Annotated in this window: 54 protein-coding genes (2 of these 54 running past the window's edge); 23 read left to right on the forward strand and 31 right to left on the reverse strand. The window is 25.2% G+C overall.

All coding sequences use genetic code 4. From position 1 onward, the window contains the following. The 7 genes in view from EXC36_RS02940 to EXC36_RS02970 are tightly spaced (at most 46 nt apart) and all read left to right on the forward strand, a layout consistent with a single transcriptional unit that may run on beyond the window. Positions 1-82 carry the final stretch of a phospho-furanose lactonase gene (locus tag EXC36_RS02940; protein WP_010925394.1) on the forward strand. 974 nt of this gene lie to the left of the window's left edge, so 82 of the gene's 1056 nt are visible here — the last part of the coding sequence; the start codon falls outside the window, past its left edge; its stop codon occupies positions 80-82. Between the two features lie 46 nt (positions 83-128). Next, positions 129-1913, forward strand: a complete 1785-nt coding sequence (locus EXC36_RS02945) for a PTS ascorbate transporter subunit IIC (RefSeq protein ID WP_010925395.1) — start codon at positions 129-131, stop codon at positions 1911-1913. A gap of 42 nt (positions 1914-1955) precedes the next feature. Further along, positions 1956-2246 carry a PTS sugar transporter subunit IIB gene (locus EXC36_RS02950; protein ID WP_010925396.1) on the forward strand — a complete coding sequence of 97 codons (291 nt, stop codon included), beginning with the start codon at positions 1956-1958 and terminating at the stop codon, positions 2244-2246. Continuing rightward, the gene (locus tag EXC36_RS02955; RefSeq protein ID WP_129690371.1) at positions 2246-2725 is read left to right on the forward strand and encodes a PTS sugar transporter subunit IIA; all 480 of its coding nucleotides are present in this window, start codon (positions 2246-2248) and stop codon (positions 2723-2725) included. The genes EXC36_RS02950 and EXC36_RS02955 overlap by 1 nt, the downstream gene beginning before the upstream one ends. Positions 2726-2738: 13 nt before the next feature. Beyond that, positions 2739-3398 (forward strand): 3-keto-L-gulonate-6-phosphate decarboxylase UlaD, encoded by a 660-nt coding sequence (locus tag EXC36_RS02960; protein ID WP_010925398.1) that lies wholly within the window; start codon positions 2739-2741, stop codon positions 3396-3398. Beyond that, positions 3373-4251 (forward strand): L-ribulose-5-phosphate 3-epimerase, encoded by an 879-nt coding sequence (locus EXC36_RS02965; protein ID WP_165152522.1) that lies wholly within the window; start codon positions 3373-3375, stop codon positions 4249-4251. The genes EXC36_RS02960 and EXC36_RS02965 overlap by 26 nt, the downstream gene beginning before the upstream one ends. Further along, positions 4244-4975 (forward strand): L-ribulose-5-phosphate 4-epimerase, encoded by a 732-nt coding sequence (locus tag EXC36_RS02970; RefSeq protein ID WP_010925400.1) that lies wholly within the window; start codon positions 4244-4246, stop codon positions 4973-4975. The genes EXC36_RS02965 and EXC36_RS02970 overlap by 8 nt, the downstream gene beginning before the upstream one ends. 547 nt (positions 4976-5522) lie before the next feature. Here EXC36_RS02970 and EXC36_RS02975 read toward each other — a convergent pair. The 14 genes from EXC36_RS02975 to EXC36_RS03040 form a co-directional block, all read right to left on the reverse strand. After that, positions 5523-5924: an RbsD/FucU domain-containing protein gene (locus EXC36_RS02975; protein WP_010925401.1), complete on the reverse strand. Its 402-nt coding sequence runs from the start codon at positions 5922-5924 to the stop codon at positions 5523-5525. 50 nt (positions 5925-5974) lie between these two features. Further along, a complete protein-coding gene (gene pfkA, locus EXC36_RS02980) occupies positions 5975-6955 on the reverse strand; it encodes a 6-phosphofructokinase (RefSeq protein ID WP_010925402.1) in 981 nt (326 codons plus the stop codon). 19 nt (positions 6956-6974) lie between these two features. Next, a complete protein-coding gene (gene ptsP / locus EXC36_RS02985; protein ID WP_010925403.1) occupies positions 6975-8684 on the reverse strand; it encodes a phosphoenolpyruvate--protein phosphotransferase in 1710 nt (569 codons plus the stop codon). A gap of 68 nt (positions 8685-8752) precedes the next feature. Beyond that, entirely contained in the window at positions 8753-9016 is a 264-nt protein-coding gene (locus EXC36_RS02990; protein WP_010925404.1) for an HPr family phosphocarrier protein, read from the reverse strand. Between the two features lie 103 nt (positions 9017-9119). Further along, complete coding sequence (locus EXC36_RS02995) at positions 9120-10601, reverse strand: hypothetical protein (RefSeq protein WP_010925405.1); 1482 nt, start codon at positions 10599-10601, stop codon at positions 9120-9122. A 78-nt stretch (positions 10602-10679) separates the two neighbouring features. Next, the gene (locus EXC36_RS03000) at positions 10680-11183 is read right to left on the reverse strand and encodes a hypothetical protein (RefSeq protein ID WP_010925406.1); all 504 of its coding nucleotides are present in this window, start codon (positions 11181-11183) and stop codon (positions 10680-10682) included. Beyond that, positions 11164-13086: an MAG3240 family lipoprotein gene (locus EXC36_RS03005; RefSeq protein WP_010925407.1), complete on the reverse strand. Its 1923-nt coding sequence runs from the start codon at positions 13084-13086 to the stop codon at positions 11164-11166. The genes EXC36_RS03000 and EXC36_RS03005 overlap by 20 nt, the downstream gene beginning before the upstream one ends. 38 nt (positions 13087-13124) lie before the next feature. Then, complete coding sequence (locus EXC36_RS03010) at positions 13125-15494, reverse strand: OppA family ABC transporter substrate-binding lipoprotein (RefSeq protein ID WP_129690375.1); 2370 nt, start codon at positions 15492-15494, stop codon at positions 13125-13127. Continuing rightward, positions 15487-16596 carry an ABC transporter permease subunit gene (locus EXC36_RS03015; protein ID WP_010925409.1) on the reverse strand — a complete coding sequence of 370 codons (1110 nt, stop codon included), beginning with the start codon at positions 16594-16596 and terminating at the stop codon, positions 15487-15489. Before EXC36_RS03015 ends, EXC36_RS03010 begins: the two co-directional genes overlap by 8 nt. 114 nt (positions 16597-16710) lie before the next feature. Continuing rightward, positions 16711-17028, reverse strand: a complete 318-nt coding sequence (gene rpsR / locus EXC36_RS03020; protein ID WP_010925410.1) for a 30S ribosomal protein S18 — start codon at positions 17026-17028, stop codon at positions 16711-16713. Positions 17029-17041: 13 nt separating this feature from the next. Then, positions 17042-17587 carry a single-stranded DNA-binding protein gene (locus EXC36_RS03025; protein WP_010925411.1) on the reverse strand — a complete coding sequence of 182 codons (546 nt, stop codon included), beginning with the start codon at positions 17585-17587 and terminating at the stop codon, positions 17042-17044. A gap of 9 nt (positions 17588-17596) precedes the next feature. Then, complete coding sequence (rpsF, locus tag EXC36_RS03030) at positions 17597-18049, reverse strand: 30S ribosomal protein S6 (RefSeq protein ID WP_129690377.1); 453 nt, start codon at positions 18047-18049, stop codon at positions 17597-17599. Between the two features lie 133 nt (positions 18050-18182). Further along, a complete protein-coding gene (gene rpiB / locus EXC36_RS03035) occupies positions 18183-18650 on the reverse strand; it encodes a ribose 5-phosphate isomerase B (RefSeq protein WP_010925413.1) in 468 nt (155 codons plus the stop codon). Between the two features lie 28 nt (positions 18651-18678). Further along, positions 18679-19143, reverse strand: coding sequence for an L-threonylcarbamoyladenylate synthase (locus tag EXC36_RS03040; RefSeq protein WP_010925414.1), 465 nt, complete (start codon positions 19141-19143; stop codon positions 18679-18681). A gap of 68 nt (positions 19144-19211) precedes the next feature. Between EXC36_RS03040 and EXC36_RS03045 the strand changes: the two genes are divergently transcribed. The 3 genes from EXC36_RS03045 to EXC36_RS03055 all read left to right on the forward strand — a co-directional run bounded on the left by EXC36_RS03045 (position 19212) and on the right by EXC36_RS03055 (position 21498). Beyond that, positions 19212-19496 (forward strand): Smr/MutS family protein, encoded by a 285-nt coding sequence (locus EXC36_RS03045; RefSeq protein WP_050780381.1) that lies wholly within the window; start codon positions 19212-19214, stop codon positions 19494-19496. Further along, positions 19489-20154 carry a uracil-DNA glycosylase gene (locus EXC36_RS03050; RefSeq protein ID WP_010925416.1) on the forward strand — a complete coding sequence of 222 codons (666 nt, stop codon included), beginning with the start codon at positions 19489-19491 and terminating at the stop codon, positions 20152-20154. Before EXC36_RS03045 ends, EXC36_RS03050 begins: the two co-directional genes overlap by 8 nt. 141 nt (positions 20155-20295) lie before the next feature. Then, positions 20296-21498 (forward strand): IS3-like element IS1138B family transposase, encoded by a 1203-nt coding sequence (locus EXC36_RS03055; RefSeq protein WP_041363864.1) that lies wholly within the window; start codon positions 20296-20298, stop codon positions 21496-21498. A gap of 80 nt (positions 21499-21578) precedes the next feature. On the opposite strand, the gene EXC36_RS03060 is transcribed toward EXC36_RS03055, so the two are convergent. From EXC36_RS03060 to EXC36_RS03100, 9 genes are all read right to left on the reverse strand, one after another. Beyond that, on the reverse strand, positions 21579-22073 hold the full coding sequence (locus EXC36_RS03060) for a hypothetical protein (RefSeq protein WP_041364178.1): 495 nt from the start codon (positions 22071-22073) through the stop codon (positions 21579-21581). Positions 22074-22403: 330 nt separating this feature from the next. Beyond that, entirely contained in the window at positions 22404-23342 is a 939-nt protein-coding gene (locus tag EXC36_RS03065; protein WP_010925418.1) for an ABC transporter permease, read from the reverse strand. Next, the gene (locus tag EXC36_RS03070; RefSeq protein WP_129690379.1) at positions 23342-24091 is read right to left on the reverse strand and encodes a hypothetical protein; all 750 of its coding nucleotides are present in this window, start codon (positions 24089-24091) and stop codon (positions 23342-23344) included. Before EXC36_RS03070 ends, EXC36_RS03065 begins: the two co-directional genes overlap by 1 nt. Positions 24092-24155: 64 nt before the next feature. After that, positions 24156-25358 carry an IS3-like element IS1138B family transposase gene (locus tag EXC36_RS03075; protein WP_041363864.1) on the reverse strand — a complete coding sequence of 401 codons (1203 nt, stop codon included), beginning with the start codon at positions 25356-25358 and terminating at the stop codon, positions 24156-24158. Between the two features lie 24 nt (positions 25359-25382). Beyond that, on the reverse strand, positions 25383-26429 hold the full coding sequence (locus tag EXC36_RS03080; RefSeq protein WP_129690381.1) for an ABC transporter permease: 1047 nt from the start codon (positions 26427-26429) through the stop codon (positions 25383-25385). Beyond that, entirely contained in the window at positions 26422-27981 is a 1560-nt protein-coding gene (locus tag EXC36_RS03085; protein WP_129690383.1) for an ABC transporter ATP-binding protein, read from the reverse strand. Before EXC36_RS03085 ends, EXC36_RS03080 begins: the two co-directional genes overlap by 8 nt. Before the next feature lie 90 nt (positions 27982-28071). Next, the gene (locus tag EXC36_RS03090; RefSeq protein ID WP_158304730.1) at positions 28072-28773 is read right to left on the reverse strand and encodes an ABC transporter permease subunit; all 702 of its coding nucleotides are present in this window, start codon (positions 28771-28773) and stop codon (positions 28072-28074) included. 270 nt (positions 28774-29043) lie between these two features. Beyond that, positions 29044-29877: a deoxyribonuclease IV gene (locus EXC36_RS03095; RefSeq protein WP_010925422.1), complete on the reverse strand. Its 834-nt coding sequence runs from the start codon at positions 29875-29877 to the stop codon at positions 29044-29046. Between the two features lie 3 nt (positions 29878-29880). Continuing rightward, positions 29881-30828, reverse strand: a complete 948-nt coding sequence (locus EXC36_RS03100; RefSeq protein ID WP_129690385.1) for a LacI family DNA-binding transcriptional regulator — start codon at positions 30826-30828, stop codon at positions 29881-29883. 120 nt (positions 30829-30948) lie between these two features. On the opposite strand from EXC36_RS03100, the gene nadE reads away from it, so the two are divergent. Both nadE and EXC36_RS03110 read left to right on the forward strand, forming a co-directional pair. Continuing rightward, on the forward strand, positions 30949-31722 hold the full coding sequence (gene nadE, locus EXC36_RS03105; protein WP_129690387.1) for an NAD(+) synthase: 774 nt from the start codon (positions 30949-30951) through the stop codon (positions 31720-31722). Positions 31723-31725: 3 nt separating this feature from the next. Further along, positions 31726-32451 (forward strand): YebC/PmpR family DNA-binding transcriptional regulator, encoded by a 726-nt coding sequence (locus tag EXC36_RS03110; protein WP_010925425.1) that lies wholly within the window; start codon positions 31726-31728, stop codon positions 32449-32451. An 865-nt stretch (positions 32452-33316) separates the two neighbouring features. On the opposite strand, the gene EXC36_RS03115 is transcribed toward EXC36_RS03110, so the two are convergent. The 7 genes from EXC36_RS03115 to EXC36_RS03140 all read right to left on the reverse strand — a co-directional run bounded on the left by EXC36_RS03115 (position 33317) and on the right by EXC36_RS03140 (position 42750). Continuing rightward, the gene (locus EXC36_RS03115) at positions 33317-35569 is read right to left on the reverse strand and encodes an ABC transporter ATP-binding protein/permease (RefSeq protein ID WP_129690389.1); all 2253 of its coding nucleotides are present in this window, start codon (positions 35567-35569) and stop codon (positions 33317-33319) included. Positions 35570-35577: 8 nt separating this feature from the next. Then, positions 35578-37500, reverse strand: coding sequence for an ABC transporter ATP-binding protein/permease (locus EXC36_RS03120; protein WP_129690391.1), 1923 nt, complete (start codon positions 37498-37500; stop codon positions 35578-35580). Further along, entirely contained in the window at positions 37481-38521 is a 1041-nt protein-coding gene (locus EXC36_RS03125; RefSeq protein ID WP_010925428.1) for a hypothetical protein, read from the reverse strand. Before EXC36_RS03125 ends, EXC36_RS03120 begins: the two co-directional genes overlap by 20 nt. 8 nt (positions 38522-38529) lie before the next feature. Further along, entirely contained in the window at positions 38530-39243 is a 714-nt protein-coding gene (locus EXC36_RS03130; RefSeq protein WP_010925429.1) for a hypothetical protein, read from the reverse strand. Then, complete coding sequence (locus tag EXC36_RS03985; RefSeq protein ID WP_010925430.1) at positions 39234-39377, reverse strand: hypothetical protein; 144 nt, start codon at positions 39375-39377, stop codon at positions 39234-39236. The genes EXC36_RS03130 and EXC36_RS03985 overlap by 10 nt, the downstream gene beginning before the upstream one ends. A gap of 691 nt (positions 39378-40068) precedes the next feature. Further along, on the reverse strand, positions 40069-40524 hold the full coding sequence (gene lepB, locus EXC36_RS03135) for a signal peptidase I (protein WP_010925431.1): 456 nt from the start codon (positions 40522-40524) through the stop codon (positions 40069-40071). Between the two features lie 402 nt (positions 40525-40926). Then, a complete protein-coding gene (locus EXC36_RS03140; protein ID WP_010925433.1) occupies positions 40927-42750 on the reverse strand; it encodes an alpha-amylase family glycosyl hydrolase in 1824 nt (607 codons plus the stop codon). Positions 42751-43344: 594 nt separating this feature from the next. On the opposite strand from EXC36_RS03140, the gene EXC36_RS03145 reads away from it, so the two are divergent. The 11 genes from EXC36_RS03145 to EXC36_RS03195 all read left to right on the forward strand — a co-directional run bounded on the left by EXC36_RS03145 (position 43345) and on the right by EXC36_RS03195 (position 57183). Further along, entirely contained in the window at positions 43345-44979 is a 1635-nt protein-coding gene (locus tag EXC36_RS03145) for an alpha-amylase family glycosyl hydrolase (RefSeq protein ID WP_010925434.1), read from the forward strand. A gap of 3 nt (positions 44980-44982) precedes the next feature. Next, positions 44983-47316: a glycoside hydrolase family 65 protein gene (locus EXC36_RS03150; protein ID WP_010925435.1), complete on the forward strand. Its 2334-nt coding sequence runs from the start codon at positions 44983-44985 to the stop codon at positions 47314-47316. Continuing rightward, a complete protein-coding gene (gene pgmB / locus EXC36_RS03155) occupies positions 47309-47968 on the forward strand; it encodes a beta-phosphoglucomutase (RefSeq protein WP_041364475.1) in 660 nt (219 codons plus the stop codon). The genes EXC36_RS03150 and pgmB overlap by 8 nt, the downstream gene beginning before the upstream one ends. 200 nt (positions 47969-48168) lie before the next feature. Further along, a complete protein-coding gene (locus EXC36_RS03160) occupies positions 48169-48570 on the forward strand; it encodes a hypothetical protein (protein ID WP_010925437.1) in 402 nt (133 codons plus the stop codon). An 8-nt stretch (positions 48571-48578) separates the two neighbouring features. Then, the gene (locus EXC36_RS03165) at positions 48579-48857 is read left to right on the forward strand and encodes a hypothetical protein (protein WP_129690393.1); all 279 of its coding nucleotides are present in this window, start codon (positions 48579-48581) and stop codon (positions 48855-48857) included. Continuing rightward, complete coding sequence (locus EXC36_RS03170; RefSeq protein ID WP_129690395.1) at positions 48799-50910, forward strand: hypothetical protein; 2112 nt, start codon at positions 48799-48801, stop codon at positions 50908-50910. The genes EXC36_RS03165 and EXC36_RS03170 overlap by 59 nt, the downstream gene beginning before the upstream one ends. An 8-nt stretch (positions 50911-50918) precedes the next feature. Next, positions 50919-51383, forward strand: a complete 465-nt coding sequence (locus EXC36_RS03175) for a hypothetical protein (RefSeq protein WP_010925439.1) — start codon at positions 50919-50921, stop codon at positions 51381-51383. Between the two features lie 17 nt (positions 51384-51400). Continuing rightward, positions 51401-54505 carry a carbohydrate ABC transporter permease gene (locus tag EXC36_RS03180; RefSeq protein WP_129690397.1) on the forward strand — a complete coding sequence of 1035 codons (3105 nt, stop codon included), beginning with the start codon at positions 51401-51403 and terminating at the stop codon, positions 54503-54505. Beyond that, the gene (locus EXC36_RS03185) at positions 54505-55449 is read left to right on the forward strand and encodes a sugar ABC transporter permease (RefSeq protein WP_010925441.1); all 945 of its coding nucleotides are present in this window, start codon (positions 54505-54507) and stop codon (positions 55447-55449) included. Before EXC36_RS03180 ends, EXC36_RS03185 begins: the two co-directional genes overlap by 1 nt. Position 55450: 1 nt before the next feature. Continuing rightward, on the forward strand, positions 55451-56629 hold the full coding sequence (locus tag EXC36_RS03190; protein WP_129690399.1) for an ABC transporter ATP-binding protein: 1179 nt from the start codon (positions 55451-55453) through the stop codon (positions 56627-56629). Beyond that, positions 56629-57183 carry a hypothetical protein gene (locus EXC36_RS03195; RefSeq protein WP_010925443.1) on the forward strand — a complete coding sequence of 185 codons (555 nt, stop codon included), beginning with the start codon at positions 56629-56631 and terminating at the stop codon, positions 57181-57183. The genes EXC36_RS03190 and EXC36_RS03195 overlap by 1 nt, the downstream gene beginning before the upstream one ends. 314 nt (positions 57184-57497) lie before the next feature. Here the strand turns inward: EXC36_RS03195 and EXC36_RS03200 are convergent, their stop codons facing one another. Continuing rightward, a protein-coding gene (locus EXC36_RS03200) for a winged helix-turn-helix domain-containing protein (RefSeq protein WP_129690401.1) crosses the window boundary here: on the reverse strand, positions 57498-57671 show its end. The gene runs 474 nt beyond the window's last position; only the last 174 of its 648 coding nucleotides appear in the window; its start codon lies off the right edge, out of view; the stop codon is at positions 57498-57500.

The raw sequence follows: 57671 nt of genomic DNA on the forward strand, positions 1-57671 counted from the left end.
TTTTGATAAACCAGGAAAATTTGATTTATCAAAAGTTAATCCTAGAGTTTTAAAACTAAAAGAAATTTTAAAAGTTGTTTAAAATTTAATTTTTAAATTAAAAACTAAATTATTCAAAAGGAGGAAAAATGACCCAAAAACTTAACAAATCCAAGAAAATAGGTTTTTGAGTTGGTGTTGGAATATTTGTATTAATTAACTTAATTATTATTGCCATTACCTTGGGTATTAGGATGTCCAAAGAAAAACCTGACACCTATGGCGCCGCATCACTTTTCTTACTAAAAAATGTTTATCTAGATAACTTTTTTGGTCAACCAGCTCTATTACTTGGATTTTTGACTTTAATCGGTTATTTAATATTGGGTAGAGGAGCAAGAGACTCGATCGTCGGATCATTAAAAACTATTATTGGAGTTTTACTTTTAAATATTGGTTCAGGTGTTCTAGTATCTATGGCTCGTCCAGTTTTTAATGCTATTTCACAAATAGCTGGATCAAGTGCTAAATCAAGTGCCCAAATTGTTCCACTTGATCCTTACTTTGGACTATCAAGTTCACAAAATTTTTTACAAAATTTTGTAGTTGGAAATAACTATGTTACTTGAGTTTCATATGTATTTATGATTGCTTTTGCAATCAACATAATCTTGATCTTATTAAAAAGATGAACTAATGTTCACTCACTAATGGTAACAGGTCACATTATGTACCAACAATCAGCAATTATCGTTGTTGTTGTTTATGCACTTTTATTTAGAGATGTGCCACTTCTAAGTAATAATGGAGGAGTTAGTGTTGGAACTCAAGTTGGAGTTGTTTTAATCTCTTCTTTACTTCTTGGAGCTTACTGAGGAGTAGGATCAACTGCTACCATTAAAGCAACAGACAAAGTTACTCAAAACGCTGGTTTTGCAGTTGGTCACCAACAAATGCTAGCTATTTCTCTTTCATACAAAATTGGAAAATATTTTGGTAAAGAAGAAGAAACAGCTGAAAATAGAAAACTTCCAAAATACTTGAGTATTTTTGAAGATAACATTTTCACTCAAACAGTACTAATTTCTATTTTATTTATTATCTTAATTTTAGTAATTGTCTTTGCAGGACCTGCAGCTGGAGTAACAGTTGTTAAAAACAATACTTTCCAAAGTATTCCTAATGCAAATCCTGTTATTAACATTGACTTTAAACAGTGAAATGTTTTTTCACAAGCTCACTATGGAGTTAACATTGTTTTTGGTTCTCTAAAAATTGTAGCTGGTTTAGTTGCACTTATGACTGGTGTTAGAATGTTTGTTACTGAATTGCAACAAGCCTTTCAAGGGGTAAGTGAAAAAATTATTCCTAACTCAGTTGTAGCAGTGGATGTAGCTGCAACTTATGGATTTTCAGTAAACTCAGTTACTTACGGATTTTTAGCAGGAACAATAGCTCAATTTATTGGAGTAGGTCTTGTTATTGGACTAAGTCAAATACCTGGATTACCTATTTTTATTCCTATTCCACTATTTATAACTCTATTTTTCAACTCAGGGTCACTAGGAGTTTTTGCAAATGCCTCAGGAGGATATAAAGCAGCAATTATTGTTCCTGCCATTGTTGGTTTTCTAGAAATTATTGTTATTGCCTTTGGAACAGCTGCTCTAAGTAATGCCTTTGCAGCTACAAACACTCAAGGTATAAACCCAGTTTCAATAGGATACAACGGAATGGCTGACTGAAACCTATTTTATGGACTTCTATACATTCTAGGTGGATACAACGTTTATGCAGGATACATCTTTGCAATAAGCTTTATTTTTGGACTATTATTCTTTGGTCAAATAGTTGACTCAGGAAGACAAAGTCAAAAAACATTTTTCCAAAAACTTCTAAAACTTAATCCAGAATTAATACAACAAAATAGTTAATTAAAATTTAAATAAGCAAAATAAACACTAAAATGAATTAAAATGTCTCAACAATTAAAAATTATTGCAGCTTGTGGAAATGGTATGGGCACAAGCATGATCATCAAATTAAAAGTAGAAAAAATTGCTAAAAAACTTGGCTTAAATGCTAAAGTTGAAGCTTTAAGTATGGGACAAGCAAAAGGGATGACTTCTCAAGCTGATATTATTATTAGCTCAATTCATCTTATGAATGAATTTGCTACTAATCAAAAAGCAAAAATTGTTGGGGTTGTAAATTTAATGAGCGAAGATGAAATTGAAAATGCCCTAAGAAAGGCTTTGAATCCTTAATGTCAAAAATTAATTTATTAGAAAACCTAAAGAAAAATGACTCAATTACTTTAAACGTTGAAGTTTCTTCTTGACAAGAGGCTATATATGAAGGGTGCAGAGTCTTAATTGAAAAAAAATTAATTACAAAAGACTACTACAATGCCATTATTGAAAGTACTTTAAAAAATGGTCCTTACTATATTATCTCTGATAATTTAGCTATGCCTCATGCACAAATGAATCGCGGTGTTTTTGACAATTGCTTTTCTTTGGTAACTTTAAAAAAACCAATCTTTTTTGAAGGTGATTCTCGGCCTGTTAGAATTTTAATTACTCTAGCTGCAACCTCAGCTGAAATTCATACCTCAGAGGCTCTTCCGCGAATTGTTGCTATCTTTGAAGATCCAGCAAATATTGAAAAAATCATGAATGCCCAAAACAAAGAAGAAATTATAGATTTAATTTCAAAGATTGATTTTACAAAATATATTTTTTAAAAAAGGAATAAAAATGAATAAAAGACCAATGCTTCAAATTGCCTTGGACAATTTAACTATTGAAAGTGCCATTGAAGATGCCAAAAAAGCTAGTAAATACTTAGATGTTATTGAAGTAGGAACAATTTTAATTTCCTCTGAAGGAAAAAAAGCAATCAAAGAAATTGTCAAAGCTTTTCCTGACAAAATTATAGTAGCTGATGGAAAAGTAGCTGATGCTGGAAAGATTTTTGGACAGATGTTTTTTTCTCAAGGAGCTCATTTTACAACTGCTATTTGTGCAGCTGAAGTTGAGACAATGGCCCAACTTTTAGCAGTTGCCAAAGAATATGATCCTAATAATGATGTTCAAATCGAACTAACTAGCAACTTTAGTTGAGATCAAGCTAAGTCTTGGGCTCAAAGAGGAATCAAACAAGCTGTTTGACATCGCTCTCGAGATGCTCAAGCAGCTGGAGCTAAATGGTCTAAAAACGATCTTGATTCAATCAAAAAGCTAATTGATTTAGGTTTTAAAGTAACTGTTACTGGTGGAATTGAAGTTGATGACATTAAATTTTTTAAAGACCTTCCAATCTATATTTTTATAGCAGGAAGAAGCATTAGAGATGCTAAAAACCCAGAGCAAGCTGCAAAGGATTTTCAAGATGAAATTAGAAAATACTGACCTTAATAAGCCTCTTGTAGGAATTTACGAAAAGGCCCTTAACAATAAATTTTCTTTTGAAGAAAAAATCATAATTGCAAAAGAAGCTGGATTTGATTTTATCGAATTTAGCGTTGATGAAAGTGACGAAAAACTTGCTCGGCTTGATTGAGATGAAAAAACAATTGCCCAAATTCGCGCTCTTCTTACAAAACATGATTTTTCATTTAACTCAATGACTCTAAGTGCTCATCGACGTTTTCCTTTTGGTTCAAAAGATGAGCAAAACGTAAAACGAGCCAATGAAATTATGTTAAAAGCTATTGTTCTAGCTAGAAAATTGGGAATAAGAACTATTCAACTAGCTGGCTATGATGTTTATTATGAACAAGGTGATGAGCAAAGTAAAAAAAGATTTATTGAAGGAATCAAAAATGCGACTTTACTTGCTCAAAAATACTCAGTTATGCTTGCTTTTGAAACAATGGATACTTTGTTTATGTCAACTATTTCAAGAGCCCTTTATTATGTTAATAAAATAGACTCACCATTTTTGAATATCTACCCTGATCTAGGAAATTTATTTCAGTTTACTAAAGAATATGAAAATGAAATTATGCTTGGGGCAAAAAAAATAGTAGCCTTTCACTTTAAAGAAACTCTTCCTGGAGTTTTTAGAAACCTTTGATGAGGTGAGGGAAATGTTGATTTTGTATCAATGCTTAAAGTTATTAAAAAAGCAAATTTAAAAGTTCCTTTTTTATTAGAAATGTGATCTAAAAACCAACCAAATGAAACAATGGAGCAAAATAAAAAACTATTAAAAGATTCACTAGATTTTTTTAATAAAAAATGAAAAGAGGCTTGTAGTTGTGAATAAAAAATATGACTTAGATGAAATTGAAAAATTAAAGCAAAGTGTCTATGATGCAAACATGCTTTTGCACAAATATAAATTAGCCATTCACACTTGAGGAAATGTCTCAGGAATTACCAAAGACCGCCGCTTTATGGTAATCAAGCCTTCAGGGCTTTCATATGAAGCCATGAAGGCTAGTGACATGGTTATTGTTGATTTAGACAACAATGTTATTGATAGTGAGCTTAATCCTTCTTCAGATACTCCAACTCACACTCTTTTGTATAAAGCAAGCTATCAAATTCAAGCAATAGTACACACTCATTCACCTAATGCAGTAGCTTTTGCTCAAGCCGGAAAAGATATTCCTTGCTATGGAACCACTCATGCAGATAATTTCTATGGATCAGTTCCTTGTACTAGAGATTTAAGTGTTGAAGAAATTAATGGAGAATATGAACACAACACAGGGCTTGTAATAATTGAAAACTTTAAAAATAACAATCGCGATTTTAAAGCTACAAGTGCAGTTTTAGTCAAAGAACATGGTCCTTTTGTTTGATCAACAAAAAATCCAATTGATGCAGTTAATTTAGCCCTTACTCTAGAGGAAATTGCTAAAATGGCAATCAAAACAATTATTATTAATCCTAATGCTTTACATGCAAAACAAGAGCTTCAAGACAAGCACTATCTACGTAAACACGGTAAAAATGCCTACTATGGCCAAAGACCAAAAAAATAGTTAGTTCCTATTTTTTTTACTTAAAATGTCAACTTTTTTTCAAAGTAAAAGTTGACATTTTTTATGTTTTTAAAAATGATAAAAAGGCTCTTAAAAAATATAAAAACTTTTCTAATAAAATAAAGCTATAAATAAAAACATCTTATTTAAATCATAGTGTTTATAAACAACTAAAAACGAAGCTGTCAAAGAAAAAAAGTTAATCTGATTTTTGCCATATTTTAAAAACCAAATTTGACAAATAATGAAAGTCAATATTTGTCAATTTAATATTGCAAAATTATTAACATTATTTCAATGAGTAAAGTTAAAAATTTACTTGATAATCAAGTTGATAATCAAGTAAAAAAATAGTTCTTTTAAATATCAAAAAGAAGTACTTAAATGATTAAAATGTTTTGAAATTATGTTCATTGATAAAACAATAAAAACATCTCAACAAAACTGAGATGTTTAAGTGTTTTTTAATAATTTTTTTCATTGTAATTTAAGCACTTTAAAATAGTAAAAAATTAATTGATTTAAACATGAAAAAAGCAAAAGTTTTTTATGCTTTTCCAGCAACAACAATTGTGTTTGAAAAAGGAGTTAATTCACCAACTCTAACATAAAGTACAACATCATTTTGGCTAGAAAGATATTTAAATTCTTCAAAGTTATTACTTAGAGAAATTGGAAGTTTACTAGAAATTAAATATGCTAAATAATCATAGTTATGTTCTTTAATTTCATTAGATAAAACTAATGCTTTGATATGAAGATTTTCAATAATCAAAAACATAAGTTGTTTAAAACTAGGAACATTAGCAATAAGGGAAAGATCTAGGATATTAGCTCCCACGGGAATAGGAAAATAAGGATCGCAAACAACTATTTTTTGATTGGTTTGTATTCTAGATAATGTCTCATTTAATGTTGTATTTATTATTTGAAAATCTTGATTGTACATAACTTAAATTATAGTTGTTTTTTGCACTTTAATTTTTTTTAATTTTGCTATTAAGCTTGATTTATATCGTTGTAACTTTTGGTTCTTCTTTCCAATAAATCTTTTCTAGTTTGAGGCATAGCAAGAGCTTCTAAAATCGGAGTAGCAGCTACTTGATTTTTAATTAGACCAAGAGCTATTCCTGATTGACCTTGTTTAAGACGAAGCACTGCATGTTTTCCTAAAATAGTAGCGTTAATTCTTTCTCTAGCTGAGGGATATCCTCCTCTTTGGATGTGAGCTAAAACAACAGCTTTAGTTGTTATGTTTGTAAGCTCTTCAATTTGCTTTGCAACTTGTTGAAGATCTTTAAAAACAAACTCACTTACTGTTATAATCACACTTCTTTTATTAGGTTTTTCAAATTGTTTTTTAACAATTTTAGCCATTTCTTCAACGCTAAGTTTATAGTCATTTGAAACAATGATTTCACTTCCTGTTGCCATTCCTGAATAAAGAGCTAAATCACTTGCTCCATGGCCCATTACTTCAACCATAATACATCTTTTATGACTTGAGGCTGTGTCCCTAATTTTATCAACAGCTTCAACTATAGTATTTAAAGCTGTATCGTAGCCAATTGTAAAATCACTTGAGGTTATGTCATTGTCTATTGTTCCTGGAAGAGCAATTGTTTTAATGCCCATTTCATGAAGTTTTTGAGCTCCTTTATATGAACCATCTCCTCCAATTACAACAAGAGCTTCAATGCCTAATTTTAAAAGATTTTCTTTAGCTACTTGACGATATTTTTCTTGAGCAAATTCAACAAATCTAGCTGAGAAGATAAATGTTCCACCCTTGTTTATGTAAGAATCTTCATCAATTCCTTCTGAGGGTTTTATTCACCCATTATATAAACCTAAAAAACCTTCATAAACAAGATATGTTTCAATGTCATATAATCTTGCGGTTTTAATAATTGCCCTGATGGCATTGTTCATTCCAGGAGAGTCTCCTCCTGAGGTTAAAATTGCTATTTTTTTAATCATAAAGACCCCTTTTTATTTTTTATTTGATATTTTTGTAAAGCTCTTTAACTTCTTGTTCTCTTTCGCATTCTAGAGCTTTTTGAGCTAGCTCTTTCATTTGTTGATATGAAAGTCTAGAAATTAACTCTCTTGATTGTAAAACATTTGAAGCTGACATTGAAAATTCATCAAGACCTAGTCCTAAAAGAACTGGAATAGCCTCAGGATTTCCTGCCATCTCTCCACACATACCAACTCATTTTCCGTGTTTGTGCCCTCCATCAATTGTTAGTTTAATTAACTTTAAAATTGAAGGATTTAAAGGTTGATATAAATATGAAATTTTTTCATTCATCCTATCAGCTGCCATTGAATATTGAATTAAATCATTGGTACCAATTGAAAGAAAATCTGCATATTTTGAAAATTTATCACTAAGCACTGCAGCAGCTGGAGTTTCAATCATTAAACCTAGTTCAATATCTTCTCTTTTTCCAATTTCTTGCTTTTCATCTTTTAAAAGTTGATATTCTTTTTCAAACATTTCTTTGGCTTTTAAAAATTCATCAACGTTGGTAATCATTGGAAACATCACACCTACTTTTCCAAAGAAACTAGCTCTAATTATGGCTCTAATTTGATCTTTAAAAATTTGTTCATGCTCTAGTGTAAAACGAATTGCTCGATATCCTAAAAATGGATTTAACTCTTTTGGAAAAGCAAAGTAATTTAGAGTTTTATCTCCACCTATGTCTAAAGTTCTAATTATGGTTTTTTTATTTTTATCTTTGAAAGCTTTTATAGTCTTTGCATATTCTTGAAACTGCTCTTCTTCAGAAGGTCAGTTGGAATTATCCATATATAAAAATTCACTTCTAAAAAGACCAACTGCTTCAGCGTCATTTTCGATGACATCTTCCATGTCTTTTGGTGAGCCAATATTAGCTGCAATTTCAACTTTGTGACCATCTTTTGTAAGAGAGGGTTTGTTTTTGAAATTTTGTAAAATTTTTAAAAACTCCTGGTGCTTTAAAAGTTTTTCTTCATAGATTTTTAGAGTTTTTTGATCAGGGTTAATAACAACACTTTCACCCATTCCATCAATTGCTAAAATGTCACCATCTTTGGTCATTTCTAAAATGTTTTTTAGACCAACAACTGAAGGGATATTTAAAGACCTTGCCATAATAGCACTATGACTAGTTGCTCCTCCAATATTAGTTGCAAATCCCTTAACATATTTTTTGTTTAATTGCACTGTTTGTGAAGGAGTTAAATCATGAGCTACAATAATAACTTCCTGGTTAATTTTAGAAAGATCCAAAATTTCTTTACCCGCTAGTGAATAAAGCATTTTCTTTTTGATGTCTTTAATATCAGAGGCTCTTTCTCTCATATATTCATCATCCATAGATTCAAAAAGCTCACTATATCTTTGATAAACCTCATCAACAGCTTGCATTGCACTTTTATTATTTTTGATAAGATCAATAATTTCCTCTTGCATAACAGGATCACTTGCAATATCTTGATGAGCTTGAAAAATAGCTGCCTCTTCTGGTTTTGAAATTAACAGTTTTTTTTCAATTTCTTTAAGCTCATTTAAAATTTTTTCACAAGTTTTTTTAAAGTTTTCTGTTTCTTTTTCAACACCTAATGAGTTTTTTGGAATTTCAATTTCATCTTCTAGAATTCTAAAAACTTTAGCAATTGCAATTCCTCTTGATGCTCCAATTCCTTTTAGTTCCATATTTTTTCTCCCATATAAATTTATTTAAAAAAGATTGCATCATTGTGCAATCTTTTTCCTAGTTTTAATTAGATAATTTTATTATCAACCATAACTGCTTTGATGGCGTTGATTGCCTCTTTTTCATCTTCTCCATCAGCTTTAACTTCAATTTCAGCTCCCTCTTTAACACCTAGAGCCATAATATTCATAATAGACTTTAAATTTGCTTGTCTGTCTTTGTAAAGTAAGCTAATGTTTGATTTGTATTTAGAAGCTTCTTTTGTAAGTAATGAAGCAGGTCTTGCATGCAAACCAATTGGATCAATAATTTTTGCTTTGAATTGTTCCATTTTTTCTCCTAATTTTAATATAACAAATTGTTTTTATTGTGATAAAGCAATAAAATATCAATAACTTTTATTCTATCACAATATAACTTTTTAATTAATTTTATTAAACTAAAAGGTTGTATCTACCATTGTATAGATATCTTATATCTTCAAGAATTGTTTTTATGTTTTTAAAAGATAATTTAACAGTATTGTCTAAAAACTGATCTATAACTAAGTCAATGTCATATTTGACAAGGGTTCTATTTTGAATGTTAGTTTCATTGTCAATTTTTAAGACTTTTAACAATTCTAAAAATTGATTATTAGCTGTTTTAATAGCATTATATTTTACATCAGTAGTTGAGGCAAAAACTTTGTTAAATTCCCTCATATACTTGTTGTATTCAAATTTATCAGCAAAATCTTTAATTGCATCTAAAAGCTCATCAAATATGTTGTAAAAGGCATGAGAGTGAGTGTGAATTTGACTATTTGGATTTAAGTTTGCATTAAAATCATGTCTGTGGTCATCGTCATCATGGTCATCATCATGTTTGTCATCATGATCTTTTGAGTCTTCATATAAATTAGCATTATAGAATTTAAAAACTTTTTGTAATGTATTTTGAATTTGAATATCTGCTACTTGAGTATTTGAATTTAATGAATTTGAAATTTGGTTAAGTGCATTTATTCCTGTTTTTTCATCATCACGTAAATTTTGCAAGAACTGTTTGCTAAGTTCTTCAAATTCATTTAAAAGTGAAATAACTCTTGTAGAGTAATCTAAGTTTTGATTTGTTTGTCTAGTTACATTAACTACAAAAAAGTCATTATAAAATCTTCTTATGTTTGGCAAATTAACATCTGTGCTATTTGCATTATTATCTATGAACTCTTTTAGGCTTGTTTTTAAGTTAGAATAAAGAGTTTTTAAATCATAGCGAATTGTGTTAGTTTTATTTTGGTTATCTAAGTTTTTGTTTGCTAAAGTTGCATAAACTTTATCAAGTGAATTGACTCATGGATAATTTGTTGATCCACTAAATTGCACTGGTAAATGACTTCTTAAAAGATTAACTTGATTATTGAAAGCTTGAATTCTTTCAATTACTAAAGAATTTCTACTAGTTGTATTTAAAGTTTGTGGATTTATTGGACTTGGATTATTTGGATTTGGTCCACTTGTATTTGATCCATTTGTATTTGGAGTTGATTGATTTGTTTGATTTTGGTTTGAGTTTGTATTTTGATTTGGGTTTGTGTTTTGGTTTGGGTTTGCGTTTTGATTTGGGTTTGCATTTTGGTTTTGTGGACTTATAGGAGCTATTGGAGTTATTGGAGTTATTGGTAATGCTTGAGATAGTCCTGTATTTGTTGATTGTGAATTAGTATTTGAACCACTATCAACAGAAGATGCAGAATTCCCTTGCTCACCGCTAGGTGTTGTAGCATTTGGAGATGTAACATTTGTTCCAGCACCTAGATTTGGTCTAGCGGTTATTAAATTACAAGAAACAGCCGCTAATGGCATAAAAACTGATGTAGTTGCTAGTGTCAAAAGTAAAAACTTTTTCCTGTTTAATTTTTTATTAATTATCATAAATATTCATTGTCTTTCTACATTTTTAAAATTAATTTTAATTTTACTTAAATTTTACCCTAAAAAGTGATTTAATTTCTATTTTGCCAAAAAGTCCCTTCAATTATATGAATAAGATGAGTTTTTATTTAGTGAGACAAACTTTAAGCGAAGTTCAACTTGACTTTCTTTTATTTTAAAATATGTATTATCCTCGAAAAGATCAAGCTGAATTGCAAAGGGTCCATAAATACTTGGATCAAAAATATTAAAAAGATTAACTGGATGAAAATGATCTCCATGGGGATTTTTTAAAATAGTTGAAATAATAAAATTTCTTTTCACAAACAAATTAGCTTGAGATTGACTAAAAAGATGATTTTTTTCTTTAATTTGTTCAATTATTTTTTTTCTTTGTTCTTCATTGGCTTTAATTTGATATTGAACATTCAAAACTCTATGTGTTTTGATTGAATTAAAATCAACAACTCCTCTAAGAGAATTTGGAAAAACAACTTTTAATTCATTTTGCATTGGTGAACATGAAACAAAGAAAATACTTAAAAGCAAAATTCAAAAAACACTAATTAACTTTTTTTTCATGATTATTACCTCAACTAAAAATTTTTGGCAAGTTGTTTAAATTATCTTTTACAAAATCTAAAACATCAGGATCCTTCGAGTTTCTTTTAATAAAATTTTGAATCCAAATATTTTGATTATACTGATCATTATATTTTTTAAAATCAAAACCTTTGAAGCCTCCATATTTAATTATCTTTGATTTATTTTTTTTATTTAAAAGAGAATTACCATTAGCATCTAAAAAATCAATATTAATTAAAATAATTCCACTTTCATTTTCATCATATCCTCTATAAGAAATTTTAACTTTTTCAATTCCACTTTCAAAGTTATTTTCTTTATTGCCTATCAAAAACAAAAAAATATCTTTTGCTAAATAAGTTTCTAAATAATCAAGTATCTCTGGGTTTTTTTCAATTTCAATTACATCAATTTCTTTTTTAGTTTTATTAAAAAATGGAAGTATTCTTTCTTTTAATTTTATATCTTGTAAATTTAGTAAATTTAAGATATTTTTTTCAAAAAAGCTATTTGCATCCAAGCCTAACGGAAGTTGTACTTTTTGGTTTTGTAAATCAAAATAACTTTCATTAGATCAAGTTCAATCATCTACTTTTGTTGTTAGTAAATCTAACTTGTCATCACTAGGTTTATAACCTTTAAAAATGTGTTGATGTAAATTAAAATCAGGTGAATATCATGGATATATTTTTGTCTGACCATTTTTCTTAGTTACTTTAACACTTAACTTTAAAGTTTGTTTTGATTTAAAAATTAAATCATCGTATTTTATTCCACCATTTTGAAGATCTAAAATCTCATATTTGAAATCTTCATTTTTTTTGTGATCTGGAACTTCTAATTTAACTAAATCATTAAAATATTTTTCGAGAAAAAATTTAAAAGCCTTTGAAGTAAAACGATCATATTCAGAGATTGAAACAATAAAATCATCAAAGTTATTAAAGTTAAAAAAGTTGTTTTCCTTAAAAGAAAAAATAGGATTATTTAAATACTCATTAAAAAGTTTTTGTTCATCATTGATATAGAAATCAAAACCAACATGACTAAGACCATTTATTTTCCATTGACTCTTAAAATCATTTAAATAAAATTTAGTTTCTAAGCTTTGTTTTGAAATCAAAGATTTACCATTTTTATCAAGAAGATCAATGTTAAAACTAACGGTTGTTTTATCAAGAGCTTTTATGTTTTTGATTTTAACATCTTCAATTGAAGAACTTAGTTTTGATGTGTCAAAATATTTTAGATAAAGCTTTATTAATCATTGCCAATATTCATGTTGTTCTATTGAGTCATCTTCGGCTCATTGTTCTGATCTAATTTGCTTTGTGGGAATAAGATTTGGCAAAATTTTTTGGAAAATTCCATTTGTTGTTAATTTTTGAATTGTTCCTAAAATTCAATGTAAATCTGGATAAGCTTTTGAAATGATATTTTTTGTTTTAAAATCATTTTCAATATCATTTATAAAATTTTGATTTTCAAATTCATCTCTTTTTACATTTCTATAAAAATAATCATAATTACTTAAACTATTTTTATTTGGATCATTTGAAACTTCATTTAATGATGTATTTACATAGTATTTTTCTATGTTGTTTATATTTGATAAAACATAATCTTTTTCTCTTATTTTTATATGGATTTTTCCATCTTTTAAAAATGTTTTATAACTTTTTATTTCTTGCAAATTTTTGTTTTCAAAAAAAGATGTTTTATTAAAAATTTCCACTAGTTGTTCAAAGTTAAAAACCGTATCAATATCGTCATCAAAATTCAAAATAGATTCTTTTATTAATATTTGATTTTCAGGTAGATCAAGATGAGTTTTTGGACTACATGAAATTATCAACATTCAAGAAAAAGATAATGGAAAAAGTAACTTTTTAAATTTCATATTTTTCCTTTCTTCTATTTTATTTTTGATAAATTTTCTTACTTAATAAAGATATCAAAATAGTTAATAATTCCATCTTCTCTATATGGCAAATCAAATCTATCTTGAACTATTTTTAAGTTTAAAAATTCCATAGATGTAAAACTATTTAAATCAATTGGTTTGGTATAAATTAAGTCTATTTCATTAACTAGTTTAATCAAATCAAAATTTATGTTTTCTCTTTGATAATTTTCAATGATTTCATAAATTTTTTTGTTAATTTCATCATTTGAAAAATTTGAAATCTTTGATTTAAATTTCGAAAATATTTTATTTAACTTTGATTCAGTTTTCAAAAAATCTAAATCAAAATCAAAATATTTTTTAATGCTATTTTTAAAGAATTTTTGAAAGTTTTCAAATCTTGTAAATAAATTTAAATTTTGTTGATTTTGTCATTTTTTGCTATCAAAAAAAATAATAGGATACAAAAGAGAAACTTCATCATTAAAAATTAAATTAGCAAAAAATTCTGATAAGTTGTTTTTTGAATAATTTATATCAATATATTTTGTATAAGAATTTGAATTACTTTTTAGCTCATTTAATGAGTGAATATCGCTAACAAGTTTTAACTCTGGCTTTAGTGATGGATGAATACTTTTAATTAGTTGAATTACTTGATTATATGCAAAATATTTTTCTTGATTTATAGCTTTTTCATAGACAGGAATTTGTCATTCAAAATTTCCTTTTATGTTATTTTGATTAATAAAATTATCTAAAAGATGATTTAAGTTCTTTTTAATTTTTTCAAAGTTTTTAGATTTTAAAATATTGTTTTGATCATCTTTAAAAAGATAAAATTTTTCTCTTTGATCTATTATGTTTTCATTAATGCTTTCTTTTTTTAAAAAACTTGTAAATGAATTTAAATGATAATAAGCATCATAGAGTTTATTGTAATTATTTGTTTGATTATTTTTACCAAAAATAAGCATATTATCATTTGCATATGAATGCCAATAAGTTTTATTTTTTGAAATAAAATTTAAAGCAAAATAATTAATTAAATTACTTAGATTATTTCTAAATTCAAAAGATAAATCATTGTAAAAATAATTTAAATTTAAATCACCATAAATTAATTTTTTAAAATTTTCATTAAAGTTATTGGAAGTAGATTCAGGAATAATTTTTCAAAAAATTTTGTTAATGTTATTGTTTGAATTTCTTAATGAGTTATATGAAATTTTGTATCTTTGATTTTTAATAACATCATTTGCATCAGAAAGATTTAGTGAATCAACATCAAGAGTTGAAAGAAGCGAATTTTTAAATCTATTAAAAGATTGAATTTCATATGCTTTTTGATTTAAAGGACTAATGGTGTAATTTATTTCAACTCTCAAAGGTTTATTTAAATAATCTACTAAATCTAAATCAGAATTAATATCAAAAATTTGTTTTTCAATAGTGTTAGATATAAAAACATAATCACTTAAAAATAAGCTATCATTAAGAGTTTTTCCATAGCTTTGAAGTCCATAATTTAAGGCATCAAATGTGTCATTAATAAAATCAGAAGAAACAGGAGAAAATACTAAATTTTGAATTAGTTCATTTTCAAAAAAACCAGCAAAATCTCATTGGTTTTTTTTGTTAAAAGTAATTGAGTTTTTTTGATTGTCATAATTATTTTTGTCAAAAAGATCTTCATCATTTATTTTGTATAAAGATAACTTGTTTTTTAAGTTTCATTTTCTATTTATTTCGTTATTTTTTAAGCTTATATTCATATCTTTACGAATAGACAAATCACTTAATTTATCTCTCATAAGTGAATAATAAAAATCCATAGCTTTTAATGAATAAGAGCTTAATTTATTTTCATTATTTAAGTAGTTTTTTTCCTTTAAAAAAACCTCTATTTTTTTAGCTTTATTTAAATTATTTTTAAAGTCTTTTGAATTAATAGAACTAGGATTTTCTGAAGTTAACAAAATCACTTTTGAATCATAGCCATTTCCTAAATTAGCACTAGGTATAATTTCATGTTCATCATTGTCATATGTTAGTGTTGAATTATCTTCCATAGTTAAAACAATTGAACTAGCAAGATTCATAATTAATCATTTTTTACTAGGCTTTAATACCCTTGAATTTACATAATCAAATTCTAAAGACTCTGAATATTTATATCTAAACAAAAAAGAGCTTGTTAGTGACTCTACATCATTATCTATATATTTGTCAACACTAGTGGCATGAAAGTTAAAATCACTTGTTGTATTGGCTTGATTTTTATATTCATAAAATATGTATTTGTTTTTAGAATCTATATGATTTTTTGCAGAACAAGAAAAAGTTAAAATTGGCAAAGCAATCATCGATAGAGAGAAAAGCAAAAATCCTTTTTTATTCATTATAGACTCCTTGTTTTTTAACTTGACTTTTATGAATGTTTAATAAAACAATTTTGGTCAAAAATAAAAGAGAGCAAAAAATGATTGTATAAACACTAATGTATAAAGGATTGAATTTTGCAAGTTCAAGAGCATCTTTTAAAACTGATCCTATGTTGTTGGTATTGTTGATGTTATTAACATTTAAAAATACCATTGTAGTTATTGTTAAAAAAATCATTATTAAATTGTCAAATAAAAGCACTAGTGCATCAAAAAAAATTCTTCAAAATAAAACTTTAGTAATTAAGTTAAGTTTTGAATAACCAAGGGCAATCGAAGAGATAAAAAATTCTTCTTGCATTATTTCTTTAGCTTTGTTGTAAGCAATAAAAACAAAGCTAAAAGAGCTAATTATTGAAAAAATTAATAGAGCACTTCAAAAGTTAAAACTAATGAAACTAAAGAGCAAAATAGAAATTAATAAAAATGGTATTGATAAAAAAAATTTATATATTGAAAGGCTTATTTTTGAAAAAGTTTTTTTAAAATACAGAGCTAAAAAAGAGCCTATAAAAATACTTATTATGATTTGAAAAAAATTAACAAATATAGCAAGAATAAAAACTTCAAAAATAGAAATGATTAATCTAGAATAATTGTTTTGTCCAAGTTGATTTGTTCCTAATAAAACTTTTTTATCAAAGCCATCTAAAATTTTTAAAAGACCATAGGCATCATAACTTACACTAACATAATCACTTACTACTTGGTTTGATTGATTTTTAATTTGACTAAAAGTTAAATAAAAATCAGGATTTTGCTCTTTTATTTTTGTCAAAAACAAGCTTTCATCTCCAGGGATAATTTGTCTTTGAATTATAGGTAAAAAGCTAGGAGGTAAATTTTTAGAAAAAATGAAATTTTTGGATATTGGCTCATTAATATTAGGATCAACTAGAAAATAAGAAAATGTTAAAAATAAAAGTAAAAACAAAAATAACAATGAAAAAATTATGTTTGTTTTTTTAGAAAAAAACTCTTTTAAAAAAACAATGAAGCTATTGTTATTAATAAAAAAATAAGATTTAATTTTAAGTAAAAAATTAGAAATTTTTAACATTTGAGCTTTCTACTTTTTACAAAATGTAAAAATAAAATTGTTGTAAAAAATTATAACAAAAAACTAAAGTGCTTAAGCTAATAAAAAATCCTACACTTAGTAGGATTTTAAAACTTATTGAGCGCTTGGTTTAGCTTCTTTTTCTTTTGGGCTATTTGAAGTTACAATAAGTGGTTTTTGAGTTCTTACTCTTTCTTGAGTAAATGGTAAAAGTGCCATGTTTCTAGCTCTTTTAATTGCTCTTGTTAACATTCTTTGTCTTTTTGCTGAAACATCAGTAATTTTTGAAGGTAAGATTTTTCCATGTGAATTAATAAACTTTGATAATAATTCAACATCTTTATAATCGATGTAGTTAATTCCTTGCTCATCTAAAAATGAAACTCTTTTTCTCTTGTTTTTTTTCTTCAATTTATCTTTATTATGATTCATTGTTTATCCTTTTCTAATCTCAATCACTTTCTAGATCTCATTTTTCATTAGATTCACTAGTTTGTTCATCATCTAAAAATGAAGTTTGTGATTGACTTTTTTCATTGCTATAAGAATTTTGATTTTGAATATTATTGGTATTATGATTTTTGTATTCTTTTAATGCATTGTAGTTTATGTTATTTTCTAAAAATGAAGAATTCATTGAGTGATTGCCTTGGATTTTACTTTTTCTTTCTTCAATAATTTGTCTTGATTCTAAAATACTAAAGTTTTCAATGTTAACTTCATAACTTGTGTTTTTATCTTCACTACGAATATAAGATTGAAGGCTTCCTTCAACTGAAACTAGTGTTCCTTTGAATACATTTTTTTTAATAAATTCACTTAGACCTCTTCAAGCAACAACAGGAATATAATCAGTGATGTTTTCACTTCTTTGTGAAGAGAAGTTTCTTCTATCAACTGCTATTGTAAATCTTGAATAAGAAATCCCTGAATTAGTGATGTTATTATATGGATCTCTAGTTATTCTTCCTACTATACATATTCTATTCATCTTAAATACCTATTTTTTGTTTTTATTATCTTGAGAAAATGAAGTGCTTTTTTTGTAAGTAGATTTTGTATTGGCTCTTCTTGGCTCTTCTGTTGAATGAGTTTTTGACTCATCATCTCTTGAGAATTTTCTAGCTACAAAAGGCTTTTTAAAAGTTTTTTTAGGTTTAGCTGGTTTATTAATTCCTTTTTCACTTGTTAAATTAATGATCATATGTCTTCAAAAAGTTTTTGTAATATTAGCTTTTCTAACAAATTCATTAATTTCTTCTTTACCTTGTGAATTAACAATAGCAAGTACATATTGAGCAACTTTAGATTTATTTATTTCATAAGCAAGTTTAGTAAATTCAAGTTTTTCAAATTTTTCAACTCCGCTTTTAAAAGTGCTTTTTAATAATGATTGTGCTTTTTCAATGTTTTCAGCTGGATCAAGCATAATCACAATTTCATATTTATTCAATTTTCCTCCTTGTGGACTATGGGCCTTTTGGCCAAGGTTGATTTATTTTAATTTTTTATCTATTTTTGCTTTTAAAAATTAAAAGAAAATAGCATATCTATAAGATACACTATTTTAACCTAAAAAAACAAAATTAGCTACATTTGGTTTTTTTAAAGCAATCTTTAATTTCAATTCCTTCAATTCTTGGAATGTGCCGTCCACCTTCAAAGCTACTTTGTTGATATTTATCAATGATTTTAACAGCTTTTTCAAGGCTGATTTGTCTTGATCCAAGAGCCAAGACATTTGCATTGTTATGAGCTTTTGCCAAATAAGCATCCTCTTCGCTTGTTACCCTTGCTGCAATGATGCCCTCGTGTCTATTTAGGGCATAACTTATTCCTAACCCCGTTCCACAAATGCCAATACCAAAATCGACTTTATTGTCTTTGTTTTGCATATACTCAGCTAATTTATGTCCATATTCTGAATAAGAAGTTGATTCTTCACTATTGGTTCCTAGATCAATAACTTCATAATTTTGATCTTTATAATGTTTTTTAATTGATTCTTTTAATGAATATCCTGCATGATCACTTGCTATTGCTATTTTTTTCATAAATTTATTTTATACAAGTTTTGAATCTTTAACGAATTTTAATATTTTTATCTATGTCAATTATTTGACTTGGAATACCTGAGCCTTTTCCAAAATCAATAAAGTGCTTTATTTGAGGAAAAATTTTTTTAGCCTCATCCAAAGTTTTAATATTTTCAAAACCAGAAAGATTTGCACTTGTTGTATAAAGGGGCCCTTGTTCAATTAAAAACTTACATAGAGCTTTGTTTTTAGGCATTCTAAAGCCTTGGTCATTAACTATTAAAGTAGTAGCTCCTGGTCAATATTTTTGAGCTTGTTTATTAGCTTTTAAATTTCATTGACTAAAACTTTGAGCTTGAGCTAAAGAGCCAACTAATATAATCATTTTTTTATCAATAGGTCTTTTTTTAATTTCATAAATTTTTTCTAAAATAACATCGCTGACTTTTCCGCCAAGACCTATGAGAGTATCTGTTGTAAAAACAAGCAAATCATCATCATTAATTTTCATAAGTTAATATTATATTAACATTACTAAAGTAACTATAATTAAACTTATTTAATAACCAAAGGATGAATATGTCTTTAGATGATGATTTTTTAAAAGTTGTTGATTTACATGGCCTTGATCAGCAAGATGCTCTTGGTAAAATTATTAATTTACTTTTTGATCTTGAAAACTCTGATGATCAAAAAGTTTTGGTTATTACTGGAAGAGGATATGGTGTTTTAAAACAAACTCTTGAACAAATCCTTGATGAGCAAGATTATTACTATGAAATTCAAAATAATGGAGGAGCTTATTTGATATATGCAAAACATGAAAAAACCTTTGATTTTGATTTAATAGAGGACTATGAATAAAGAGCAAAGGTGAAAGTCTTTTTTTGAAAAAGAAAAAGCTCAAAAATATTTTAAAGATGAGCTTTGACCTTTTTTAGAAAATGAATATAAAAACAAAATCATCTTTCCAAAAAAAGAAGATATTTTTAAAGCTTTTGATTTAGTTGATTTTAATAATTTAAAAGTTGTAATTATTGGCCAGGATCCATATATCAATGAAAATCAAGCCCATGGCTTAGCTTTTTCAACTTTAGATTTTCTCTTGCCTAAATCACTAAAAAATATTTTTATTGAATTAAAAAATAACTATCCAAATGTTGTTTTAAAAAGTGGTAATTTAACCTCTTGAGCTAGCCAAGGTATTTTACTTTTAAATAGAGTTTTAAGTGTTGAAAAAGGCCTTTCATCATCTCACTATAATAGAGGATGAGAAATTTTTACTTTTAATGTAATTGATTACATAAGTAAAAATTTTGAAAATATTATTTTTGTTTTATGAGGCAAAAAAGCCCAAGATCTTAAAAAAGATATTAACTTCAAAAATCACTTTATTTTAGAGTCATCTCATCCATCACCTTTTAGTGCAAATATTTCCTTTTTTGGCTCACAAATTTTTTTAAAAATAAACAAAATACTTGAGCAAATTAATAAAGAAAAAATCAATTGAAATATTGAATAAAAGCTAAGGTTTTTAAGTTAAAAAAATAGCACAACCTTAAGGAATTTTTTAAAGCAAAAAAATAAAAAAAATAAACTCCTTATAAACTGGGACAAAAAAATAAAAAACACTTTTTAAAATATACTTTAAATAGGAGTGTTTATGAAACAACTAAAACCAGAACAATGAAAGAAATGATTTTCATTATATGAAGAATTTTATGATGGAAAAATTAATATAAAAAAATATATATTTTTAGTAAACAAAAATATTGGTAAAGATTGAAAAAATACATATGTAAAATCTTGATTTTTCAAAAAATATTCTGCTTTTCAAAAAGATGAACAATCTTTAATTTCACAAACTGGCAAATCTACAGCTAACAAAAAAAATAACGGTAGACCACCAAAAAGAAAAGAAGTTAATGAATATACAAGAGAAGAATTAGAAGAGATTGTTAAAATTTATAGAATAATTTTTGATGACATTAGTGAAAAAGAAATTCGAAAAAAAATTAAAGAACATAAAGATAAAGAAAAAATATTAACTAAAATTTCATGAAAAGAATTTCTCTTTTCAAAATCAACATATTATTCTTGAAAAAAACCTAAACTTGCAGAGCCGAAAAAAGATCAAGAAATTGAAGAAATTATTAGAAAATCATTTCATGAAAACAAAGGTATATTTGGTAGAAAAAGATTAGAAATTTATATTCAAAATAAATATAAAAGGTATATAAACTATCGAAAAATAGGTAGAATTTTGCTTAAATTAAATCTTTTTTGCAAAATTAGAAGAGCAAAAAGAAAAAATGAAATTAAAAATCTTAATACTAAATATCAAAATCTAATTCAAAGAGACTACAATGGCAAATTTAACAACATAGTTGCCACTGATGTAACTTATATTCCAAGCCCCAAAGATGCAATTAACAATCATGTTTATTTATCGATTGCAATTCATCATCAAAGCAAGAAAATAATTAATTGAAATCTAAGTAAAAGAAATGATGTTAAGTTAGTTTTAGATCATATTTCTAAAATCAAATTTGATAAAGAGTGAATAATTCACTCAGATCATGGAAGTCAATATTCATCAAATCAGTATAGTGAAATTATTAAAGAAAACAATGGGATAATTTCAATGAGTAGAATCGCAAATTCACTTGATAATCGAGAAGCAGAATATTTCTTTTCAAATATCAAAAGTGAGTGCTTAAATGATCTAAAAATTTCAAAATTATCATTCAAAGAATTGCAAGAAATTATTCAAAATTATATTGACTGATACAATAATGAAAGATTACAATCAATCTTAGAATGAAAAACACCTCAACAAAGCTGAGATGTTCTAAGTGTTTTTTAAATAGTCACTTTTTTTGTCCTAGTTTATTAAATCCCTTTGCTTAAAGCATTTTTTTAAGAAGTTTGTTTTTAAAATGTTTATTAAATTGTTCTAGCGTAGTTATAAACTAAATCTGCTTTTTTATGAAAAAAGAATACTGTTACCATTCCTACTAAAGGAATAAGTGAAAGTCAAAATCATAGATCAGATTTTTTAGATCCATCACGAATATGATTAAGAGCTAAGTTGTATTCTGAAGTTTTATGAGTTGTATTTTTGTTATGTTCATTTTGAAGAGCAATTTTTTTAATAGCTAATTTATTAAAAACTTTTAAATTTTGGAATTTAAAAAACCTTCCAATATGAAGAATAATAAGCGGAATTAAAAGAGTTGGAACTAGTGTATAGAGCCTTTTTGTAGTAATTGATGTAGTTGCTTTTTCAGATAAAACTAGGATAGTTGTAAGAAATAAAAAAGCTAGAAAAAATACTATTGAACTAACTCAAATTAACTTTCTTAATTTGTCTCATTTTTTTAATATTAATTCAAAATCTGCTTTAGGTTGACCGGAAATTCTTTTGTTTTTTTTCGACATTTTCCCTTTCACGAAACATTTTTTTAAAAAAATATCTGCTATTTAATTTTATATGGAAAAAAGCAAAATTAATTTTTTTTATTTTTAAAGCAACTTTTTTGATCATCTTTATTAATGTTTTTTCTAAATTAATTTAATTTATAAGTTAATTTTAAAAATCCTTACTAGTTCATAAATTAAAATCATAAAAATCTAATTTTAAAAATAGCATTGTAAAAAGATTTACTTTAGTAATTTAATGATGGCTTTTTATGGCTTAAATTCAAAAGTGTTTTAGTTTTTTAAAATAAAAAAAGTGCGCTTATTTGAAAGTGCACTTTTGTAAATTTATTATCTTTGAGATTTATCATAGGGAATACCAACTGCTTTTGGTATTTTGATTTTTTTAGAAAAGCCAAGAAGTATTGTTAAGGTAATTAGATATGGAAGAAACAGTAAAACGTTTGAATATTTTTTAACACTTAATAAAGGTCCTTGATTTTCTGAGTTTATGGTTATAGCAAGAGAAAAAAGAAGGGCAAAAAATAAAGCTGAAAAAGCAGAAGGCAAAACTTTTCACTGCCCCATAATCATAATGGCAAGGGCTAAAAATCCTAGACCTCTAACACTTACTTGAAATGAAGAAGGTTCATTTTGTACAAATATTGACCCTGCAACACCAGCTAAAAACCCCGATATACTCACTCCAATTCATTTGTATTTATAAACGTTTATACCAACAACATCAATGGCTTGTGGATTTTCACCAATGGCTTTATATCTAAGACCAAACTTTGTCTTTTTGAAAAAGAATCATGAAGCAGCTACAATTGTAATAAGAACAAAGACTTTAAATGAAATAATGTTTAAAGGATTTGTACCATTTGTACTAGCGGCTAGTTCTAAGATTCTAAAATCAAGTCGTCTTGCTTCACCAAAAAATAAGATAATAATTCAGCTTATTCCAATTGCCAAAAAGTTAATAGCAACTCCAGAAATAATTTGATTTGCTTTTAGTTTAATAGTAACAAAGCCATGCAGCCATGCAAAGGCCATAGTTAAAAGCGCTGCAAAAAACATAAGTGGAATTTGATTTCACATTGAAGTAAGACCAGCTTTTGTAAAAAGGTGAGCAAAAAGAGCATAGAAAGTAGCTCCTACAATCATCATTCCATCAATTGCTATGTTAACAATACCAACTCTTTCTGAGAAAATTCCTGAAATAGAGGCTATTGCTAGAATCGAACCATATAAGGCAATAAGTACAATTACTTTAATAAAGATTTCCATTAGTACTCCCCTTTCATTTGTCTAATTTCTTTTAAGGTTTTTGAATGTTCTATTCTAGCTTTATTCAATTCATCTTTTAGAGAATTTTCTTTTTTGTTAAAAGTGTAATTTATTTGTTTTTTTAACAAAATTTTAAAAGAGTCATTATATGTTTTTATTAGTTTATCTTTGAAGTGTTTCTTGTGAGAGACAAAAAGTTTTTTTGATGATCTATATTCATTTTTTAAATTATTTTTTTCAAAATAACCTAGCTCTTGAAGTCTTTGATTATTAAGAGGTTTTTCCTTGGCAATTTTATTTAAAATCTCATTTTTTAATTCAAGATTTTTTTCAAGTGCAAGCTTGTCTACTAAGTCTTTGTTTTTCTTGATAATAACTTCAATTTGTTCTTTGTTTTTTTCTAAAAGTGCTTTAGTTTTTGTAAGTCTTTTTTGATAGATTATTTTTGAATATTTACTTTTAAAAAAGTATTTTCCAAAATTACCTAATAAGCTTTTTTTGTTTTCCAAGAGTTCAAAAAACTTGAGCTCATTTTCTTTAGAAAAATCGCTTTTTTCTTTTTGATTTTTTTGTTCTTGTTTTATTGATTTTAAAGCTTTATTAATAGATAAAATTTCATTAAAGTTTTTCTTTGAAAAAATGTTAATACCTTTGTAATAATGAGCTTTAAAAAAGAGGATATATTGATTTTTCAAAAATTTAATTGGATTTAATTTTTCAAAAACTGATGAAATTGAAATTATAAACATCATCACACCAATAAAAATTAAATAAAACTCACGAGGAATAAACTAGGACAAAAAAAGTGACTATTTAAAAAACACTTAGAACATCTCAGCTTTGTTGAGGTGTTTTTCATTCTAAGATTGATTGTAATCTTTCATTATTGTATCAGTCAATATAATTTTGAATAATTTCTTGCAATTCTTTGAATGATAATTTTGAAATTTTTAGATCATTTAAGCACTCACTTTTGATATTTGAAAAGAAATATTCTGCTTCTCGATTATCAAGTGAATTTGCGATTCTACTCATTGAAATTATCCCATTGTTTTCTTTAATAATTTCACTATACTGATTTGATGAATATTGACTTCCATGATCTGAGTGAATTATTCACTCTTTATCAAATTTGATTTTAGAAATATGATCTAAAACTAACTTAACATCATTTCTTTTACTTAGATTTCAATTAATTATTTTCTTGCTTTGATGATGAATTGCAATCGATAAATAAACATGATTGTTAATTGCATCTTTGGGGCTTGGAATATAAGTTACATCAGTGGCAACTATGTTGTTAAATTTGCCATTGTAGTCTCTTTGAATTAGATTTTGATATTTAGTATTAAGATTTTTAATTTCATTTTTTCTTTTTGCTCTTCTAATTTTGCAAAAAAGATTTAATTTAAGCAAAATTCTACCTATTTTTCGATAGTTTATATACCTTTTATATTTATTTTGAATATAAATTTCTAATCTTTTTCTACCAAATATACCTTTGTTTTCATGAAATGATTTTCTAATAATTTCTTCAATTTCTTGATCTTTTTTCGGCTCTGCAAGTTTAGGTTTTTTTCAAGAATAATATGTTGATTTTGAAAAGAGAAATTCTTTTCATGAAATTTTAGTTAATATTTTTTCTTTATCTTTATGTTCTTTAATTTTTTTTCGAATTTCTTTTTCACTAATGTCATCAAAAATTATTCTATAAATTTTAACAATCTCTTCTAATTCTTCTCTTGTATATTCATTAACTTCTTTTCTTTTTGGTGGTCTACCGTTATTTTTTTTGTTAGCTGTAGATTTGCCAGTTTGTGAAATTAAAGATTGTTCATCTTTTTGAAAAGCAGAATATTTTTTGAAAAATCAAGATTTTACATATGTATTTTTTCAATCTTTACCAATATTTTTGTTTACTAAAAATATATATTTTTTTATATTAATTTTTCCATCATAAAATTCTTCATATAATGAAAATCATTTCTTTCATTGTTCTGGTTTTAGTTGTTTCATAAACACTCCTATTTAAAGTATATTTTAAAAAGTGTTTTTTATTTTTTTGTCCCAGTTTAGAAAGCTAGGTATTTTATTTAATCCAGTATCAAAAAGAGCATAAAAAAGTGATGAAAAAACAATTCCAATTGGTGAGTTATATGCAATAAGTGAAATTACAATTGTATCAAAACCAGCTGGTAGGGGAAATGAATTAACAGGGACAAATCTATCTCTCATTAAAAACATAATAATTCCAGCTAAACCTGCAAACATTCCACTAACAAAAAACACACTCATATTTAAAACATTTTTGTTAGTTCCTGAATAATCAGAGGCATTTGGATTTAAACCAATCATTTTAATTTTGTAACCAATTGTAGTTTTTGAAAAAATAATTCAAAAAATAATTGCTAAAAAAATTGCAAGAGCAAGCATTGAATAAATTAGCATATTAGATTGAAAAAAGTTTCTAAATTGTGCTGCATTTTCAATATTTAAACTTGTAGTGTCAAATCTAATAGTTGACTCTGGATTTTGCCTATTTATAAAAGATGTTCCTTCATAGATTTGTTTAATAACATAAGTTGCAATTCAGTTTAGTAAAATAGTTGAGACAACTTCATGAACTTTAAAAAATGATTTTGCAATACCAGCAATTAAAGCCCAAAGACCACCTAATAAAATTGAAATAATAAAAGCTCCAAAGACATTGCCATGATTAATTTGTCCTTGGCTGTAAATAAGATACATTCCAACAGAGCCGCCCATCATCATTTGACCGGAAATACCAATGTTAAAAACACCCGCTTTAAAAGTAAGGGCTATTCCTAGTGAGGCAATGATAAAAACCACAACCATCAAAAGGAATGTATTAGAAAGAGTGTTTGTTGAAAAAAACCAAACATCTTTGTAAATTTGACTAGCTTCAAAACCATTGGCTTGAAATAAAATAGCCATTAAAATAATTGAAAATAAAATTGCTCATAAAGAATTGGCAATTTTACGTCCTGATTTCATTCTTTTTTCATCAACTAATAAATTTTTATAGCTTTTTAAATGGCCTAGAGATTTTTTTAAAAAATTATTCATGAGTTTCTCCTGAAAGTTGTTTTCCTGCCATTAAAAGCCCTATTTGAGTTCTTGTTATTTCCTTAGTTTTCATTTTCTTAGATAATCTACCTTTGTTGATAACAGCTATAGTATCGGCAAGGGCTAAAATTTCATCTAGTTCATAAGATATAAGCAATATGGCTTTGTTGTTCTTTTTTTCTTCTAAGATAAAATTATGAATTTTGTTAATAGCTCCAATGTCAAGACCTCTTGTAGGTTGAACCATAATTAAAAGATCATGTTGGGTTAAAATTTCTCTTCCAACAATGGCTTTTTGTTGATTACCTCCTGAAAGAGAACGAGCATCTGATTTTCCATCATTCGAACCTCTTACATCAAAGTTTTTTTGGATAATGGAATTAAACTTTTTAACTTCATCTTTTTTGATAAAGCCTAACTTTGAAATGCTTTTATCTTTTAGTCTTCTAATGATTGAATTTTCCTCAATTGAATAGTCAAGAACAAGGCCATATTTATGGCGATCTCCCGGAACATAACTTATTCCTAAATCACGTTTTTTTGCAACTGAATATTTAGTTATGTCAACTTTGGCTCTTTTTTGACTTTGCTTATCTTTTGGATAAAAAAAGATCTTTCCACTTTTTGGTTTTAAAAGCCCGGAAATGGCAAATTCAATTTCATCTTGACCGTTTCCTCCTACCCCTGCAATAACAAAAATTTCTCCTAGCCTAATATCAAAAGAAACATCTTGAATTTGACGTTGAGCTTTTAGTGAAACTTTGTCAAATTCAACAACAACAGGGTTGGCTAAAAAGTTGTTGTCAATTTCATTTTTTGGCATAACAACTTTTTTACCAACCATATCCTCTGATATTTTTTCAATTGAAACATCTTTTATATCATCATAATGAGCAACTACTTTTCCATGTCTTAAAACAGTTGCTTGATCAGCTACTGCTTTAATTTCATTTAGTTTGTGAGAGATAAAAATTATAGTTTTACCTTTTTCTTTAAAAAGTAAAAGTGTTTTTAAAAAACCATCTATTTCTTGAGGAGTTAAAACAGCAGTAGGCTCATCAAAAATTAAAATCTCAACATCACGATAAAGCATTTTCATAATTTCAACTTTTTGTTGAGTTGAAACTGTTGCATCACCTGTTTTTTCTTTTAAATTAAACTTTAAGTTGTAAAGATCTTGTAAAAGCTCAATTTTATTTTTAGAAAAGTTAAAATTCATCATTAACTTTTTATCACTTTCATTTCCTAAAACAACATTTTCTAAGTTGCTATAGATATCTACATTTTTAAAGTGCTGGTGAACCATTCCAATTCCTAAGTTATTGGCTTGGTTTGGGTTTTTAATAAAAATTGCATTTCCATTAACTTTGATCTCACCACTTGAAGGTTCATACATACCAAAAAGCATCGACATTAAAGTAGATTTACCAGCTCCATTTTCACCAATTAATGCATGAATTGAACCTTTTTTAATTGAAAAACTAACATTGTCGTTTGCTCTTAGAGTTCCAAAATCTTTTGTGATATTAATAAATTCAATGGCGTTTTCCATATAAATGCCCCTTAAAATTTTACAAAAAAATTATTTAATTTAATTTTATATAAAAAGGTCTATAACTTTAAAAAATAACCAAAATATTATTTAATTTGCTCTTTTTATTAAAGTTCTTTTTATTTTGATTTTATCTAAAAAACCTATTGTTTTTTTGATATTTAAATTACTTGGATTTAATATCTTTAGCAAAATATTTAATAGAAGATCAATGATAAAAATAATTATCAAATTAATAAAAAGTGAAAAATAAATAATCGAGCTTTCTCCTCTATTAAAAGCAGAGGTTAAAATCATGCTCTGCCCTGTAAAACTAAAGATTGATTCAACAAATAAACTATAGCTAAAAGTTAACATGTAAAAAACATTAATAAAGGGAATTAATTTAATAAAGATGTTTTTCAAAAAATAATAAAAGTAAATTTTTTTAATTGAAAAACCCTTTGATAAAAGGAACATAAAATGCTCTGAAAAAAAGAGTTTATCACAGATGTTTTTTACAATAAAAGTTATTGCAAAAAACATTGGAAAAAAAAGTAAAAAGAAGATTTGAATTATTGAGTTAAATCAAAGTAAAAAATGTTCTTGATCAAAAGGAATATAAAAGCTAGTTAAATCAAATTTTGACAGAATCAAAACAAAAAGAGCTACTATGATGAAAATTGGTATTGATGATAAAAAATAAATTAAAGTATTCAAAATTTGAATGCTTTTTTTTCTTGCATAAAATGAAAAAAGTGATCCTGCAATAACTCCAAAAAAAAGTGCGAAAATAATAACAAAAAAAATCACTAAAAAGCTATTTTTAAAAAAATAAAAATACAAAGATGCAACAGAAAAATTAAGTGCTTTAAATTCATCACTTTTAAAAGAGCCAAAATTAAATGTTCAAAATCTTTTTCAAAAATTAAGTCAATTATTAAAATTATAATTTTTGTTTAAATCAACAAATATTTCTAAAAAAATAGAGCTAATCATTAAAAATAAAACAAAAAAAATAAAGAATAAAATGAATTTTTTTGTTGCATATTTTACAAAATACATATTCAAATTATACTTTATTTATTTTTCTAAAAGCATTGCTATTTCTTGATCGTAAATTGGTCCTTTTTCAGTTCAAGGAGTTTCTAAAATTATAGGTATATTTTCAAAAATAGGATCATGGACAATGCGCTTTAAATTTTTAAGTCCAATGAGACCTTTATCTATATTTGCATGTCTATCTTTGTGTGAGCCTAGTTCATTTTTAGAGTCATTTAAATGAATGACTTTGATGTGTTTTAAAATTCCGGTTTTTATAAGCTCATCTTTAAATACTTGATAGTCATTAATGTTGTAGCCTGCATCTCAAACATGACAAGTATCAAGACAAGCTCCTAATCTAGGAGATTTTACTTTATCAATTACATATAAAATCTCTTCATAGCTCTTACCAACTTCACTACCTTTTCCACTCATTGTTTCAAGCATTATTTCTACATTTGAATCTTTAGTTATTTCAAATATTTTTTGTATTGATCTGGCAAGTTGATCAAGTGAATCTTTGACATTGTTTTTTCCATAAAAGCCAGGGTGTAAAACTAAGTATTTAAATTTAGCTTTGTCCATTCTTTTAATTTCACTAGATAAAAATGAAATAGCAAAATCAGCTTTTTCTAAGCTAGCGGGATTAATTATATAAGGAGCATGAACAACAATGTCTTCAGGCTTGATTAGATTTGAAAAATCTTTGAGATATTTTTCGTATTGGTATTTTTCAAAATCTACTCTCTTTGTGTTTTGAGGAGCTCCTAAAAAAATCATGGCACAATTAGCTCCATTTTTAATTGATTCTTTAATTGAATCATATAAATAATTAGGTGATTTAAATGAAACATGTGAGCCTAGTTTAATCATAGTTTATTTTCCAATCAATATTTTAGGTGAAATTTCTAAAGAAAAAATATCTTGTTCATTATTTAAAAGTCTAGCTAGTTCAAGAACTAGTAAATGATAGTCAATAAAAACTTTAACAAAGTATTTTTTGTTGTAATCAAAAATACTTTGATAACCAATATCTGAGATAAAAAAATTAAACTCAGGTTGATGAACTAACAAATTTAAAAAAACATCATGAGTTGATGAGATAACATTTTCTACTTCAAGTTTTTTTAAATTTTTAACAAGTTTTTTAATTGAATCAAAATTACGATTATCAAAATATTTTAAATAACATGAAATTTGTTTTTGTTCGCAAAAACTAATAAAGCCTTCAATTTGTTGTTTTGAAATTTTACTCTCTAAATTCGAGTCAATAATAAGGGCAAGTTTGTCCTTGTTGTTTCGCTCTAAAAAAATATTTCCAAGTGAGTAAATCATCTTTTTATAGTCAATAAAAATTGAGTTTACTTTAGGGTTTTTTTCTCCATAAATTACTATTTTAGTTTCAGTTGAAAGTTTGTTAATAAAATCAATTAAGCTATCATTTACAATTGGAAAAAATAGCACAATTGCATAAGGTTTTTTAATTAAAATTTCAACCATTTTAGAAATTAGTTCTTGAGTTTGTGCTGAACAATTTGTAATATAAATTGATTTGTTGTGAACATTAGAAAAAGTATTACTAGCTGCAATAATATTTAATGTGTCATTATCAGTTCAATTGTGAATCAAAAAATAAATTTGATTATTCATTTTTTTGTTTATTCTTGTAAAGTGCTTTACCCCAAGGTCATGTTGTAAAACAATTTCATTAATTTTGTTTTTATTCTTTTCGGATACATAACCGTTGTTATAAAATCTTGAAACCGTTGAAACACTAACCTTTGCTTCTTTAGCAATTTCTTCATATGTAGAGTTTTTTGTCATAAAATAATATATTATTATAGAATAAAAAATATATAGTATTTAAAAATGCCTTAAATTGAATTTATAAGTTATTTTTTAAACTTGTAATTTCAATTTTTTAGTGTTAAAATTGTTAAAAATATGAAATCAAATACAGAAATTTATAAAAATTTAAAATTACTCGAAGACTATGGAACTTATCTTATTGAGTGAATAAAGTTAAAAGTTCAACAAGCCAATAAAAAAGGTGTTATTGTAGGAATTTCAGGAGGAATTGACTCAGCTCTAGTAGCTTGTCTTGCTAAAAAAGCTTTTCCAGAAAATTCATTAGGAATAACAATGCCCATTGGCAATAGTATGAAATTAGATTTTGATGATATTGCAAAATTACAAAAGCTTACTAAACTAGAGATTATTAATATTGATTTGACTCTAAGCTATGATGCATTGGCAAAAACTCTTGATGTAAAAAACAAACTAGCAAAGGCTAACATCAAACCAAGGCTAAGAATGGCTAGTCTTTATGCTATGGCTCAAGAAAAAGATTATCTAGTTTTAGGAACTGATAATCTTGATGAGTGATATTTGGGTTATTTTACAAAATACGGAGATGGAGGAGTTGATCTTCTTCCAATTAGTTATTTAACTAAATCTGAAGTAAGATCTCTTGCTCAAATTTATAAAGTAGACAAGGGCATAATTGAAAAAAAACCCTCAGCTGGTTTATGAGAAAACCAAGAAGATGAAAAAGAGCTTGGATATAGTTATAGTGAAGTTGACTTGTTTTTGAGAAAAAAACAAATTGATAGTCAAATAGCCACTAAAATAGAAAAACAACATCAAATGACCGAGCACAAAAGACAACTAGCATCAAAACCAATGGATATTGTAGACTTTGAAAATAAAGAAAGGTAAATTATGGCAGGACATTCCAAATGAGCAAATATTAAACATCGTAAAGGTGCCCAAGATGCAGCTAGGGCAAAAATATTTCAAAAATTTGCAAAAGAAATTTATGTAGCGGCAGTAGCAGGAGGACCTGATGTAGATTCTAATCCTGCACTAAGACTAGCAGTTAATAAAGCTAAGTCAAAGTCAATGCCAAAGGTAAACATCGAAAAAGCCATTGCCAAAGCTTCAGGAAATTCAAAATCTTCATCAACTTATAGTGAATATATTTACTCCGGAACTGTTTCTAAAGGAGTTCAAATTCTAGTTATTTGTCTTAGTGACAATTTTAATCGCTTAAGTTCAAATATTAAATCTTATTTCAATAAAGCTGGAGGGCAATTAAGTAAACAAGGCTCAATTCCTTATGTTTATCAGCAAAAAGGACTAATTGAAATAGATAAAAAGCTAATTAGTGAAGATAAAATAACTGAAATAGCCCTTGAAGCTGGTGCTGAGGATATTCAAGCTGAAGACAATTATTATTCAATTACTTGTGAACCTTCAAGTTTTAACCAAGTAAGTGAATTTATTGAAAAAGCCACTGGATTTAGTGAGTTTTTAACTAGAGAAGTAAGTTACATTGCTAGTGATTATGTAGAACTTGATGATGAATCTTCTGAAAAAGTTATGGCATTTATTGAAAAGTTAGAAAATGATGAAGATGTTCAAGCTGTTTATCATAATTTAGGTTAATAAATAAACTAATTTAAAAAAGCATCTTAGTTGGTGCTTTTTTTAATAGCTTTCTTAGAGAATATCTCTAAGGTCCTATAAAATTAATTATGTTAGCCAATATTTAAAACAAAAAATAGAAAAGATTTTTTTAAAATATTCTTTAAATAAGAGTGTTTACAAAGCAACTAAAAGCAAAGTAATCAAAGAAATGATTTTAATTATATAAAGCATTTTATGATGAAAAATTAAAATGAAAATACATATTTTAAAAAGAAAAAGAAACTGCTAAAAAGATTAAAAATGTAAATCTAAATTTTCGTTTTTTTAAAAAAAAGATAAAGAGTCTTTATTTTCGCAAAAAAGAAAATCTAAACTTAATAAGAAAAAATGATAATAGATCTCCAAAATGAAAAAAATCAACTTAGTTTTAATTTGTATTTTAAAATCAAATTTGACAAACAATAAATAACTGGCCTAGATCATGAAAATAAATATTAATTAATTCAATCTAGCAAAATTAGAGAGCAAAATAACACCATTACTTCAATGAACATAATTAAAAATTTACTTATATTTAAAAAGTAGAATATTTCTTTTTAAATATTAAAGTAAGTACAAAATGATCTAAATATTTTAAAATTATCATTTAATGAATTAAAAAAATATTGAAAATTATATTCATCAATATAGAAATGAAAAGTTTAATTAATCTTAGAATTCAAAGATCTCAAAAAAGAAAAGATGCTCTAAGTTTTTAAACATTAATATTTAAATTTTTTTAAACTAAATATTTATTTATATTTAAAAAAATAAACAACATAGAATAAAAATAAGCTAATTAATTAAAAAACCACAATCCTTAAGGAATTGTAGTTTTTTTCATTTATTCTTTAAGAGCTAAAGCTATTTTTTTCTTAAAACTTAAATATGAAATTCCAGCATATATAAGCGCAGCTAAAATAGTTGTTATTACTCATATGACAAAAATATAACCATAGACACTTAAATAATTAATTTGAATAAAAAAACTTGAATTTAGTGAAGTATTAATAATCAAATTTAGTGGAACATAAAATATTAAAACCAAAGTCAATGCAACTAAAGTCACAAAAATAATATTAACCAAATGATAAAACATTATTTGTTTAAAAGATACTCCAAAAGATTTTAATATGATCATTTCTTTCTTTTTGGAATTTACTATTAATTTAGTACTAAAAATTAATTGGATTAAAAAGAAAATAGATGTAAGTAGCATTATTGAAATAATAGCTATATTAAATGAAAGTGAAGATCCTAAAAGAACATTAGCATAAATTTTTGCATTAGATCTTAGCTCTCAATCTGGAACAAATTGCTTTAAAGAATTTTCTAAATCCTCAAACTTTTGATTATTTTTTAAATAAATGTTAGCAGAATTATAATGAGGACCTTTCAATAAATCTAAAAGCCTTTTGCTAATTCTAATTTCTTCTTTGGAACTTTGAAAAGTTTTTGTAAGATCTAAGCTAATTTTTTTATCATTTCTTTGTCTTCCTTGTTTATCTCTTAAAGATAAAAAATATTCAAATTTTCTTTTATCTCCAACTTTTATTCCTAATTTAGCTAAAATTTTATTTGCAAGTATCTCTGAAATTTGAATTTCATCTTTTTCTATTAGAGTTAAGTTATTTTGATCAATTAAAAAGGTTTCTCTCCCGATTGAAATTGTATCACCCCTCTTTTCTAATGGCTGTATTGCAAAATTTGTTAGTTGAGAAATTTCTTTTTGATGTATTTTTTCAAAAAGATTCCAAGATAAATATGAAAATACTACATTTCTTTTTCTCGTTGAATCTTGAAAGTTTATAGATTCAAAAGATTTTACTTTATTTACTCCTACAATTTTTACATCTAAAACTTGGTTTTGAATTTCTAATTTAATTATTTTATTAATTGGATCTTCAATATTTAATTTTTCAACTATCTCTTCAGATAAAATAATTTCTTCATCATTTTCTAAAAATCTACCACCACCTAAAATATCCTCATTTCCAATAAATCTTTCTCTATAAAAATCATTTATATGCACTTCATCTAAATCTATAATGTTAATTGACTTTCCATTGTAACTAACTGAAACACTTTTTCTTTCATGTGTTTTTAAAGAGTTTTTTATTTTATCTTCATGAGTTTTTAAAAATCAATCAACATTTGTTCAATTTTTTACTTCTTCATTAATGGATTTGGGACTAAGACTTATTTTATCAGCATCAAGATAAGCTATGTTTTTGCTAACTAAAGATGTCTCAACTTTTTGAAGTTCTATAACTTTTGAAATAGAGAAAAATGAAATAAAAAGTAAAAATATTAATGAAATAAACTGAATAAAATTTCTTCTAAAATCATTAAAAACAAGTGTTGAAACGGGTTTAAATTTGTTCAAAAATTTTTGCTCTTTATTTAGTTTAAAATCTAATTTATTTTCATTTTCAAAATTAGTTTTCTTAAGATCTTCAATCTTTGCAATTTTACCTTCATCTAAATGAATAATTTTGTCTGCAAATTTTTGAGCTAAATTAAGATCATGAGAAACAACAATAACCATTTGCTTTTGAGATAAAAATTTTAAATTTTCTAGAACTTGATGGGCATTTTGTTGATCTAAATTTCCTGTTGGCTCATCTGCTATTAAAATGTTGTTGTTATTTATTGATGATCTAAGAATTGCTACTCTTTGTTTTTCACCTCCTGAGAGATTTTTTACTTTTTCTTTTATTACATTTTCTGGAAAATTAAATTTTTCAAAAAGTGTAATAATTTCTTTTTTATCTACACTATATCCTAGTGCATGTTGGATAGTTAAGATATTATCAATGGCACTTAAATTTTCCATTAAATCAAATTTTTGAGTAATAAAATCAATTTTTATTTCTTTTTTAGAATCTAAAAGATTGATAGTTTTTTCATCTTTTGTAAAAGTTATAAGTCCATGTTCTGGTTTTTCAAAATTTGCAATAAGATTCAAAAGAGTAGATTTTCCTACACCTGATTTTCCTACAATAAAAGTTAAAGAATTATTTTCTATTTCTAAATTCAAATTATCTAAAACTATTTTATGTCCATACTTTTTAGTTAAATTTTCGATTTTTAACATTATTCTCCTTAAAATTTAAACAGTTTTGAAACTTCTATTTTTAATAATTTATAAGAAGCAACCAAGTAAATAATTATAATTATGGAATTAACAATACTTCATGCTGCAAAAATGGCTGCAATTTTTTGATTTAATGATGGAGAAAAAAATTCCCTAACTTTCAACACATAATTAAAAAGTAATTGAGAGGGTTCAAAAAGTATTAAAATTCCAACCAATGATAATATTGCAATTAAAAAAATGTGTGCAAGATGATATAGTATTATTTGTTTCTTTGAAGCTCCTAAAATCTTGAGAATTCCCATTTCCTTTTTCTTAGAATTTAAAACAAATTTTAGATAAAATAAAAAAATAAGAAATGTCATTAGAGAGATTAAAATAAAAAAGAGAATTGTTAAATTATTAATATTTTTTGAATTATCATTGACAATTTTTGTTATGTTGTTTAGATTATTTGTAACAAAAAAATTTTTATCAATTTCTTTTAAATCATTTGTAAGTTTTTCAACTTCACTTACTTTTTTTGCATACAAAACAATTTCATTAATCTTCATTGAATTGCTAGATTGTGACAAAAGGTTTTTAAAAACCATAGCATTAATATAAGTTTTTACTTTAGAGTTTAGGTCTTTTCCATTATTTATGCCTAATACTTTTAAATCAATTTTTGAATTTAAATGGATAATAGATAAATTAGAATTTTCTTCTTGTTTATAGTTTATTGAATTAGCTAAATCTTGTGAAATAATTATTCCATTTTCATTGCTAATAAAATCTTTATTAATAACTTTAATATTTTCTTGATTTCAACCAATTCTTTTTTCAAAAAAAGTCGAAAAATTAATTTGTTCAAATTTATTTTTTACATCTTCTGTTATAGGAAAAATATTATTTTTGTATTGAAATAAAATGTTGTTTTTAATTAAAGAATTAAGTTTAACTACTTCATTAACCTCTTTAGGAAATTTATCAAATTTATTTATTTCCTCTTGTGTGAAAAAACTATTATCTTTTTTAGTTATAAAAACTTTATCATTTTCTAAAAAACTATTATTTTGTAAAGTTAAATTTTTGTTAGAAATGTTAAATAAGAAAATGAAGAATAAAAAGATTAAACTAAATACTAAAGAAAATAAAAACAGTATTAAATTTATCTTATTTTTTCTTAAATCATTTAACATCAACTTAGGTAAAACAAAAAACTTGTATTTTATACTTGTTTTATTTGTATTGTTGTTCATCAAATTTTCATCATATTGAAAATCATCTATATTGTCATCAAATTTTTCTGTATCTACAAGATTACCATCTTTTAAATGAAAAATCAAATCTGCATATTTCGAAGCTGATTCAAGGTCATGAGAAACAACAATTACAGTTTTATTTTTAGAAATTTTTTTAAGTTCTTTAAAAACTTTATTTTTGTTTTCAGAATCCAAATTTCCAGTTGGCTCATCTGCTATCAAAATGTCACTTTTTAGAGATAAAGCTCTTAAAAAAGAAATTCTTTGTTGTTGACCCACTGATAATTTTCTTGACAAAATTTTTTTCTCATTTTTTAAATCAAAAGCATCAAAATAATTATCAATGTATTCTTTTTTAGCTTTAGTGCCATTTATTAAATGAGCTATTTGTACATTATCAAATGAAGATATATTATTTAAAAGATTAAAATTTTGAAAAATGATCCCAACTTTAATTGGAGTTTTATTATCTTGTAAACTATAACTTTCATTATTTTTGTTATATATGATTTTCCCAGAATCTACTTTCGTAATATTGGATATCATGTGTAATAAAGTGGTTTTCCCAGAACCTGAAGGTCCTACAATAAAAACAAGTTTATTTTCAGGAATTTCTAGATTAAAATCATTGAAGAGTTTTCTATTTTTGAAATTTTTATTTAAATTATTAATTTGAATCATTTCCATTTACCTTCTGTAATACTAAATGTGCATAAAAATTCTCACTTAGTGATGTTGATTCATTTGTATGGATAAGACCATCTTTCTTACTCTTTTCGAAAGTCATAAATACTTTATTTTTATCAAAAAGTTCTTTTATAACAGGCGAGTTTATTTCTTGAATAATAGAGGTTGCTTCTCAAGAAAAAGAGGAATTTTCATCGAATTTTACTAGATCTGTTTTTTCGTCTTGAAGTCTTTTAATATCGTTTTTTAAATTCTCTTTATCATATGGGATATTTAAAAATTCAGCTACTTTATATGCAACTATTGTATTGAATGAAAAAGTATTTCTTGAATTTAAAAAGGTTTGAACAAAACTTTTAATTTTATTGAATAAGCTTGATTCGATTGATATTTTTTCATTTATTAAAGAAAGAGAATTTAAAGAATAATAAATTGTTGCTATATGACCTTGTTTCATTTGATTGATAAGCATATTAGTAATAGTTGAATGGTGTTCAACTAATAATTCTGGATAAAATTTTTTTAAAACTAGAACTAAAAAATAAAAATCTTTAGGCAAAATGTTTTCATTTAAATTGAATATTTTTCTTTTTTGATCTTCAATATCTTTTTGAAATTTTTTTAAATCTAATGATTGGTCAAAATTAGATAAAAATGATAGTCCATAAAAAGTTTCTTCTCAACTAATAATGCTTATAATTTTAAAATTTTTCAAATGATCACTCAAATTAACTCTTATCTTGTTAAAAACACCTTTTTTTAAATCTAGATTTTTACTATTTTGTAGATATGAAGCAAAATTAAAATAAGAAAAATTATTTTCTATAATTTTACTCTCATCTTCCAAGTCCTTAACTACTTTATCATAATATTTTGAATTAAATAACAATGATGTTTCACTTAAAGAAGACAATAAAATAATCAATTTATTTAAATCATTTTTATTCTTTTGATAATCTTGATAAAGCTTTTCTTCTAGTTGTTTATGTTTAGACTCAAATTTTGAAACTTTGTCTTGCAACTCTTTAGTTAATATATTTTTTTCTTAAGAGAATTTATTATTATTCAATAGTATCACAAGTCATTTTCATCATTTGTCTTTTCTAAATTTTCTAATATATATTTTTGAATGAAATCAGTTATTTTATACTTACTTGGAATCTCTAAATTGCTATTAATGAATGCTTCCCAAATTAAGACATTGTTATAAAAAATATCTTTTTTATTTATTTCTATTTGATCATTTTTTTCATGAAAAACTTTATTTTTTTCATCATAGAAAATATCTAAAAATTTTGTTATCTTTTTTCAATCTATATTATTTGAGTTTTTTATAAAATAAACACTTAAATAATAACTAAGTTGAAAAATGCTAGACATGCTTTCGAAGTTAATTGAAATTTTGTTTAAAAAAGTATTAATTTCTTCTTTTTCAAGTAGAAATTTACTTGCAATCAAATAACTATTTAATAATTCTATGTTAGAAAAATTATTTTTTGTTTTAGTAGGAAAGAAAAAATTATTTTCTTCGCCTTCTTGCTTTATATTTTGCACAAAAGAAACTAATGATTTTTTCTCATCATTAGTTAAATTATTATTTTTTTTAAAATGTATAAGATCATTTTCTTTATTTGCAAAAACAATGCTTTTCTTTTGATTTATAAGAACAATAGGTAAAGCTATTGCCAAAGTCACTAAAGGCAAAGAAATTGCAAGAAAAATATATAATTTTTTTAATTTCATGTTTCATTATTTTGGATTATCATACTCATTTTTGTATCAATTAAATTTTTTCCTAAAGTCTCAAAATTTACTCTAATATAATCCTCTCTTCCTCCATATCTAAACCTAAATATTCCAGTAGTTTTTTCTTCCACATAAGTTCAATTTTAGGATTGTGACATCTTAATTAATTTTGTGTGCATTCTATTCATGTGATGTATGTGCTTGAGTGTTTTTGTTAATTGAAACAAAAACACTTAAATTAGTTCATTTATTATTAGCATCAAAAATTACAACAAAAAACCTCTTCCATTTATTAAAACAACATCTTAGCACATTATTATGATTTAGATCGACCTACTCAAAGAATTTTATCTCTATAAAATCAGAAGTTTTTTGCTTGTACATATCCTTTAAAAGATAAATAAGGTGCTTTTCCAAATAACTCTTATCTCTTATCCATTCTCATTTCATTTTTCCACTTGATCCAAAAAAAGACACATCCGCTTTTTTAACACTTAAGCAACGCTTGAAATAACAATAAATAGTAGCTAAAATTCTAATTCACTTTATTTTTCTAATTTTATTTAAACTCCTTAAATATATGATTTTTATTTATTCATTAAATTTGATTGATTAACAAACTTGATTAATTAATACAATATATCATTTTTATCTAATTTTTAAAACATTTTTTCAAACATTAAATTTAAGTATTTTTTTATTTCAAATTTATTTCACTAAATATAAAATTTTTTTATATAAAACAATCTATATATTTCTTAAGTACTATGATTTTTTATTATAACTAAACTAATGATGCTTCCAATTTCAAAAAGATAATTATTAATATTTTGCAATAATTTCTTGGTCAAAAACAAAACCAAAATGTCTACTATCTGTACTTTGAGTTGTATTGTCTCCAATGACAAAATAGGCATTATTAGGAACAACTAGTTTTTTTTCAAGAGTTAGTTCATTAGGATCAAATAGATTTGTAATATCTTGATCATTTCTAAAAACTTTTCCATTTTCAAAAATTAAATTATCACCTGGAAGTGCAATTATTCTTTTTACATACAAGTTATCATTTTTATTAAAAACAACGATCTGAAAAAGATTTAAATTTTGATTAGTTTTTTTAAATAGTTTTAGGCTACCATCTTTAAATGTAGGAAACATGGAATTGCCAGATATTTTAATAATTGAAAAAAATTGAAAAAATGTAATCAAAAATGTTATAAAAAATAACGTTGTGAATATTGTTGTTATTAACATTATCATTTTTCTCTTTTTCTTCATATGCTAAGAGATATTATAAAACTTCAATTTTTTTGTTATTGTAAATTTATTAAAAATCACAATTTTATTTTTTTATCTTAATCAAAAACAAAATTATGGTTTAACTAATTCAATTATTTCCAGCTTTTTAAAATATAAAAATATGCAACATCTTGTTGATTGTAGTCAACTATATTAATAGGGGATGGATCCTTAAAAGCAAATTTTAAAAATGGAAAATTTTCTATTCCAAAAGGAATGTTTTCTAACTTTAATTTTTTAATGATCAATGGCTAAAAAACAATCATGCAAGTTCAGGGTCTAAAACAAATCCTTAATTTTAAGAAAAATCAAGAAAAATATCTTTTTATATCCAAAAAAATATTAAGATATTTTTAATTAAGTTTTTAAATTAAAATAGTCTTAAATTGCCTCACTTTTTTTATTAATTTTTAAAACAGCATAAGTACCTATTCCACTAGAAGAAATTTCTCTTGTTTGAGTATTTATATTTATATTTTTTTGCAATAAGATTTGATCAATTTTAAAATTGTTTTTGATTTTAAAAGAAATATCATTGTTTCCTCATCCAAAAATATAAAGTAAATATTCTCCTTGATTGTTTTTTCTTAAATTTAAGTTGTTTTGATATTTTCTAATTTCACTTTCACTCAAAATCTCTTCTAAATCAGCAATTGTATTGGGATCTTGAGAAACAACATATTGATATTTATTTCTAATTTCATTTAGTTGTTTAACAAGATTAAAAGTTGAATTTTCATTTTTTATGGCATCTTCTATTTTTTCTTCATTTTTAGATAAATTCAAAAAAATTCTACTATTTTCTTTTCCTGATCTTAATTCATAAAAATCAACTTGTTTTGTTCTATCTTTTCAAGGAAAAGCCTCTCTTACAAAATGATCTCCAGCTTGTTTGGGTCCTCCATGTAAATTAAGCTCATTTCCGTTATATAAGATTGGGCTTCCAGCTCTTGAAAGCAAAGATACAAGAGCATATTTCATTAGTGAAATTTCTAATTCACTAAGCTTATCAACTGATGCTACATTTTTATTAATTTGTCTTCTTACTTTGTTAATTCATCTTTCAACATCATGGTTGTCTAAAAAAGGCATTCAAGTTGAATTATTTTTGTTTAAAAATTCCAATAATGCTCTTTGTTCTTTTGCATTAATTGAAACATTAATATTATCTTTTCAATTACGTCCATCAATGACACTATCTAATCCTTGATTTTTAATATCAAGATAGTCATTTGCTTCAAAAGGAGATTTTCATCACTCACCAAATAAAAATGGTTCTTTAGATGATCTTTGAGTATTATCATTTATTGCTTCTTTATTAGTTGATCTTAATTTTTGAAAAATTGAATTAATTTTTTGATTACCATTTTCTCTTGGTTTATGTTGATTATTACTATCAAAAAAATGATAAAAAGCATCATAACGAAAACCATCAACTCCAATTTTTGATCAATATCTTTGAATAGCTTTTAACTCTTTAATTAAATCAGAATTATTTAAATTTAAATCAGGCATTCCTGGTCAAAAATGTGCAACATATTTTTTATTGCTTGCTTGTTTATTTTTAAGATTTTTAAATTGATTTCTTAGATCTTGACTATCAATTCCAAGACCTTGTGTATCCTTTGAAATATTTTCATCTAAAAAATAATAATAATTTTGATACTTAGTGTTTCCATTTAGTGCTTCTTGAAATCATGGATGCTCAAAAGAAGAGTGATTAAACACTAAATCCATTACAACTTTAATACCATTTGCATGAGATACTTTTAAAAATTCTTTAAAAGCCTCCATACCACCAAGTTCAGGGGCAACATCAAGATAATCAATTACATCATAACCATGATATGAACTAGCAGGATGAATGGGAGAAAGATAGAGTGTATTGATTCCAAGTTTTACAAAATAGTCAATATTATTTTTAAGTCCTATAAAATCACCAATTCCATCATTATTTCCATCTGCAAAAGAATAAACAGTTAGTTGATAAATTACATTTGATTTTTGTTTTTCAATAAAAGGTGCTTCATTTTTTGCCTCTAGTGATTTATCAACATAAGTTAAATTATTTAAATTTTCTTTTTCAATATTTTTTTTAAAATTTTTGTCACCTCAATTTTTTTCATTTTTATTAATACAAGAAATAGTTATTGTTTGAGTAAGTAACAAAAGTGGTGTTAAAAAGATAAATATTTTTTTATACATAATTAAATTATATTCATTAATATCTTTATCTAATTTTTAAAATAAAAAAAAGAATAAAAATTTGAATTTTCAACATTTAAAATTCACAAGCTATTTTTGTTTTATAGTAAATCAAATTACATGATGAAATTTATTTTTTATGCTTTATTTTTTGCCCTTAATTTAAAAAATAATTAAAAAAATTAAGATTTATTTTTAGTTGTAAATTTGCATTTTGTTTTCATATTTTAAATTATTATTTTCTTTTAAAATACAAGCAAAATTTTAGTAAAAAATAATTGATAAGTTTTTTAACTTTTATAAGTCTAATTTTGTATTAATTTTGTCAAAAATATCTTTTCTTATTTTTATATATTTTTTAAATTTTTTTGAATGAAAAAATAGACCTTTTAAAACCAAAATTTCAGTTAATAAATTTTTTCAAATTACTACATTTTTTATATTAAAAATTTAAAGTTATTTTCAATTATAAATTTATAAAAATTTTTAGAGTTTATTTACAAATAAAATCGTTTTCTAGATATAGCAAGTATTTTAAATTCGTTTTTATTTTGTATTCTAAAATTATTTTGAATTCAAGAGGGTTCACTAAATATGAAAACAAAAATAAGCAAATGAAATGAAAAAATAATTTACCAAATTTTTCCAAGATCATTTTATGATTCAAACAATGATGGCAATGGAGATCTAAAGGGTATTATTAATAAATTAAAATATTTAAAGCTACTAGGTATTAATGCAATTTGGCTTTGTCCAATTTATGAAACAGACTTTGTTGATGCAGGATATGATGTTTCTAACTACAAAGAAGTTTGAAAAAAATTTGGAACAATTAATGATTTTAAAGAGCTTGTAAAAGAAGCAAAAAAATATGATATTGACATAATCATGGATATTGTTCTTAATCATACATCAACAAATCATGTTTGATTTAAAAAGGCAATCGAATCAGAAAATAATCCAGAACATAATTATTATATTTGAACTAAAAATCCAAAAAATGAAGAGTCAATTTTTGGAGGTAGTGCCTGAGAGTATGTTCCTAATTTAAATAAGTATTATTTTCACCTTTTTAGTAAAGAACAAGCTGATTTAAATTGAGAATCTAATGAAACAATTTCTGCTATGGTTGATGTTGTAAATTATTGATACAACCTAGGTGTTAAAGGTTTTAGATTAGATGCAATTCAACATGTCCACAAAGAATTAAAAGATGAACAATTTAGTCATTCATTTAGTTCAAAAATGGTTGCTTTTTTACAAAAATTTTTAAATCAAGTTAAAAAAGATAAAGATGATATTTTTTTCATTGCAGAAGCCTCTGGAATAACTCCGGAAAAAGTTTTAAAGTATAGTAAAGATGAAGAAAAAATTGCAGATAACTTTTTCAACTTTTCTACATGATATGTAGGTTGAGGAAAACAAACTGGAAGAAATGGTTATGATCCAAATTGAACAGTTGATAACCTAGTAAATGACAATTTTATTGAATACCAAAATAATGACAAAATTGAAAATTTAATGATTACAAATTTTTTATCTTCTCACGATACTTCACGAGCTATTTCAAGATGAGGAAATGAAAATCTTTTTTGAAAAGAATCTGCAAAATCACTTGCACTTTTTCAATTTATGCAAAAAGGATTACAATGCATTTTGTATGGAGAAGAAATTGGTATGTTAAATTCTGTTTTTAAAACTAGAGATGATTTTAGAGACATTGATGTTTATAATTCTTATCAATTATTTGTTGATAAAAACAAAGTTTATACAGAAGAGGAAATGACAAGATTTCATAACATAAATTCAAGAGATCATTCAAGGCTTCCAATGATATGAAACAATAAAACAAACTATGGTTTTAATGATGGTTTTAAACCTTGAATTCAATTTGGAAAATATTTTAAAAATGCTTCTGTTGAAGAGCAAATTGAAGATCAAAATTCAATATTTTATTTTTACAAAAATCTTATTGAAGCTAGAAATAAATATAAAAATATATTAGTTTATGGAAAAAGCTTTTTTGAATTTGAAAAAGATAAAAAATTAATAAAAATAACTAGACAAGATAAGGACAATAATTACATTATAAGTTTAATTAATTTAACACCTAGAGAAATAGAAATTAATGATCAAGATTTAGGTGAAATTTTGCTAACAACATATACTGATAAAAAGGAGTTTAAAAATATTTTAAGACCTTATGAGTCGATAATGTTTTTAAGATAAAAAATGCCAAAATTATTTTATGATTTAAAAAATTTTAAAATTTATCAAAAGGGATATGATCCCTTACTTTCTGGAAAAACAGAATCAATTTTTGCTCAAGGTAATGGTTATTTAGGTATTAGAGCAGTTGATGAAGAAAATTCTCATTTCCATAAAGAAGATTTTTTTATCAACGGACTTTTTAATAGAGGTGATGAAAATGAGGTTTCTGAACTTGCTAATTTATCAAACACCATTCAACTAAAAATTTTAATTGATGGACGTGTTTTTGAAACCTCTCATGTTTCTAGTTACTATAAGGAATTAGACTTAAAAAATGGTAAGTTAAAAAGAATATTAAGATACAAACAAAAAGATAAATTTTTTGAACTTATTTTTGAAAGATTAGTTGATCAAGAAAACAAACAACTCTATGCTCAAAAAATCACCATCAAACAATTAAAAGGACTAGAAAGTGAAATTAAAATTTTTCCTCTAATTGATGGACAAAGTACTAATAGAGGAATTCAACATTTTAAAGAAGGTAAAAAACTTTTAATAAGTGATGCATTAATTCAATATCAAGAACAAACAAATCAAAGTAATTTTTGAGCAATTCATAACATGAAAATTAAAGTTTTTGAAAATAAAAAGTTGCTTGAATGTGATAATGATAATTTTGTTATTAAAATGGCAAGACGTCAAATTGGTTATGAAATAAAATCAAAAGTTTCAATTGGTAAAGACTTTGTTCTTGAAAAAATAATGTCTGTAAATTCTTTGACAAAAGATGTTGAAAACAATTTTGATAATTTTTATCAACAATCACTTGAAAATGCAAAAAAAATTGATAAATTAACTTTTGATGATTTTGAAAAAAATTCACAAAAACAATTCGACAAAATTTATAGTCAATTTGATGTGCAAATAGAAGGAAATAAAAGTGCACAATATGATTTTTTAGCAATGAAATTTGCACTTTATCATATGAACATTTTTGTTCCAAATGATCCTCGATTATCAGTTGGTGCAAAAGGTTTATCTGGAGAGGGTTATCAAGGACATTGTTATTGAGATACAGAATTTTTTGTAATGCCAAACTATCTTTTTACAAATCCAAAAATTGCTCGCAATTTGCTGGAATATCGTTATCTAGGAATTAATGGAGCAAGAGATAAAGCCAAAGAAAAAAATCTTCTTGGTGCTCAATATCCTTGAGAAGCTGCTCTTCCTGAAGAAGGAGAAGTAACTCCATATTGAGGACAGCCCAACATCACTACAGGTGAGCAAGTTCCCATTGCATCTAGAGAACAAGAAATTCATGTTCCAGGAGATGTAGCTTTTGCTGTAAATCAATATTTTGAAGCAACAAATGATCAAAAATTTATGAATGATATGGGTTATGAAATGATTTTTGATACAGCAATGTTTTGAGCTTCTCGTGCAGAGTGCAATAATGATATTTGTCAAATAACCAATGTTATGGGACCAAATGAATATAAAGGAAACATTGACAATAACAATTTCATAAATTTAATTGCAAAAAGAAATTTAGAGCTTGCGCTAAAGCATAAAAAAATATTAGAATCAACATCAGAGGCAAGACAAATTTTAAATAGTGTTTTAGAAAAAATACCTTATCCAATAAATTGAGAAAAAATAGAGTATGTTTTTGAAAAAATGTATCTTCAAAAACCAAATGAAAATTTAATCATTGCTGAAAATGATCAATTTTTAAAACTATCAAGAGTTGATATAAGTGAATTTCAATTTTTAGGTGATGCTGGTACAAAACTTTTTAATACCATAGAAGGAAATAAAAAATTAAATTCTCAAATAGTTAAACAAGCTGATGTTGTTTTATCAATGTTCATTTTTAAAGAACTTTTTTCAAAAAAAATTATTGAAGCTAATTTAGATTTTTATCTTCCAGTAACAACTCATGATTCTTCACTAAGTGCAACTACTTATACAATAGTTGCAATTGATTTAAGAAAAATGGACATTGCTCAAAAGCTTTTTAAATATTCAATTGATATTGATTTAGGAACTAATTTTAGATCAAGTGATCAAGGAATTCACTCTGGATCACTTGCTGCAATTTGACAAACTATAGTTTTTGGTTTTGGTGGTTTTAGATTCTATAATAATCAAATTCACATTAATCCAATTCTTGCTAAAGGCTGAACAAAATTATCTTATTCAGTCATTGTAAAAAACATTAAATTAAAAGTTAATGTTTATCCAAAATATTTTGAAATTATTAAAAATGGCGAAGATAATTTAGATATCTTTGTAAATGGAAAAGAAGTAACTTTAGATAAAGTAAAAAATGTTTTTGAGGTTAATTTTGATTAAAGCAATTATTTTCGACCTTGATGGGGTAATTGTTGAAACTGCATCATTACACTTTCTTGCTTGAAAGCATGAAGTTGCTAAACTAGGAATTAATTTTACTAAAGAACAAAACACTTCTTTAAAAGGCTTAAATAGAATAGATACTTTAAAAGCAATTTTAAAGTTACACAACTACAAATTAAGTGATGAAAAAATAGAAGAAATAGCTCAAAGTAAAAATCAATATTATCAAAGACTTTTAGATCAAGAGCTAAATAGTTCTACAATACTTCCTAACATCAAAAATTTTTTAGATCAAGCTAAAAAAAATAATCTTAAATTAGCTCTTGCCTCTTCATCACATAATGCAAAATTTATCTTAAAAAAAGTTGAATTATTATCCTATTTTGATTTTATTGTTAACCCCTCTGAAATTAAAAATGGAAAGCCTAATCCTGAAATATTTTTAAAAGCACTAGAGGGATTAAATTTAAAAGCTAGTGAAGCTATTGGAATTGAAGATGCCCTTGCTGGCATTTATGGACTTAGACAAGCAAAAATTTTTGCAATAGCCATTAGCAATGGCGAAAATGAAAATTGATCTGAGGCTAACTTAGTTTTAAATACAACTAAAGAGCTAGATTTAGATAAAATTTTAAAAAGCTTTAGTTAAAAAAGCTAAGTTCAAACATCTAAAAAAATAACTAAAATTTTATAAATTTAATATAAGACTAAAAAAGCATTTTTTTAGTTTTTTTTCATTTTTTTCATAACATATCCAGAAAATTCAATTTTGCTCATAATTAGAATCTAAAATTTACTTAGATAACATTTCATTAACCATTAGAAAAATTCAGTTATCAAAGGATACAGATGAAATTAAAAGCATTATTTTTAGGTCCTGAAGTTCAAAAAAGAAAATATTTACCAAAGATTATTGAGCATCTTTATTTTTTATTTTCATCATTTACTTCTACTTTAGTTTTTATCGGTATTTTTGTTTATATAAACTCATTAAATCAAAGTAACTTTTTAGAGAACTTTTATCTTTCTCTAAAAAGTTCATTTTTTAGATTTTTAATTGCAATTCTAGTAATTGTTTTTGTTTTTAACATCATCTTAAGTATTAGATTATTAAGAGTTTTGACTAAAAGTGAAAATGGAAAAATGCTTGCTATATTAGAAATTTTTTGTGGCTTAATCATTTTATTTAGTCCTTTAAATTTATTTATTTCTATTTCTTCTTTAAAGTTTAATGAAATCGTTTATCAATAGGGGGTTTAATGAAAAAAATAAAAAAAATATTCTTAGGTTCTTTGTTTTTTGCTATGCCTTTGTTGAGCCTTTCGTGTTCAACAGGATCTCTTGTTAAAAATGAATTTCAAGATAGCAAAGATATATATGTGGCAAAAGTAGAAAGTCAAAAAGGTTTTTGAGATCAAGTAGTTAGTGAATTTAATAAAACAAGCTTTGCAACAGAACATAAATTTAATATCAAATTCATTGAAAAAAAATGAATTTGGAGTTATTGACAATGTCACAACTTTAGGTTTTCAAGATAAAAATTCACCCGATTTAATTTATGCACCACAAGATAGAATTACTAGCTTATTACAAACTAAATCAATTAGAAAATGAGATGAATCTATTAAAGATGAAATTCTTAGTCAAGTTGGTGCAAGTGATGCAGAAAAAAGTTTTATTAACTCATTTGGTTCTTTCCAAAGATCAAATGAAGATACACCAAGTTTTTATAACTTCGCTCACAACAAAGAGGGAATTGTTTTAATGACAAAAAAATCTCTGCCAGAGGTTAAAGCCGATTTTGCCAATACATCAACTGATGAAATGGTTGAATTAGTTAAAGCTGGAAAAGCATTTTTTAGAATTCAAGATGGTTGATATGGAAATGGTATTTTAGGTGGAGTTTTATCTCCTGAGCAAATGCGAAAAATAATTTATAAAAATGGTCAAAACTGGTCTTCTGGTTTTCTAAAAGATGATCCAAATCATGAAAAATTCAAAGAAGCTCTTTCAATAGCAGCTGAGCTTATGTATCCAATTTGAGAAGCTGCATTTAAACTATCTCAAGAAGAATATACAAAAACTGTTTGAGCTAAAAAAGACATTACTCAAGGTGATTTACAAACACTATTACAAGCTGATCTAGGTCCTGTTCAAAATAAAGTTTTAGAGCTTGTTTCATCAGCTAAATTAGACTATGCAATAGTTGGTTCATGAGATATTGGAACTTCTTCAAAACAAGGAATTAATACTTATGTTAATTTTCCTAAACTAAAAAATGACTATGAATATAAACAAGCACCAGGTTCATGATCATGAAGTATCAATGCAAGAAACAATGGTGTAAGTGAAAATAGAATTAATGCAATTTATGAATTATTAAAAATAATTTTTAAAACCGATAGCTATTATGGATATTTTAAAGGTGATACCAAAATTCCATATTTTGTAAATGTTCAAAATGGTCTAAAGTCTAAAATTGACCAAGATAACGTGCAACAAAATCAAGCATTAACTAATTTTGCAAAAGAAGCAGGATTTGAAAATCTTAATGACTTCAACAATGAATATAATCAAAGATTTGATCAAGTTAACAAAATCCTTGAACAAGCTTTTCCTAAAAATAATTCATGAGAACAAACACAAAATCCTAGTCCACTAGATGAGAGTAATACTTATCAAGATAAATTAGATAACATAGGTGATGAAGATAAGGCTAAATTTATTGGAATAACTGATGAGTTATTTAATGAACTAAAATCTCTTGAATTCAAAAAAGCAATAGCTCTAAGAAATGCAATTGCTGCAATAATCGGTCTTAACACATTAGCTGAACTTAAAGGTAAAGGCGGAGAGAGCTGACAAGCTTCAAGAGATTTAGTAAAAGCTGATTTTGAAAAAGAAATGCAACATGACAATGACAATGCTCACTTGCGCAAAATTGAAAAATATATCTTTGGAGTAAATGGAGATGAGCAAAGTGACAAAGATGATTTAGTAAAACAACTAAGTCAAAAAGACTCATTTACAAGTGCTGTTGAGTCAATACATGCAAAAGCTTTAGAATTTTCTAGAAAATATGCAAAAAACAACGTTGATGAAAACAACATTAAAAAAGCTGTTGAATTATATTTGGCAAATTACTGAAATCAAGCTATTTGAAATAAATTTAAAAACAAATACTTAGAAATTTGAAAAACATCTAAATTCAAGAAAAAAGATGGTCAAAGTGATTCATCAATGACAATTGAACAAGTTATTAATGAAGTAAATAAATATCGCTCATCTAATGTTGCTGACAAAATAATTAGTGTTATTACTTCAACTAATACTATTGCAAACAATGGTTTTGGTATATTAAAATTACAAAACTCAAGATTAGACAATTCTAATCCACAATTTGGTGGTGCTTTTTGAAGTATTTGAAATGAAGGAATTTGAGGAAATACAACCATTTATAGAACTCTTTCAAGCACTGTAAAAAATGAGCAAGAATTTAAAGATTATTTCATTAATAAATTTGATGAGCTATATAGAGATAGAGTAAATGTTCTTAAATCTTCAAATTCAGAAGACTTTATTCTAGATTAACTTTTTAAATGAAAAGTAAATACTTAATTCAAAAAGTCGAATTTTATTTGCAATTAATTTTGCTTTTTATTCATATTACATTATTAACTTTTTGAGTAGTTGAGATTGTGTTTTTAGGTACTAATAAATTTGACAATTCAAGCCAGCAAGAACAAGACTTTGGATATCAAAATTTTTTGACAACTAAATTATTTGTTTTTATTGGAAGTTATTTAGTTATTGTCTTTTTTTTGGTTAATTTATTAGTTTCAAGAAGATATGGCATAGGATACTTTTTTTGCATTATTTGATTTATCTTTTTCTTATCAATTTTAATCACTCATCTTATAGACAAAAATGCTTATGAAAATACATTTAGAAAAGTTGTTTTTTCACTTTTTGTTGTAGTTAATGTTTTTCAACTTTTATTGATTCTTTATTGAATCTTTAAAGTTAACAAAGAAAGAATGATAAACAAAATATCAATGCGTTAATTCCAAAGGAGGTAAATTTGGAAAAAATAAAACTTTGAAATTGATATGATCAAAGCTTTGATAAAAAAATAGATGATTCAAAGTTTGATTATTATTTTTATAAACAACAAGCAACCAATGTTTATAATAGACAAAAATTAGCTATTGACAAAAAGAAAAAAATTGACAAAAATTTATTTATTAAAGCTAAAAGATTATTAACAAATGAAAAGAAAAGATCTTTGTCAACTTTGAAAATAGCCAAAAAAAATGAACTAAGAATTGCAACACAAACTATCAAACAATTAAATATAAGTAATGATTTAACTAAGCTAATTAACTTTGAAATAAATAAGATAAAAGCAAAGTTACAAGAGTCAAAAAAATATGTAGAAAATTATTATAAATTACTTAAAAATTCAGCAGATGATTTAAATGTTAAAAAAACAATAATGAATGAAATTATTAGCAATGCTAAAAAAGTTGAAATTCAAGAATTTGAAAAACTTGTTTATCTTAATGTTGCTAAAAAGTTTTATAAAAAAACAAAATCATTAGAAATTACTAAAAAAAAAATTACTCAAATAAATTTAGATTTATCTGCTTTTGAAAACGAAATTATTTTCGAAAAAAATAATTTAGATTTTCTTATTAAAACATATTTACATCTAGGTCAAAAATTAAAAGAACTTCAAAACAAAAAAACACAAATTGTAGCTCAAGTTAAAATATCAAAAAAAGAAATAAATAAAAAATATTTAGAAGATAAAAATAACTTAAAAATAAAATACAAAGATCGAATTAACAAAGCAGAATATTCTTACAACAAAGACTATTTTGAACAAAATCAAAAAATCAAAGAATCTTTAAAACATGCAAATGAAAAAATAGCTCAAAACAAAGACAAAATTAATGAGTTAAATAAAAATAAATTAGAGAAAATAAAAGCTCTTGCTTTAGAAGAAAAAAGAGCTCTAAAAGCAAATTACTTGGAGTATAAAAAGAATTTAATTTTAGCTAAAAAATATTACAAACTTTACATTAATCATCAAAAGGTTTTATTGATTTGTAACTATTATGAAAAAGATAAAACTCAAATTGATCAATTATGGAAAAAGTATAAAAATAATTTTCTAAATAAAGTTGATGATCAGCAAGTAAAAAATGATTATTTTGAGCTTTATAAAAAAATCATAAATGTATATGAAAATGACAATAGTTATAAAAAACAAGTTGTTAAAAAAATAATCAACAAAAGCTATAATTTTTTGATTAAATATGAACTAAGAAAAAATGCTCTTTTCCATCTAAAATCTCAACACTGGCAAAATTTAGCACTAATAAAAAAAGACTCTTCTTATGAAGGTGATTTTTATGAAGTTAAATCAAATGCTTTATCACAATATGTAATTGACTATAGCAATGAAATTAATAACTCTATCATAGAAAAACAAAAAATATTAGAAGAGCTTTTTAATCAAAATTATGCAAAAAATAATTTGGAAAATAAACAAGTTTTTCAAAGCAAAGTTGATAACTTAAAAGTTGATTATTTATTAGAAAAAGCAAAAGTTAAAAAGCTTGCTAAGAAAAAAGAAATAACTAAAAAAGCTCTTGTTTTCACTAATAAAAAATTGAAAATTGATTTTAAAGAAAAAGTTAATTCATTGAAATTAGAAAATCCAAAATATCAAAATAAATTACTATTAAAAACTAATTTATCTCGTCTTTTTTCAAAGAAAAAACTTTTACATAAAATTTATCAATCAAAAATATTGGAAGCACAAAAAAGTATTCCAACTGAAAACAAAAAATATGCCAGCAAAAAAGGATTTTTAATAAATTTAATTTTGCCTGGACTAGCTGAAATATTGATTTTTAAACAATATTGAAAGGGAATTTTATTAATTCTTTTAAGTAGTTTTTTCTATCTAGCTTTTGTTCCTTTTTCGTTTGGTCTTTACTGAAATAAAATAGGTGGAGTTCAAGGACTAGTTGATCTAGGAGCTAGCATCCATAACCATGAAAAAGGAATTACTCCAGATGCTCGTTATTGAATATTTGGTGGAGTTGTTTCAATATTCCTTTTAATCCTTGTTATTGCATTTAATTTATCTAGTGCAATTCAGGCATATCGCAATGGAAAATTTCTTGAACAAGGTATGCGCCCTCAAAGTTGAATTCAAACAAAAAAATGACTTTCAAAACAAGGCTTTCCATGACTTATTTCCATTCCTGGATGACTTTTAATTGTCTTTATTGTTGTAGCTCCTTTATTTGCCTCTTTACTTATTTCTTTTTCAAATACTGGCTTTCAACATGAGCCGCCCGGAAGAGTAGTTGATTGAGTTGGTTTTAGCCAATATGGTAAATGATGAATTTTTAGAAACAATGGTTTATTAACCTCACTTTTTAGAGTTGTTGGTTGAACTTTTATTTGAACTTTTTCAGCCGGTTTTCTAGTAATTATAGTCGGTGGAATTTTTGCTATTTTAGTAAATAGCCATCATATTAAATTTAAAAAGTTTTTTAGATTAATTTACATTATTCCATGAGCTATTCCAGCTTTTGTTACTATTATTTTCTTAAAATCTATTTTCCAAGCAGATGATGATTCTTTAGTAAATCACATCTTAATTAACTTAGGAATTATTCAAAAAGGTGTTAATTATTTTTCATCAATTCACATAGTTAGATTCTTATTAATCATTATTCAAACATGACTTGGACATTCATATATTTTCCTTTTAATAACTGGTAATTTACAATCAATACCAAGGGATATCTATGAAGCTGGGGCAATTGATGGAGCAAAGAGAAATCGTCAATTTTTCTATATCACCATGCCAATTTTAATAAATTCATTAACACCACTACTAATAGGACAGTTTATTTTCATGTTTAATAACTTTACTATCATTAACTTGTTCTCAGGAGGAGGACCTGCTTTTTTAAGACCAACTGTATTTTTAGAAGCAGGAACAGATATCATAATTTCATGAATTTATAAACTAACAACTGGTGTTGTACAAATTGAAGGAAATACAGCTTTTGCATCAGCTCTTGTAATTCTTTCTTCTAGTATTTCTGTTGGTTTTGCAAGTTATGGTTTTGCTAAAAATATTGCAAAAGGAGAAAAATAATGAAATCCTACAAATCACTAATAAAAACACAAAAACTTAACTTGAATAAACTAACAAAGGTAAAAACTAAAATTCATCTTAGTGATGCAAAACAGTTAACTTTTAGTGAAATCATATACTTGTTTTTTAATTACATTCTTTTGATTTTTTGAGCGCTAATAATTATTTTTCCAGTCATAACTATGATTGTTGCTTCATTTAATGTTTTTAATCCAAGGTATGTTTCTCTCTCTCCTAAAACTTTTACTTTTGGATGAGATAACTTTAGCTACCTTTTTACAAGTGAGCGTTCTTTATATGTTAATTGATATATAAATACAGTTGTTATTTCATTAATAACAATGGCAATAACTGTAGTTTTTGTTGCACTAAATGGCTATGCTTATTCAAGATTTAGATTTACAGGTTCTAAACACTCACTTTCAGTTATTATGCTTTTACAAATGGTTCCAGCAACGGCTTCACTAATTTCACTTTATATCATTGTAACTTTAGGAAAAGAAATTAAAATTGACCCTCGTTTTATATTGGTTTTAATTTATGCTGGAGGGGCAATTGCTGGAAATACTTTTATTTTTAAAGGATACTTAGATTCAATTTCAAAAGAGCTTGATGACTCTGCAAAAATTGATGGATGTGGAAATTGAAAATTATTCTACAAAATTTTACTTCCAATTTCTAAACCTATGCTTTCAATTATTGCTCTATGAACTTTTTTAATTCCATTTGGAGATGTTATTTTGCCAAGATTTACAATTACCGATTTAAGACAAACAACTCTAGCAGTGGGACTTGATAGTTTCATAAGTACTGATCCAAAACACATCAATGCAGGAGCTTATTCAGCTGGAGCTTTACTAGCTGCTATTCCACCATTTATTCTGTTTATGGTTTCACAAAAAAACATTGTAGGTAATCTAGGAGAAGGATCAGTGAAAGGTTAATATGAAAAAAGAAATATTAGATGATTTAAAAAACTATGATTTAGAATTTGATAAATTTCTAAATCAAATTGGACAAAATAGCACTTCTTATAATGGTGGAAAAATTGAACTTGTAAATTTATCTAAAAAATATGAAGGTAATGATAAATGAACTCTTAAAGATATCAACTTAACAATTGAGCCAAAAAAGTTTTGTATCTTTTTAGGACCTTCAGGATGTGGTAAAACTACACTTTTAAGAATGATAGCTGGACTTAATTCAATTACTAGAGGTGATTTATTATTTGAAGATAAAAGAATCAATAATCTTTCTCCCTCTGAAAGAAACATTGCCATGGTTTTTCAATCATATGCTCTTTATCCACATATGAATGTTTATAACAACATGAGCTTTGGATTGAAAATGGCAAAAGAAAGAAAAGACGTTATTGACCGAAGGGTTAAAGACGTAGCTAAAATCTTAAAAATAGAAAATTATTTATATAATAAACCTAGAGATCTATCGGGGGGGCAAAGACAAAGAGTTGCAATAGGAAGAGCCATTGTAAGAAAGCCTTCTATTTTCTTAATGGACGAGCCTCTTTCTAACTTAGATGCTAAGTTAAGAGAGTCTATGAGAAGAGAAATTGTTCAAATTCATAGAATGCTAAATACAACAACAATTTATGTAACCCACGATCAACTTGAAGCTATGACTATGGGAGATCAAATTGTAGTAATGAATGATGGTAAAATCCAACAAAATGGAACAAGTGAAGAACTTTACTTTAGACCTAAAAATATCTTTGTTGCCAATTTTATTGGAAGTCCAACAATGAATTTAATTTATGGAAATTATCAAAGACCATTTTTTGTTGCAAAAGATTTTAATTGGAAGTTAAAACTTGATACTGAAAATGAAACAAAAATTCAAAATAACAGTGAAATAGTAATAGGCTATCGTAGTGAAGATGTTATTTTAAATAAAAACCCAATTGAAGGGGCAATTCAGGGAAAAATATTTAATATTGAACACTTAGGAAAAGAGCTTTCAATAGTAGTTAAAATTAATGAAAATATTGAAATAGTTTCTACTGTTTTAAATAATGAAAAATTTGTTTTATATCAAAATATTTGAATAACTTTTAATCAAAAAAGAATTCATATTTTTGATTTAAAAACACAAGAGAGAATTAATTAATGAAAAAGATAGTTGAATTTTTTAAAATTTATTGATTGCGCAAAATCTCTGTTATTTTTATAATATTTAACTCACTTTTAACGATTTTGTTGTTTTACTTTTTTTATTCAAATTTTTTAGATTATGTAGACAAAGAAATAAAATTTTGATCAACTGATAATCCCAATTATGTTTCAACAGCTTTTGATCAAAATCCAATTTATATAGGACTCTTTTGTGTTCTTGGAATTATTATTGTTAGTATTATTGTTTTATCTATTCTTTATTTTTGACGCTTTTATAAATTACAAGATAGTGGAAATTTAATATTAACTTTATTGTTGGTGCTAAGTATTTTAGTTATTGTCATAGTTTCACTTTTATTGTCTTTTCAACCACAAATTCAAAAAAAGATAATTGAAAATCCAAATGGATCTAAAAGACAAATAAAATTAGACTCGCCATCTTATGCAATAGGTTGAGCAATATTTTTTATCTGATTATTTCAAGCTATGTTTTTACTAGCTTCAAAAAGAAATTATGGTTTTTTTATTCCTAAAAAAATTCATAATTAATTTGGCTTTTTTAAAATTTTTATCTGAATAAAAAATCTAAAAAAATAGATCTAATTTTTAGAGATCTATTTTTAAAAACTAATTTTTTTAATTACAAATTTTTGTTTTAACTATCTCACTAAATTTAACAAAAAATAATTATTAAAACATAACAAAAAAATATAGACAAAAAACATCATAAAAACAAATTAAAAAGACTTTAGAATACAAAATATTTTTAAAAAAAATTTAAGCAAATTTTATAACTAAAAAACAATAAAAAAAGAATCCATTGTTTATCTTGGATTCTTTGTTTTTTATAAAATTTAAAAATCTTAAAATAGACTTTTTTCTTGATGTGAAAAAGAAAAATATTCAGGTTTAACTATGTATTTTGATGCTAGTTGAATTCCTTCATCATCATAGGTTCATGAATAAACAACAACTAAGTATTCATGATTTCATAAATTTACTTTTTCATATTGCAATTTATAGATAGTATTTTTTAG

Origin of the sequence: Mycoplasmopsis pulmonis (assembly GCF_900660575.1) — a bacterium.
Lineage (GTDB): Bacteria > Bacillota_I > Bacilli_A > Mycoplasmatales > Metamycoplasmataceae > Mycoplasmopsis_B > Mycoplasmopsis_B pulmonis.